This is a genomic window from Novosphingobium sp. IK01 (genome assembly GCF_033242265.1).
Lineage (GTDB): Bacteria > Pseudomonadota > Alphaproteobacteria > Sphingomonadales > Sphingomonadaceae > Novosphingobium > Novosphingobium pituita.
The window spans coordinates 2259504-2315607 of record NZ_BTFW01000001.1 but is presented as its reverse complement, the minus strand read 5'-3'; the positions used below and the strand labels follow the sequence as shown (position 1 = coordinate 2315607).

The 56104-nt window shown below is 67.6% G+C and carries 52 protein-coding genes (1 of these 52 running past the window's edge); 22 read left to right on the top strand and 30 right to left on the bottom strand.

Annotated elements, in window-relative coordinates:
* Both SBI20_RS10675 and SBI20_RS10670 read right to left on the bottom strand, forming a co-directional pair.
* A protein-coding gene (locus tag SBI20_RS10675; protein ID WP_317975014.1) for an NAD(P)/FAD-dependent oxidoreductase crosses the window boundary here: on the bottom strand, positions 1–1197 show its 5' portion. 420 nt of this gene lie to the left of the window's left edge; only the first 1197 of its 1617 coding nucleotides appear in the window; it begins with the start codon at positions 1195–1197; the stop codon falls past the left edge of the window.
* Positions 1198–1368: 171 nt separating this feature from the next.
* A complete protein-coding gene (locus tag SBI20_RS10670; protein ID WP_317975013.1) occupies positions 1369–2232 on the bottom strand; it encodes a PilZ domain-containing protein in 864 nt (287 codons plus the stop codon).
* 278 nt (positions 2233–2510) lie between these two features.
* Here SBI20_RS10670 and rpoZ point away from each other — a divergent pair, with 278 nt between their 5' ends.
* From rpoZ to SBI20_RS10645, 5 genes are all read left to right on the top strand, one after another.
* Positions 2511–2855, top strand: a complete 345-nt coding sequence (gene rpoZ, locus SBI20_RS10665; protein WP_317975012.1) for a DNA-directed RNA polymerase subunit omega — start codon at positions 2511–2513, stop codon at positions 2853–2855.
* Positions 2856–2974: 119 nt separating this feature from the next.
* On the top strand, positions 2975–5641 hold the full coding sequence (locus SBI20_RS10660; RefSeq protein ID WP_411911519.1) for a helicase-related protein: 2667 nt from the start codon (positions 2975–2977) through the stop codon (positions 5639–5641).
* A gap of 42 nt (positions 5642–5683) precedes the next feature.
* The gene (locus SBI20_RS10655) at positions 5684–5974 is read left to right on the top strand and encodes an RNA-binding S4 domain-containing protein (protein WP_317975011.1); all 291 of its coding nucleotides are present in this window, start codon (positions 5684–5686) and stop codon (positions 5972–5974) included.
* A gap of 15 nt (positions 5975–5989) precedes the next feature.
* Complete coding sequence (gene fdxA / locus SBI20_RS10650; RefSeq protein WP_317975010.1) at positions 5990–6328, top strand: ferredoxin FdxA; 339 nt, start codon at positions 5990–5992, stop codon at positions 6326–6328.
* A 527-nt stretch (positions 6329–6855) separates the two neighbouring features.
* Positions 6856–7380 (top strand): CarD family transcriptional regulator, encoded by a 525-nt coding sequence (locus tag SBI20_RS10645; RefSeq protein WP_317975009.1) that lies wholly within the window; start codon positions 6856–6858, stop codon positions 7378–7380.
* 95 nt (positions 7381–7475) lie between these two features.
* Here the strand turns inward: SBI20_RS10645 and SBI20_RS10640 are convergent, their stop codons facing one another.
* The gene (locus SBI20_RS10640) at positions 7476–7982 is read right to left on the bottom strand and encodes a hypothetical protein (RefSeq protein ID WP_317975008.1); all 507 of its coding nucleotides are present in this window, start codon (positions 7980–7982) and stop codon (positions 7476–7478) included.
* A 107-nt stretch (positions 7983–8089) separates the two neighbouring features.
* Between SBI20_RS10640 and SBI20_RS10635 the strand changes: the two genes are divergently transcribed.
* Positions 8090–9091, top strand: a complete 1002-nt coding sequence (locus SBI20_RS10635; RefSeq protein ID WP_317975007.1) for an adenosine kinase — start codon at positions 8090–8092, stop codon at positions 9089–9091.
* An 84-nt stretch (positions 9092–9175) separates the two neighbouring features.
* Here the strand turns inward: SBI20_RS10635 and purD are convergent, their stop codons facing one another.
* Positions 9176–10453: a phosphoribosylamine--glycine ligase gene (gene purD / locus SBI20_RS10630; protein ID WP_317975006.1), complete on the bottom strand. Its 1278-nt coding sequence runs from the start codon at positions 10451–10453 to the stop codon at positions 9176–9178.
* Here purD and xseA point away from each other — a divergent pair.
* From xseA to SBI20_RS10595, 7 genes are all read left to right on the top strand, one after another.
* On the top strand, positions 10452–11927 hold the full coding sequence (xseA, locus tag SBI20_RS10625; protein ID WP_317975005.1) for an exodeoxyribonuclease VII large subunit: 1476 nt from the start codon (positions 10452–10454) through the stop codon (positions 11925–11927). The two genes, purD and xseA, sit on opposite strands and share 2 nt — an antisense overlap.
* 62 nt (positions 11928–11989) lie before the next feature.
* Positions 11990–12199, top strand: coding sequence for a DUF2093 domain-containing protein (locus tag SBI20_RS10620; RefSeq protein ID WP_317975004.1), 210 nt, complete (start codon positions 11990–11992; stop codon positions 12197–12199).
* Between the two features lie 204 nt (positions 12200–12403).
* Positions 12404–12868, top strand: a complete 465-nt coding sequence (locus tag SBI20_RS10615; protein ID WP_317975003.1) for a hypothetical protein — start codon at positions 12404–12406, stop codon at positions 12866–12868.
* A 214-nt stretch (positions 12869–13082) separates the two neighbouring features.
* Entirely contained in the window at positions 13083–14213 is a 1131-nt protein-coding gene (lldD, locus tag SBI20_RS10610) for an FMN-dependent L-lactate dehydrogenase LldD (protein WP_317975002.1), read from the top strand.
* Between the two features lie 400 nt (positions 14214–14613).
* On the top strand, positions 14614–15648 hold the full coding sequence (locus SBI20_RS10605; protein WP_317975001.1) for a quinone-dependent dihydroorotate dehydrogenase: 1035 nt from the start codon (positions 14614–14616) through the stop codon (positions 15646–15648).
* Positions 15649–15664: 16 nt separating this feature from the next.
* Positions 15665–17476 (top strand): gamma-glutamyltransferase, encoded by a 1812-nt coding sequence (gene ggt / locus SBI20_RS10600; protein ID WP_317976109.1) that lies wholly within the window; start codon positions 15665–15667, stop codon positions 17474–17476.
* A 191-nt stretch (positions 17477–17667) separates the two neighbouring features.
* The gene (locus SBI20_RS10595; protein WP_317976108.1) at positions 17668–19476 is read left to right on the top strand and encodes an AMP-dependent synthetase/ligase; all 1809 of its coding nucleotides are present in this window, start codon (positions 17668–17670) and stop codon (positions 19474–19476) included.
* Positions 19477–19600: 124 nt separating this feature from the next.
* Here the strand turns inward: SBI20_RS10595 and metK are convergent, their stop codons facing one another.
* The 6 genes from metK to hisS form a co-directional block, all read right to left on the bottom strand.
* Complete coding sequence (gene metK / locus SBI20_RS10590; RefSeq protein ID WP_317975000.1) at positions 19601–20836, bottom strand: methionine adenosyltransferase; 1236 nt, start codon at positions 20834–20836, stop codon at positions 19601–19603.
* A gap of 39 nt (positions 20837–20875) precedes the next feature.
* On the bottom strand, positions 20876–22468 hold the full coding sequence (lnt, locus tag SBI20_RS10585; RefSeq protein WP_317974999.1) for an apolipoprotein N-acyltransferase: 1593 nt from the start codon (positions 22466–22468) through the stop codon (positions 20876–20878).
* A gap of 131 nt (positions 22469–22599) precedes the next feature.
* The gene (locus tag SBI20_RS10580; RefSeq protein WP_411911518.1) at positions 22600–23517 is read right to left on the bottom strand and encodes a DUF4167 domain-containing protein; all 918 of its coding nucleotides are present in this window, start codon (positions 23515–23517) and stop codon (positions 22600–22602) included.
* Between the two features lie 220 nt (positions 23518–23737).
* Positions 23738–24646 carry a peptide chain release factor N(5)-glutamine methyltransferase gene (prmC, locus tag SBI20_RS10575; protein ID WP_411911517.1) on the bottom strand — a complete coding sequence of 303 codons (909 nt, stop codon included), beginning with the start codon at positions 24644–24646 and terminating at the stop codon, positions 23738–23740.
* 9 nt (positions 24647–24655) lie between these two features.
* Positions 24656–25726, bottom strand: a complete 1071-nt coding sequence (prfA, locus tag SBI20_RS10570) for a peptide chain release factor 1 (protein WP_317974997.1) — start codon at positions 25724–25726, stop codon at positions 24656–24658.
* Complete coding sequence (hisS, locus tag SBI20_RS10565; protein WP_317974996.1) at positions 25726–26991, bottom strand: histidine--tRNA ligase; 1266 nt, start codon at positions 26989–26991, stop codon at positions 25726–25728. Before hisS ends, prfA begins: the two co-directional genes overlap by 1 nt.
* A 152-nt stretch (positions 26992–27143) precedes the next feature.
* Between hisS and SBI20_RS10560 the strand changes: the two genes are divergently transcribed.
* The 3 genes from SBI20_RS10560 to ppa all read left to right on the top strand — a co-directional run bounded on the left by SBI20_RS10560 (position 27144) and on the right by ppa (position 30528).
* Positions 27144–29171, top strand: a complete 2028-nt coding sequence (locus tag SBI20_RS10560; RefSeq protein WP_317974995.1) for a M61 family metallopeptidase — start codon at positions 27144–27146, stop codon at positions 29169–29171.
* Positions 29171–29842, top strand: a complete 672-nt coding sequence (locus SBI20_RS10555) for a DUF1345 domain-containing protein (protein WP_317974994.1) — start codon at positions 29171–29173, stop codon at positions 29840–29842. The genes SBI20_RS10560 and SBI20_RS10555 overlap by 1 nt, the downstream gene beginning before the upstream one ends.
* Positions 29843–29973: 131 nt before the next feature.
* Positions 29974–30528: an inorganic diphosphatase gene (gene ppa, locus SBI20_RS10550; protein ID WP_317974993.1), complete on the top strand. Its 555-nt coding sequence runs from the start codon at positions 29974–29976 to the stop codon at positions 30526–30528.
* A gap of 188 nt (positions 30529–30716) precedes the next feature.
* Here ppa and SBI20_RS10545 read toward each other — a convergent pair whose 3' ends face one another.
* On the bottom strand, positions 30717–31172 hold the full coding sequence (locus SBI20_RS10545) for a nucleoside deaminase (protein WP_317974992.1): 456 nt from the start codon (positions 31170–31172) through the stop codon (positions 30717–30719).
* 133 nt (positions 31173–31305) lie between these two features.
* On the opposite strand from SBI20_RS10545, the gene rpmB reads away from it, so the two are divergent.
* Positions 31306–31596 (top strand): 50S ribosomal protein L28, encoded by a 291-nt coding sequence (gene rpmB, locus SBI20_RS10540; protein ID WP_317974991.1) that lies wholly within the window; start codon positions 31306–31308, stop codon positions 31594–31596.
* Between the two features lie 86 nt (positions 31597–31682).
* On the opposite strand, the gene SBI20_RS10535 is transcribed toward rpmB, so the two are convergent.
* The 8 genes from SBI20_RS10535 to rpmH all read right to left on the bottom strand — a co-directional run bounded on the left by SBI20_RS10535 (position 31683) and on the right by rpmH (position 38317).
* Positions 31683–32705, bottom strand: a complete 1023-nt coding sequence (locus tag SBI20_RS10535; RefSeq protein WP_317974990.1) for an esterase-like activity of phytase family protein — start codon at positions 32703–32705, stop codon at positions 31683–31685.
* 330 nt (positions 32706–33035) lie between these two features.
* Complete coding sequence (dapE, locus tag SBI20_RS10530) at positions 33036–34190, bottom strand: succinyl-diaminopimelate desuccinylase (protein WP_317974989.1); 1155 nt, start codon at positions 34188–34190, stop codon at positions 33036–33038.
* On the bottom strand, positions 34187–34855 hold the full coding sequence (locus SBI20_RS10525; RefSeq protein ID WP_317974988.1) for a glutathione S-transferase family protein: 669 nt from the start codon (positions 34853–34855) through the stop codon (positions 34187–34189). Before SBI20_RS10525 ends, dapE begins: the two co-directional genes overlap by 4 nt.
* 122 nt (positions 34856–34977) lie before the next feature.
* A complete protein-coding gene (gene yihA, locus SBI20_RS10520; RefSeq protein WP_317976106.1) occupies positions 34978–35604 on the bottom strand; it encodes a ribosome biogenesis GTP-binding protein YihA/YsxC in 627 nt (208 codons plus the stop codon).
* A 35-nt stretch (positions 35605–35639) separates the two neighbouring features.
* Complete coding sequence (gene yidC, locus SBI20_RS10515) at positions 35640–37427, bottom strand: membrane protein insertase YidC (RefSeq protein ID WP_317974987.1); 1788 nt, start codon at positions 37425–37427, stop codon at positions 35640–35642.
* Positions 37428–37483: 56 nt separating this feature from the next.
* On the bottom strand, positions 37484–37696 hold the full coding sequence (gene yidD, locus SBI20_RS10510; protein WP_317976105.1) for a membrane protein insertion efficiency factor YidD: 213 nt from the start codon (positions 37694–37696) through the stop codon (positions 37484–37486).
* A gap of 6 nt (positions 37697–37702) precedes the next feature.
* On the bottom strand, positions 37703–38095 hold the full coding sequence (rnpA, locus tag SBI20_RS10505) for a ribonuclease P protein component (protein ID WP_317976104.1): 393 nt from the start codon (positions 38093–38095) through the stop codon (positions 37703–37705).
* 87 nt (positions 38096–38182) lie between these two features.
* On the bottom strand, positions 38183–38317 hold the full coding sequence (gene rpmH / locus SBI20_RS10500) for a 50S ribosomal protein L34 (protein WP_018075531.1): 135 nt from the start codon (positions 38315–38317) through the stop codon (positions 38183–38185).
* Between the two features lie 324 nt (positions 38318–38641).
* Here rpmH and SBI20_RS10495 point away from each other — a divergent pair, with 324 nt between their 5' ends.
* Positions 38642–39901 (top strand): CHASE3 domain-containing protein, encoded by a 1260-nt coding sequence (locus tag SBI20_RS10495; protein WP_317974986.1) that lies wholly within the window; start codon positions 38642–38644, stop codon positions 39899–39901.
* Positions 39902–40000: 99 nt separating this feature from the next.
* Here SBI20_RS10495 and SBI20_RS10490 read toward each other — a convergent pair whose 3' ends face one another.
* The 4 genes from SBI20_RS10490 to secB form a co-directional block, all read right to left on the bottom strand.
* Positions 40001–40717, bottom strand: coding sequence for a DUF4136 domain-containing protein (locus tag SBI20_RS10490; protein ID WP_317974985.1), 717 nt, complete (start codon positions 40715–40717; stop codon positions 40001–40003).
* Between the two features lie 231 nt (positions 40718–40948).
* Complete coding sequence (gene trpS / locus SBI20_RS10485) at positions 40949–41965, bottom strand: tryptophan--tRNA ligase (protein WP_317974984.1); 1017 nt, start codon at positions 41963–41965, stop codon at positions 40949–40951.
* A 12-nt stretch (positions 41966–41977) separates the two neighbouring features.
* Positions 41978–43576, bottom strand: a complete 1599-nt coding sequence (gene murJ, locus SBI20_RS10480; protein WP_317974983.1) for a murein biosynthesis integral membrane protein MurJ — start codon at positions 43574–43576, stop codon at positions 41978–41980.
* A gap of 62 nt (positions 43577–43638) precedes the next feature.
* Positions 43639–44163 (bottom strand): protein-export chaperone SecB, encoded by a 525-nt coding sequence (gene secB / locus SBI20_RS10475; protein WP_317974982.1) that lies wholly within the window; start codon positions 44161–44163, stop codon positions 43639–43641.
* A 366-nt stretch (positions 44164–44529) separates the two neighbouring features.
* Here secB and SBI20_RS10470 point away from each other — a divergent pair, with 366 nt between their 5' ends.
* From SBI20_RS10470 to SBI20_RS10460, 3 genes are all read left to right on the top strand, one after another.
* A complete protein-coding gene (locus tag SBI20_RS10470) occupies positions 44530–45222 on the top strand; it encodes a Tim44/TimA family putative adaptor protein (RefSeq protein WP_317974981.1) in 693 nt (230 codons plus the stop codon).
* A 122-nt stretch (positions 45223–45344) separates the two neighbouring features.
* Positions 45345–46532 (top strand): murein transglycosylase A, encoded by a 1188-nt coding sequence (mltA, locus tag SBI20_RS10465; protein ID WP_411911516.1) that lies wholly within the window; start codon positions 45345–45347, stop codon positions 46530–46532.
* 25 nt (positions 46533–46557) lie between these two features.
* Positions 46558–47139, top strand: a complete 582-nt coding sequence (locus SBI20_RS10460; RefSeq protein WP_317974980.1) for a Smr/MutS family protein — start codon at positions 46558–46560, stop codon at positions 47137–47139.
* A gap of 162 nt (positions 47140–47301) precedes the next feature.
* Here SBI20_RS10460 and ftsH read toward each other — a convergent pair whose 3' ends face one another.
* The gene (ftsH, locus tag SBI20_RS10455) at positions 47302–49251 is read right to left on the bottom strand and encodes an ATP-dependent zinc metalloprotease FtsH (protein ID WP_317974979.1); all 1950 of its coding nucleotides are present in this window, start codon (positions 49249–49251) and stop codon (positions 47302–47304) included.
* Positions 49252–49430: 179 nt separating this feature from the next.
* On the opposite strand from ftsH, the gene SBI20_RS10450 reads away from it, so the two are divergent.
* Positions 49431–49958 (top strand): GNAT family N-acetyltransferase, encoded by a 528-nt coding sequence (locus SBI20_RS10450; protein ID WP_317974978.1) that lies wholly within the window; start codon positions 49431–49433, stop codon positions 49956–49958.
* A 58-nt stretch (positions 49959–50016) separates the two neighbouring features.
* On the opposite strand, the gene groL is transcribed toward SBI20_RS10450, so the two are convergent.
* The 6 genes from groL to rplJ all read right to left on the bottom strand — a co-directional run bounded on the left by groL (position 50017) and on the right by rplJ (position 56100).
* Positions 50017–51660 (bottom strand): chaperonin GroEL, encoded by a 1644-nt coding sequence (gene groL, locus SBI20_RS10445; protein ID WP_317974977.1) that lies wholly within the window; start codon positions 51658–51660, stop codon positions 50017–50019.
* 50 nt (positions 51661–51710) lie between these two features.
* Positions 51711–51998 carry a co-chaperone GroES gene (gene groES, locus SBI20_RS10440; RefSeq protein WP_022676485.1) on the bottom strand — a complete coding sequence of 96 codons (288 nt, stop codon included), beginning with the start codon at positions 51996–51998 and terminating at the stop codon, positions 51711–51713.
* 182 nt (positions 51999–52180) lie between these two features.
* Positions 52181–53575, bottom strand: a complete 1395-nt coding sequence (locus SBI20_RS10435; protein WP_411911515.1) for an MATE family efflux transporter — start codon at positions 53573–53575, stop codon at positions 52181–52183.
* A gap of 51 nt (positions 53576–53626) precedes the next feature.
* Positions 53627–54964 (bottom strand): chloride channel protein, encoded by a 1338-nt coding sequence (locus SBI20_RS10430; RefSeq protein ID WP_317974976.1) that lies wholly within the window; start codon positions 54962–54964, stop codon positions 53627–53629.
* Positions 54965–55131: 167 nt separating this feature from the next.
* A complete protein-coding gene (gene rplL / locus SBI20_RS10425; RefSeq protein ID WP_317974975.1) occupies positions 55132–55506 on the bottom strand; it encodes a 50S ribosomal protein L7/L12 in 375 nt (124 codons plus the stop codon).
* Positions 55507–55584: 78 nt separating this feature from the next.
* Positions 55585–56100, bottom strand: a complete 516-nt coding sequence (rplJ, locus tag SBI20_RS10420; protein ID WP_317974974.1) for a 50S ribosomal protein L10 — start codon at positions 56098–56100, stop codon at positions 55585–55587.
* Positions 56101–56104: the final 4 nt, after the last annotated feature.

Genomic DNA, 56104 nt, shown 5'->3' with positions numbered 1-56104 from the left:
CGCGAGGCCCAGAATCTCCATCTCGCGGGTGGCCAGCGCGACGAGGTCTTCATCGCTCGCGGCCCACAGGTCGTCGCCCTCGAAACAGAAGTATTCGAGGCCCACGCAGGCCACGCTTTCGTCGGGCACCATTTCGGGCGACCACGAGCGGAAGTTCTGGATGCGGCCGACTTTCACCTTGCTGTCGTGGATGTAGATCCAGTTGTCGGGGAACAGGTCTTCCGAGCGGATCTTGAGCGCGACGGTGAGGAAATCGCGATACTTGAGGTCGCTGGCCTCGATCGAGGTTTTCGGCAGCGGGTGCAGGCGGCTGGCCAGCTCGCGCATCGGGGCCGAGCTGATCGCGTGGCGCGCGCGGATCACGCTTTCCCCGCCATCGGCGCGCGTGGCCGACAGGCGCCAGCCCCCCTGTCCATCGGCGGCCAACTGCTTCATGGCATGGCCCATCAGGATCGTGCCGCCTGCCGCCGTGATCTTGTCGCGGGCGGCCTCCCACATCATGCCCGGCCCAAGGCGCGGGTAGCGGAAGGTTTCGAGCAGGGTCTTGGTCTGCATGCCGTCGTTGGGCTTTTTGTTCAGCCCGAGGCTGCGCTTGAAGCCATCGAGCACCGCCGCGCCCAGCGAGAGGCCCTTGATCCGCTGGGCAGCCCAGTCGGCGCTCATCGTGTCGCAGGGCATGCCCCAGACCTTCTCGGTGTAGGTCTTGAAGAAGATCGAATAGAGCTTCTGGCCGAACTGGTTGATGGTCCAGTCCTCGAAGCTGCGCACGGTCTTTTTCGGGAAAGCCTTGGCCTTGACGTAGCTGGCCATGCACAGCCCCGAGCGGATCACGCCCAGGTTGAACAGCGCCTCGAACGCGCGCAGCGGATAGGAGTAGAACTTGCCCTCGTAATAGATGCGGCTCATCCGCGGGCGCTGGATGAAATCGTCGGGCAGGATCTCGTTCCACAGGTCGACCACGGCCTGTGACTTGGAAAAGAACCGGTGGCCGCCGATGTCGAAGCGATAGCCTTCGTGCTCGACCGTGCGGCTGATCCCGCCGACATAGCGGGGGTCCTGTTCGATGATCGCCACCGAGAGGCCGCGTTTGGTCAGCAGGTAGCCCGCCGTCAGTCCGGCCGGACCGGCGCCGATGATGGCGACATCGACATCAATATCCTGACCGTCATGCGCGCTGGCGCCAGACCCGTTAACCATTCCAAGCCCCCGCATACGTGGCATTCGTGATAAGGCGGGGATGAAAGAAAATGGATAAGATACAATTAACGATGACGCGAAGGGGTGGGCGGGGGTGAGCCCTGGGGATCTTGCCTGTCCCCGGCGCCGTCATGACTGTGGGCTCATGATTGCAGGGTCATGGTCGCGCGGTCACAGCAGCGGGGTATCCCGGCCGCACCCGGTTTGGGATGGGCCGTTCTGGGGTGCTGCCGGCTGGGATGAAGGAGATTGGGGCGAAGGCGATTGAGGTGGGGCGCCGGGGGCCTGTCCCGACTGCCGGGCGGCCTCGGTCAAGGCTTGGCTCAGTTGCAGTGGGGCCGAGATGCGGGCCAGTTCATCGAGCTTGAAGGTCTGTTCGAACACGAGGCCGTAGCGCGGGTGGTCGCGCCAGCGGACTTTGGCATAGAGCGAGGGCATCACCCCGGTATCGAGCCGGACCAGTTCGTTCATCGCCAGCCACTTCTCGCATTCGATGCAGGCGCCCTGCTGCGAGATGTCGTGAAAGCGGACATGGGTCGATTCGCCGCCTGCATGAAGCACCGCATCGAGCACGACGCGCAGGCGCACCTGACGGCGCGGGTGGGCGCCTCCGCGCTCGTTGATCAGGCGCTGGACATCGACTTCTTCGAGGAACTGGAGCCCGGCGTGATCGTGGGTGGTCCAGACCAGACGCGCATCGTGGCGGTCGCCATTGCCCAGTTCGATGGCAAGGCGGGAATGCTTGGGGATGGGGGTGAACAGGCGGATCTTGACCCCGGTCGCCGAAGCGTCGCGCAGGATGCACAGGTATTCACGCCCGTCGACGATCAGCTTGGCGGCGCGGATGAGCAGCGCAAAACGCGGCGCGGAGCGCAGTTCGGCCCCTGAAACGGGCGATTCAGCCGGAGATTCCGCCGGTGTGCCGGGCGCAGGGCTGGCCGACGGGGGGGAGCCGGTTTCGCCCCCCGCATTCTGCCCTCCATATGCGCCTTGCGCGCCATCCGCGTCGAATGGCTGGTCCCTGTGCTGGGCCACAGCCCCTGCCTCCTGCGTGCATGAGCCCCTGATGGACCGGGCGCACGCCTGCCCGGTCGCTACCTCCTTATAGAAAAAGCCTTGCCTTTGCGTTACCGATATTTGCGAATTTGCGTTCGCGCGCGGGCAGGAATTCGATCCTGCGGACCGCTTGCGGGTCTGCTCCGGGCTTCGTGCGGGCGCCTGAATGAATCGAGCGCGGCCAATTTCCTTGACTTTTGGCGGCCCGCTGCCTAGCTGGTCGTTCTTCCCGCTCATTCCTGTTTTTCGGAGTGCCCATGGCGCGCGTTACCGTCGAAGATTGTGTCGACAAGGTTCCCAACCGTTTCGATCTCGTCCTGCTGGCCGCCGAGCGCGCCCGCGCGATCTCGGGCGGTGCCGAACTCACCCTCGATCGCGACCGCGACAAGAACCCCGTGGTCGCTCTTCGCGAGATTGCCGAGGAAAATATCCGCCCGGCCGTCCTCAAGGAAAACCTGATCCAGTCGCTCCAGCGCGTCCTGCCCGACGACGACGACGAAGTCGATGAAATCGGCTCGCTCTCGCAGTCGGCAGAGGCGCTGCGCATCACGGCCGCCGCGCCCGTGCGCAACACCTCGCTGGGCGCCGACTACGACGCCTGAGCTTAGGGGGCCTGATTCTCTGGCGGCCTGACAGGGCCGCCTTGCAAACCAGGAAGGCGCCGGGGATAATTCCACGGCGCCTTCTTGCATGCGCGCGCCACAGCGGCCACATCGAAGGCATGGTAAGCCGCGTGCCCGCTCCCGCACGAGTGTCCCCTTCTGCCACAGGCCGCTCCCGTCCCGTCGGGAAAGGGGCTGGCGGGGCAATCAAGGCCGTGCTCGGCCCGACCAATACCGGCAAGACCCACCTCGCCATCGAGCGCCTCTGCGCCCATTCCTCGGGTGCCATCGGCTTTCCGCTGCGCCTGCTCGCGCGAGAGGTCTATGAGCGGGTCTGCGCGATCAAGGGGCCCGGACAGGTCGCGCTGATCACCGGCGAGGAGCGGATCGAGCCCAAGGGTGCGCGCTGGCTGCTCTGCACGGTCGAGGCCATGCCTGCCCGGCCCGACCTTGCCTTTGTCGCGCTCGACGAGGCGCAGCTTGCCGCCGACCCGGAACGCGGCCACATCTTCACCGACCGCCTGCTCCATGCGCGCGGGCGCGAGGAGACGATGCTGCTCGGCTCGGCCACGCTCGAACCGATGGTTCGCGTGCTCGAACCCGAGGCCGAGATCATCACCCGCCCGCGTTTTTCCACGCTCAGCCATGTCGGCGCGAAAAAGCTCAGCCGGATTCCCCCGCGCAGCGCCATCGTCGCCTTCTCGGCCGAGCAGGTCTATGTCATGGCCGAGATGCTGCGGCGGTTTCGCGGCGGCGCGGCGGTCGTCATGGGGGCGCTCAGCCCGCAGACCCGCAATGCCCAGGTCGCCATGTACCAGTCGGGCGAGGTCGACTATCTGGTGGCGACGGACGCGGTGGGCATGGGGCTCAACCTCGATGTCGAGCATGTCGCCTTTGCCGGGCTCTCCAAGTACGACGGCCACCGCCACCGTCGCTTGACCACCGCCGAAATGGCCCAGATCGCGGGCCGCGCCGGGCGCCACCACAAGGACGGCACATTCGGCACGCTCGCTGGCGCGGGGGGCGGCGACCCGGAATTCACCGACGAGGAAGTCTATGCGATCGAGGAGCATCGCTTCCCGCCGCTCACCCGCCTGTTCTGGCGCGAGGCCGAGCCCCGCTTCGATACGCTCGCCACGCTGATCGCCGATCTCGAAAGCCCGCCGCCGCGCGCCGAACTGGCCACCCCGCCCGAGGCGATCGACCTGGCCGTGCTGCGCCGCCTGGCTGAAGATCCCGATGTGGCCGCCACCGTGCGCGGCAGCCGCAGTGTCCAGCGGTTCTGGCAGGTCTGCTCGCTCCCCGATTTCCGGCATCAGGGCTCCGAGGTTCATGCCCGCTTTGTCGCGCGGCTCTGGCAGGACTTGCGCGGGGGCTATCTGGGGGCCGACTATGTGGCGCAGGCGATTGCCCAACTCGACAATCCGGCGGGCGATATCGACACCCTGCAAGGCCGCATCGCGGCGATTCGCGCGTGGTCCTACATCGCCCAGCGGCCCGACTGGGTGCTGGCGCACGACGAGATGGCCGCCCGCGCGCGCGCCGTGGAAACCCGCCTGTCCGATGCGCTCCATGGCCGCCTGACCGAACGGTTCGTCAACCGCCGCACGACGGTCCTCATGCGCAAGGCCGGGGCCGATGCCGCGCTCCTGCCGGTCCGTCTGGGCGAGGACGGGGCGGTGCTGGTCGACGAGGAGCCCATCGGCCACTTGCGCGGCTTCCGGTTCAGTGTCGATCCGCTGGCGCGGGCCAGCGACCGCAAGCTCCTGCTGGCCGCCGCCGAGCGGCACCTGCCCGGCCTGCTTTCGGCGCGTCTGGGCGAACTGGCTGCCGACGCGCAGGCCCTGCGCAATCTCGACATGCAGGGGGCGGATCTGCTCTGGCAGGGGCTGCCTGTCGCGCGGCTGGTCAAGGGCAAGGGCCTGCTCAGCCCGCGCCTGCGCCTCGATCCTGCGCTCGAACGGCTCTCTGCCCCCGAGCGTGAAGGGGCCCTTGCTGCGCTCGAAGCCTTCGTTGCCGCGCAAAGCGAGCGGCCGCTGCGCCCCTTGCGGCGAATCGAGGCGGCCACGACCGACCCTGAAGCCGGGGCCAGCCTGCGCGCGCTGGCGCTGCGGCTGGTCGAAGGGGGCGGGGTTGTCTCCCGCGAGGAAGCCCGACTCGACGATCTCTCGCCCGCCCAGCGTGCGCAGGCGCGCAAGCTGGGGATTGCGGTGGGGGCGCTCGATGTCTTCGTGCCCGCGGCGCTGCGTCCCGCTTCGCTGGCGGCCTGGGCCGTCCGGGCGAGCCTCCATGGCCTTCCGGCCAAGGCCCCGCCCGCCCATGCCCGGCCCATCCTGCCCGCGCGCGAGGCGCCGACCGGCTATCGCCGCGCCGGGCCTCAGGCGCTCCGGGTCGATCTGGCCGAGCGGGTGATCCATGCCGCCTTTGCCGAACGCGCCCATGCGCGCGGTCCCCGTTCCCATGGACGCCGATTCATGATCGATCCGGCGCTGGCCCGTTCGATGGGGTTGGGCGAGCCGGGTTTCATCGCCCTGCTGCGACAGGCCGGGTTCCGCCAGATCCCACCGCGCCCGCTGGCCGGGGGACAGGCCGGCCCTCCCGCGCCGATCCTGTGGGACTGGCGCCCGCCCGCGCATGGCGGTGGAGAAGCACGGGCCGCTCAGGGCGCGAAACCCGATGGAAAGCCTGAGGGAAGGTCGCGGTCCCAACCTGCCAAAGGGCAGCCTGCCAAAGTGGTGCCCCATGGTGCCTTTGCGGGGCTCGCGGCGCTGATGGGGGGCGGCTGAAGGGCCGGTTCAATTCAAGGGGCAGACAGCAAGGGAGAGGGGATGCGGATAGACAAGATGCTCTGGTTCCTGCGCTTCGCGGCCAGTCGCGGCTTGGCGCAAGGCTGGGTGGAAGAAGGGCATATCCGCCTCAACGGGCGCCGGATCGAGCGGTGCAGTGCGGGCGTGAAAGTGGGCGATGTGCTGGTCCTGCCGCTGCGCAGCGGGGTCCGCGTGATCGAGATTCTGGCCCTTCCTTGCCGGCGCGGACCGGCTCTTGAAGCGCAAACCTGTTATCGGGTGCTTGACGCGGCGCCCCTGACACCTCTAGCACGGCCCGAAATCGAGACTTGAGGAATTACCCACAGCATGACTTACGTCGTCACCGATGCCTGCATCCGTTGCAAGTACATGGATTGCGTCGAGGTTTGCCCCGTCGATTGCTTCTATGAGGGCGACAACATGCTGGTGATCAACCCCAGCGAATGCATCGACTGCGGCGTGTGCGAACCCGAATGCCCCGCCGAAGCGATCCTGCCCGACACCGAAAGCGGTCTGGAGCAGTGGCTGGAGCTGAACGCCAAGTATTCGGCCGAATGGCCCAACCTGACCACGAAGAAGGACGCGCCGGCCGACGCCGACGAGTTCAAGGGCGTGGAAGGCAAGTTCGAGAAGTTCTTCTCGCCCGAACCGGGCGAAGGCGACTGATTCGTCCAGGCCCCGCAAGGGCCTGAACACAGCCGCGTAAATCCGGCCGCGCGGGGGCGCTCCTGCCCCCCGGCGGCCCGACCATCGCAGCCGCTTCCGGCCCATCGCGCCGGGGGCGGCGCGCGTCGTGCATGCCTTTTTGCTGCACACCTCTGGAAATTTTGCTGCGAAGCTGCTATATGACAGCTCAAGCGCCGGGCAAGCAGTTTGCCGGGCGCCCTTTTTGTTACGAGAAGGCAGAAACAGGCGGCAAACGAAACACGCTGACGGATCGCAGGGCTTGGCCGGGCTTTACACGGTCGTTTGCCAGAACGGGCTCCCCGGAAACCGGAATTCGAACCGGATTTCCCGAGGGGCGGTTCCCATCGGGAACGGATCGCTCCTTGCGAGACTCATGTCTCCCCGAGGGGCTTCGGGACCGCTGGTCTTAACCCGTTTCACCGGCCTGCATCGATCAGTCATCGCGCGTTCCGGCAAGGGCATCGTGCCCCCCGCCGCCCCGTCTGCCGGCGTCGAAAGGATAAGAAATGGCAGCCAAGGCTCTTGCCTTCGATGTTGGGGATTACGTCGTTTACCCGAAGCATGGGGTCGGCCGTGTGGTCGAGCTTCAGCAGGAAGAAATCGCGGGAATGAAGCTGGAGCTCTACGTGCTCCGCTTTGAAAAGGAGCGCATGACGCTCCGCGTGCCGGTCAACAAGGTCGAAGCCATCGGCATGCGCAAGCTGTCGTCGGACAAGACCCTGCGCGAGGCGCTCGACACGCTCAAGGGCAAGCCCAAGGTCAAGCGCACGATGTGGTCGCGCCGCGCCCAGGAATACGAAGCCAAGATCAATTCGGGCGATCTCGTCTCGATCGCGGAAGTGACGCGCGACCTGTTCCGCGCCGACGACCAGCCCGAGCAGAGCTATTCGGAACGCCAGATCTTCGAAGCGGCGTCCTCGCGCCTCGCGCGCGAACTGGCGGCGATGGAAAAGACCGACGAACCCGCCGCGCTCAAGAAGATCCTCGTGATCCTCAACGAGCACGCGCCCAAGTACTACGAAACGGTCTGATCGCCCTGATCACCGCTGCGTCGTGAAAAGGCCGCCGGAATGTTCCGGCGGCCTTTTTCGTTTGGGGGCCCTTCTTTGATCAGGCCTTTTGGTGATCAGGGGCGCCGCAGCGCGGTGACGCAGGCCGGGCGGTCCACTTCGCGTCCGTCGCCGCGCCGGGCGTCGACATACGTCGCGATGGGGCGGGCGCTGCCTTGCGCGGGATAGAGATAGACATCGAGGATGCAGGCCGTGCCCGACCACTGCATCTTGCGGGCGTCTTCCTCGTGAATGTCGAGGCGGGGCTGGCCAAACTGGCGCACGAGGCTTTCGGCATCGGCGCCGATCACCGTTTCGAGCCCGCGCGACGACTGGATCGTGGGGGCCGGGCGGGGCCGGGCCGGGGGCAGCCTGTAGGTCGGCGCCGGACGGGGGCGCGGGACATGCCGGGGCGGAGGCTGGTGCGCAGGCTCGCGCGGCGCGGGAATCGTGCCGCTGCACCCGGCCAGCAGCAGGGCCAGGCCCAGTGCCGGCAAAAGCGCAGGGTGAAGGGCCGGAAGCGGGGCGGGCAGCGGGGCGGAAAAGGGGGCCGGGCGTGAGGAGCCGAACAGGGAGCCGATCATGGTGCATGCCATGGCTTGGACGCCTGCGTGATGCAACTGCCCTTGCGGCAATCCGACGCTGGGGGTAGGCGCCAGCCTTTCCCCACCCCTTCTGCGCGAAAGAGACCATGGCCGCCCATTCCGCTGACCGCCGTTTTGACGTCATTGCCATCGGCAATGCGATTGTCGATGTCATGGCGCCTGCCACCGACGACCAGATCGAGGCCCTGGGCCTGGCCAAGGGCGGGATGACCCTCGTCGATGCGGCGCGCGCGGGCGCGCTCTATGCGGCGATGGGCCCCGCGCGCGAGATTTCGGGCGGTTCGGCGGCCAACACGCTGGCGGGCATGGCCGCGCTGGGCGCGTCGTGTGCGTTCATCGGGCAGGTCGCCGACGACCAGTTCGGCCGCGTCTTTGCCCACGACATCCGCGCTGGCGGCATCGCCTTCGACATTCCGGCGCGCGCGGGCGAGCCTGCCACGGCCCAGTGCCTGATTTTCGTGACGCCCGACGGGCAGCGCACGATGAACACCTTTCTGGGCGCCTCGCAGTTCCTGCCCGCCGACGCGCTCGACGACGGCCTGATCCAGTCGGCCCGCGTGCTCTATCTCGAAGGCTATCTGTGGGACCCGGAAGAACCGCGCGCCGCCATGCGCAAGGCGATTGCCGCTGCGCGCGCGGCGGGAACGCAGGTGGCCTTCACGCTGTCCGACGCGTTCGTGATCGCGCGCCATGGCGACGATTTCCGCGCGCTGATCGCCGATGGCCAGATCGACATCCTGTTTGCCAACGAGCATGAACTCGCCGCGCTGACCGGCAAGGACGATTTCCACGAGGGCATGGCCCAGCTCTGCGCGCTGGTGCCCACCGTCGTTGTCACCCGCAGCGAAAAGGGCGCCCATGCGCGCCATGCGGGCGAAGATGCCCATGTCCCGGCTGAACCCATCGACCATGTGGTCGACACGACCGGCGCGGGCGACCTCTTCGCGGCGGGCTTCCTGACCGGCCATGTGCGCGGGGAAAGCCTGACCGAATGCCTGCGTCTGGGCGCGGTCTGTGCCGCCGAGATCATCTCGCACTATGGCGCGCGGCCCGAGGCCGATCTCAAGGCCCTCACCGGTCTGAAGTAAGCGGTTTCACCTGACCGGATACGAAAAAGGCTGCCGGTTCCGCGCTGGAACCGGCAGCCTTTTTTCATGGGCGCGCTGAAAAAATCAGCCCTCCCGGGCGATTTCGCGCCAGCCGATGTCGCGGCGGCAGAAGCCATCGGCAAAATCGAGGGCATCGACCGCTGCATAGGCCGCATCGCGCGCGGCGCGCACGCTCTTGCCGCGCGCAGTCACGTTGAGCACGCGGCCCCCGGTCGAGATCAGATCGCCTTGCGCATCGCGGCTGGTTCCCGCGTGGAACACCTTGGCGCCGTTCTGTTCGGCAGCCTCGATTCCCCGGATCGCGCCGCCCTTTTTGGGCGTGCCGGGATAGCCTTGCGCGGCCATGACCACGGTGAGCGCGGGATCGGGGCTGAAGCGCGGGGGCTGGATCGCGGCCAGGCGGTTTTCCGCGCAGGCCAGCAGCAGTTCGACCAGATCGCTTTCGAGGCGCAGCATCAGCACCTGACATTCCGGGTCGCCGAAGCGCGCGTTGTATTCGATCAGCTGCGGGCCGTTGCGGGTCAGCATCAGCCCGGCATAGAGCACGCCCGAATAGGGCGTTCCGGCATCCGCCATGGCCTTGACCGTGGGGGCGATGATCTTGGCCATCGCTTCGGCTTCGAGGGCCGGGGTCAGCACGCGCGCCGGGCTGTAGGCGCCCATGCCGCCGGTGTTGGGGCCGGTGTCGCCATCGCCCACGCGCTTGTGGTCCTGGGCCGAGGCGAGGGGGACGATGGTGGCGCCATCGGTCAGCGCGAAGAAGCTGGCTTCCTCGCCTTCGAGGAATTCCTCGATCACCACTTCGGCCCCGGCTTCGCCGAACTGGCCGTCGAACATGTCGTCGACCGCAGCGGTGGCCTCGTCCATGGTCATCGCCACGACCACGCCCTTGCCTGCGGCCAGACCATCGGCCTTGATCACCACCGGCGCGCCAAAGCGGGCGAGGGCTTCGTGGGCAGCGGCAGCGCTCGTCGCGCGGACATAGCCGGCGGTCGGGATCCCGGCGCGTGCGCACAAGTCCTTGGTGAAGCCCTTCGAGCCTTCGAGCTGGGCGGCGGCCTTGCTGGGGCCGAACACGGAGATGCCCTGCCCGCGCAGCGAATCGGCGAGGCCATCGACGAGCGGCGCCTCGGGCCCGATCACCACGAGGCCGATGCGATGCGCGTCGCAAAAGGCGATCACGGCGCCATGGTCGGTCGCGTCGAGGGCGACCAGTTCGGCCTCCTGCGCGATCCCCGGATTGCCGGGCGCCGCATAGAGCTTGCTGCACAGCGGCGATTGGGCCAATTTCCAGGCCAGGGCATGTTCGCGCCCGCCCGAGCCCAACAACAGGATATGCATGGCCTTCCCTTCCGCGCCTTTTGACGATGATGATGTTCTCAAGAACGGGCTCCTAGCGGGCGAACGGGCTGGCGACAACGCCCCGGCCCTGTCGATTTCCGAGATTTCTGCCCTGCTCAAGCGCACGGTCGAGGATCGCTTTGGCTTCGTGCGCGTGCGCGGCGAGCTTTCGGGCGTCAAGCGCGCGGCCTCGGGGCATGTGTACCTGAGCCTCAAGGACGAGAACGCCCGGCTCGACGGGGTGATGTGGCGCGGCAATGCCGGGCGGCTGAACTTTCGCGTCGAGGACGGGATCGAGGTTGTCGCGACCGGCAAGCTGACGACCTATCCGGGCCGCTCGAACTACCAGATCGTGATCGACAGGATGGAGATCGCGGGCGAGGGGGCGCTGCTCGCCCTGCTCGAAAAGACCAAGGCCCGGCTTGAGGCCGAAGGGCTGTTTGCCCCGGCGCGCAAGCGGCGCCTGCCGTTCCTGCCGCGCGTGATCGGGGTGATCACCTCGCCCACCGGGGCGGTGATCCGCGACATCCTCCATCGCCTGTCCGACCGTTTCCCCAGCCATGTCGTCGTCTGGCCGGTGCTGGTGCAGGGGCAGGGGGCCGCAGGGCAAGTCGCCGCCGCGCTGCGCGGGTTTTCCGATCTCCCCTCCGATGGAGCCGTACCGCGCCCCGATGTGGTCATCGTGGCGCGCGGGGGCGGCTCGATCGAGGACTTGTGGAGCTTCAACGAGGAAGAAGTCGTGCGCGCGATTGCCGCCTCGACGATCCCCGTGATCAGCGCGGTGGGCCACGAGACGGACACCACGCTGGCCGATTTCGCCGCCGACTTGCGCGCCCCAACGCCCACGGCGGCGGCTGAACTGGCCGTGCCGGTGCGCGCCGAACTGGCCGCGCAAGTCCACGATCTTCAGGCCCGGCGCGGGCGCGCCATGGCCCGGCTGATGGCGCAGGCGCGCGAGCGGCTCGACGCGCGGGCCCAGCGCCTGCCTGTCCCGCACGCCTTGCTCAATCCGCAGGCGCAGCGGCTCGACGATCTGTCCGAGCGGCTGAACCGCGCGCTGGTCCACCGGACGGAACTGGCCGCCGGCCTGCTCGCCCGCCATGGCGGCGCGCTGCGCCCCGCGCTGCTGACCCAGCGTCTGGCGCGCGAGCGCGAGCGGCTCGACGCGTGGCGGCTGCGCCCCGAAGTGCTGTTGCAGCGGATCGGGCATGGCCGCGCGCAGATCGAGGCGCTCGACCGCCTGCGCCGCTCGCTCGACCCGGAAGCCCCGCTCCAGCGCGGCTATGTGCTGGTGACCGACGGGGCGGGGCATGTCGTCAAGGATCGCGCCAGCGCGGCGGAACAGCCGGTGCTGACGCTGAAATTCGCCGATGGCACGCTGGAGGTCAGCACCGGAGAGGCACCTCCTTCGTCGGCTTCTCCCGCACGCCCGCGCGGGCGCCGCGCCGTGGACAGCCAGCCCAAGCTGCTCTGACTGGGCCGTTCCGGGCGGGCCCTCCGATTGCAAAACGGGCCGGATGCGCCTAGACAGGGGGGATGTTGATGTCTCCCACCGGCCGTCTGGCCCGCTTGCAATATCTGCCCGGTTCGTTCCGCCAGCTTTCGGCTGGGGATCATGTCGTTTGCGCGGTGAGCGGCGTGGCCATCCCGCTCGATGCCTTGCGCTACTGGAGCGCGGAGCTTCAGGAGGCCTATGCTTCTCCCGAAATCGCCACGCGGCGCCTGCTGGGGCAGCCGCAGGCCTGATCCGGGCCGGGTTTCCCGCAGGGATTGAAAGGCCGGAAGGTATGCGCCCGCAAATGGGGCGGGCCTGACCGGCCTGCTTTGCTGCGCCTGTATCGCTGCGCAGCGGAGTCATTCCCGCCCTGAATTATTGATAATGATTATCATTGACGCATCTTGTCGGGCGCCATAGGATTACTTGCGAATCGCTCGCAAGGAAAGGTCGTCATGCCCGCACCCCACACCAGACCCGGCACGCTCTCGGGTGGACCGGCCCGATTTGACGCCATCGTCGCCCGCATGGGGCGGCCTCAGGACATTCGCGCGCTCTCGCTCGCGGCGCTTCATGCGGTCATGGCCATGCGCCTGTGTGCGCTGTTTGAACGGGCCGGGCGCGATCCGCTGCCCGATCTGGCCCAGCGCTATCGCAGCATGGAGACCGCCCGCGCGGTTCACGGTCTGGTGCGCAAGGTCGTGCGGACATGGCCCGAACGCTTCCTCGTCAATCGCCCGTGCCAGCTGGTCATGACCCCGGACGAGGCGACCCTTGCGGCGATGCTGCGCCATGCGCTGGGCGCCGATCGCGCCGGTTTTGCCGATCTGCTCGATGGCTTCGTGCGCGCCGACCGCCACGATGGCCTGTTCGAGGCGACCCGATACGCGGCCGCGTTGCTCTCAGGTGGCAACGCGTGATCCGTGTCCGTTCCGGCCCGGCCCTCGCGGTCGTCTCCGGCGCCCCGCTCCTGCCGAAGGGAGGCGATGGCAGCCGGGCCGGAACGGGTTTGCAGGGGGCAACAGGCTGAAGCGAGGCGCGAGATCGCGTCAAAATGCGTTCAGGAAGGAAATGGGGGTTGGGCGCTTTTTTGTCCGTGCTAGGTCATCACGGACAGAAAAAGGCAGGCCCCCCATGATCATTTCCGCCCCCACCGACTTTCGCGCCGCCGCACAGCGCCGGCTGCCGCCGTTCCTGTTCCACTACATCGACGGAGGCTCGGGCGCCGAGACGACCTTGCGCCGCAATCTGGCGGATCTTCAGGATCTGACCATTCGCCAGAACGTGTTGCGCGATGTGGCGGGGCTGAGCACGGCGACGAGCCTGTTCGGCGAGGACATGGCCTTGCCCGTGGCGCTCGCGCCGGTCGGCCTGACGGGCATGTATGCGCGGCGTGGCGAGGTGCAGGCGGCCCGCGCGGCGGCGGCCCACGGTGTCCCGTTCACGCTCTCGACGGTCTCGGTCTGCCCGATCGAGGAAGTCCAGTCGCAGTGCCCGCGTCCGATCTGGTTCCAGCTCTATGTGCTCAAGGACCGGGGCTTCATGCGCAATGCGCTCGAACGGGCCAAGGCCGCGGGGGTCAGGACGCTGGTCTTCACCGTCGACATGCCGCTGCCCGGTTCGCGCTATCGCGATGCCCATTCGGGTATGTCGGGCCCCAATGCCCCGCTGCGGCGGATGGTCCAGGCGATGACCCATCCGCACTGGGCCTGGAACGTGGGCCTGCGTGGACGCCCCCACGATCTGGGCAATGTCTCGCGTTATATGGGCAAGGCCATGGCGCTGGGCGATTATATCGGCTGGCTGGGCGCGAATTTCGATCCGGGGATTGGGTGGAAGGATCTCGAATGGATCCGCGCGTTCTGGGACGGGCCGATGGTGGTCAAGGGCATCCTCGAACCCGAGGATGCGCGCGATGCGGTGCGCTTCGGGGCGGACGGGATCGTCGTTTCGAACCATGGGGGGCGCCAGCTCGACGGCACGCTCTCGTCGGTCAGCGCGCTGCCGCGCATCGCCGATGCGGTGAAGGGGGATATTCGCATCCTCGCCGATTCCGGGGTGCGCACCGGGCTCGACGTGGTGCGCATGCTCGCCAGCGGCGCTGATGCGGTGATGCTGGGGCGGGCGTTCATCTATGCGCTGGCGGCGCGCGGCGGCGAGGGGGTGGGGCAATTGCTCGACCTGATCGCGCGCGACATGCGGGTGACCATGGCGCTGACCGGCGCGCGCACGCTGGCCGATATTGGCGCGCACACGCTTGCCTGAGTGAAGGACGGGCCTGAAAGGGCCTTTTCCCTGTGATCGCGCCACCCGCGTGAGGCCTCTGGCGGGAATGGCCTGCGGGGACGGGCGCCCAAAATATCTCGGGACCGGATGAAAAAACGGCGGCCGCCCATCGGGGCTGGCCGCCGTAAAGTCGAGAACCCGATACATTCCTGCACCGAGCCCTTCGGGTCGCAAGGCGTGCCTAGGCGATCAGGCGCGGCGCCGATTGTATGGATTCGACAAAATCGGTGGCAACAGTGCCACAGCGGAGAAATTATCGCATAGGCTGAGGCGGGTAAAACACGCAGAAAACAATTTTGCCGCTTGGCGTAGCGCGTCCGGACAGCAATAGGGGAGCCTCGTCTTCGCCTGTCCCCGCTTTGCAATTTATGGCTCGGTAATGCTCTATCGCCTTGCTCGTCCTTTACTTTTTAGCTTGCCGGCTGAAACTGCCCATACCTTGAGCGTGCGTGCGCTGGAGTGTGCCCCCCAGGGGCGCCGGGCCGCGCCCAGGCCTTCGCTGGTCCAGCGGGTGGCGGGAATCGCTTTTCCCAACCCGGTTGGTTTGGCGCCCGGCTACGACAAGAACGGGCAAGTGCCCGATGCCTTGTTCGGGCTGGATTTCGGTTTCGTCGAAATCGGAACGGTTACGCCCAAGCCTCAGGCCGGCAATCCGCGTCCGCGCCTGTTCCGCCTTGTCGAGGACGAGGCTGTGATCAATCGCATGGGGTTCAACAACGATGGCGCCGAAGTGGTCAGCCGCCGGTTGACCCAGCGTCTGGGGCGTCCGGGCATCGTGGGGGCCAATATCGGGGCCAACAAGGATTCGGTCGACCGCGTGGCCGACTATGCCGAGATGACGCGGATCATGGCCCCGCTGGCCACGTATCTGACCGTCAACATCTCCTCGCCCAACACGCCGGGCCTGCGCGCCTTGCAGGACGAGGGCGCGCTCGGCGCGCTGCTCGATGCGGTGCTCGCCGCGCGCGGCACCCACAAGACCCCGATCTTCCTCAAGCTGGCGCCCGATCTCCAGCCTTCGGACATCGATGCGATCTGCAAGATCGCGCTCGACCGGCGGCTCGATGCGCTGATCGTCTCGAACACCACGATCACCCGGCCCGAAAGCCTGCGCTCGCCGCTGGCGGGCGAGGCGGGCGGCCTTTCGGGCAAGCCTCTGGCCCCGCTTGCGCTCGAAACCCTGCGTGCGTTCCGCAAGGCGACCGGCGGCGCCATTCCGCTGATCGGGGTGGGCGGCATCACCAGCGCCGAAGATGCCTGGCAGCGCATCCGGGCCGGGGCCAGCCTCGTCCAGATCTACAGCGCGATGGTCTATGAAGGGCCGGGTCTGGCCCGGCGGATCATCAAGGGGCTGGTCGAGCGCGTGCGCGAGGCAGGCATGACAAGCATTGCAGAGGCCGTCGGGAGCGAATAGCCATGGTTTCATGACCATGCGCTCCCCCTTCCGGCCTGCTTCCGTCCGGCCCGCCCGCGCCGCTCTGGCTCTCCTCTCCCCACTGGGCCTGCTGCTGTCCCCGCTTGTGGCAGGGGCACCGGTTCTGGCCCGCAGCCCGGCCATGGTTCCGCCCTCGGCGATGCCGCTGGTTCCCGGCCGCACCGACAGTGTCGTGGTGGGGCAGCAGGGCCTTGTTTCGGCCGCCGATCCGCGCGCGGCCGATGCGGGCGCGCAGGTCTTGCGCAAGGGGGGATCGGCTACTGATGCCGCGCTGGCGACGATGCTCGCCCTCACCGTGGTCGAGCCGCAAAGCTCGGGGATCGGGGGCGGCGGCTTCCTGCTCATGGCCGATGCGGCGGGCAAGGTGGACAGCATCGACGGGCGCGAGAAGGCCCCCGCCGCTGCCGGGCCGCAGTGGTTCTTCAAGGACGGCCAGCCGATGGCCTTTTCCCAGGCCCGGCCCGGCGGGCACAGCGTGGGCGTGCCCGGTTCGCTGCGTCTGGCCGCGCTGGCCCATCACGAGCATGGCAAGCTGGCGTGGCGCGCGCTGTTCGGCCCGGCCATCCATCTGGCGCGCGACGGGTTCGCGATCACCCCGCGCCTTCATCGTGCGCTGACCGACAGCGCGGCCATTGCCGGGCTCGATCCGGCAGGGCGGGCGCTGTTCTTCGGCGCCGATGGCCAGCCTTTGCCGGTCGGCACGATCGTCCGCAATCGGGCGCTGGCCACCACGCTGGAGGCGCTTGCCCGCCATGGTGCCGACTGGTTCTATACCGGCGCCAATGCCCGCGCGATTGCCGCCAAAGTGAGCGGCGCGCCGGTCAACCCCGCGCCGATGACCACCGCCGATCTGGCCGCGTTCCGCGCGGTGCCGCGCCCGGCGGTCTGCGGAACCTATCGCACCTACCGGATCTGCTCGATGGGGCCGCCGTCTTCGGGAGCGACGACGGTTCTGGCCACGCTGGGCCAGCTCGAACGCTTCGACATGGGCGCGCTGGGCAAGGACAACCCGGTCGCCTGGCACCTTCTGGCCGAGAGCGAGCGCCTCGCCTATGCCGACCGCGACCAGTATCTGGCCGATCCCGATTTCGTGAAGGTGCCCGTGGCCGGGCTGATCGATCCGGCCTATCTGGCGCAGCGGTCGGCGCTGATTTCCGACACGCGCGCGATGGCGCATGTGAGCGCGGGGATTCCCGCCGGGATCACCGCGCGTCTGGCCCCGGCCAAGGCCCAGCCCGAATTCGGCACCACGCATTTCGTGGCCGTCGACCGCTGGGGCAATGCGGCGAGCTATACCTCGACGGTGGAAAGCGCGTTTGGTTCGGGGCTGATGGCCGGGGGCTATTTCCTCAACAACGAACTGACCGACTTCAACCTCGATCCCGAGCGTGACGGGGTGGTCACGGCCAACCGGGTCGAAGGGGGCAAGCGTCCGCGCAGCTCGATGTCGCCCACGGTCGTCTATGGCCCGGATGGCCAGATCCGGCTGGTGGTCGGCGCGGCAGGCGGGGCGACGATCCCCGCGCAAGTCCTGCGGGCGATCATCGGGGTGATCGACTGGCACCTGACCGCGCAGCAGGCCCTTGCCCTGCCGGTGCTGTTCGCGCCGGGCGAGCGGGTCTGTGTCGAGCAGGGCACCGAACTGGAGGCGATCATCCCCACGCTCGTGGCGATGGGGCACACCACGGCGCAGGCTTGTGCAATGCCGCTCAAGACCAATGCCATCGAGCGGGTCGGCACGGGTGCGGGCGTGCATTGGCGGGGCGCGGCAGACCCGCGCAGCGAAGGCGCCGCCATCGCCCAGTAAGGGCGTCGCCATGCGCCCGCCGGGCGCATGGCAGGGACGCTGTTTCGGACCGGCACGGCCCAAAACCCAAGCTTGCCGTAAGGGAACGGCAGGCTTACCAAACCGTTTACAAGTCCCGTGCCCGCATCCTCGCGCCGGGCAGGAGAGAATGCGTGTCCCTGCCTCACCCCCGTGTTGCCGCGCTTGCGGCCATGCCCAATCTTGTCAGCCTGTTTCTGGCCCGCGCCGATGAGCTGGGCGAGGCGCCGTTCCTTTCGGCGCGTCGCGATGGGCGCTGGCAGTCGCTCTCGTGGGCGCAAGTGGCTGATCAGGTCTGCCTGCTGGCGCAGAGCCTGCGCGCGCTGGGGCTCAATCCGGGGGATCGCGTGGCGCTGGTTTCGGAAAACCGGCCCGAATGGTGCATCGCGGATATCGCGATCATGGCCGCCGGGCTGGTCACCGTGCCCACCTACACCACCAATACCGAGCGCGATCACCTGCATATTCTCGAAAATTCGGGGGCGCGGGCGATCATCGTGTCCAATCCGAAGCTGGCCCAGCCGGTGCTGGCTGCTGCGCTCCATGCGCCTTGCGCCGAACACATCATCGGCATCGACCCCTTGCGCCAGCAGCAGGCCGGAACGCTGGCCTTTCACGACTGGGCCAGCCTGACGCAGGGCGATCCGACCGCTTTTCCGACCAGTCTCGACGCCAAAACGGCGCGCGCCCATGTCGAGCAGCGCATGGCCGGGATCGGGCGCGAGGATCTGGCCTGCATCATCTATACCAGCGGCACCGGCGGATCGCCGCGCGGGGTGCGCCAGCACCATGGCGCGATCCTGTCCAACGTCGCGGACGCGGCGACCATCCTGGCCGAGGATTTCGCCCTCGGCGACGAGCAATTCCTCTCGTTCCTGCCGCTCAGCCATGCCTACGAGCACACTGGCGGGCAGTGGCTGCCGATCGGCGTGGGCGCGCGCATCGCCTATGCCGAGAGCCTGGAAAAGCTGGCCTCCAATATCGAGGAAGTGCGGCCCACGATCATGGTCGTCGTGCCGCGCCTGTTCGAGGTCTTGCGCATGCGGATCATCAAGCAGATCGAGAAGCAGGGGCGTTTTCCGGTCTGGCTGATGGATCGCGCGCTGGCGATTGCCGCCCGCCGTCAGGACAGCGGCCATACCCGGCTGCTCGACCGCCCGCTCGATGCGCTGATCGAGCGCACCTTGCGGCCCAAGGTGCGGGCGCGTTTTGGCGGGCGGATCAAGGCGCTGGTCTCGGGCGGGGCGCCGCTCAACCCGGATGTGGGCCTGTTCTTCGAGGCGATGGGGCTCACCATGCTGCAAGGCTATGGCCAGACCGAGGCCGGGCCGGTGATCGCCTGCAACCGCCCCGCCGCGGGCATCCGCATGGACACCGTGGGCCCGCCGCTCGCCGGGGCCGAGGTGGTCATTGCCGATGATGGCGAGATCCTCGTGCGTGGCGAGCTGGTCATGCACGGCTACTGGCACAACGATGCCGAGACGGCCCGCGCGATCCGCGACGGCTGGCTCCACACCGGCGACATCGGGCATATCGACGACCACGGGCGGATCAAGATCACCGACCGCAAGAAGGACATGATCGTCAACGACAAGGGCGACAATGTCTCGCCCCAGAAGGTCGAGGGCATGCTCACGCTCCAGCCCGAGATCGCGCAGGCGATGGTCTCGGGCGACCGGCGGCCCTATATCGTCGGGTTGATCGTGCCCGATGCGGAATGGGCGATGGAATGGTCGGTCGAGAACGACGCGCCCCACGATCTGGCCGCGCTGCACCAGCTCCCGGCCTTCCGCGCCGCCGTGCGCGTGGCGGTGGACCGGGTGAACCAGAATCTCTCGGTGATCGAACGGGTGCGCCAGTTCGCGCTGGCCGACGAACCCTTCGCCATCGCCAACGAGGAACTGACGCCTTCCCTCAAGATCCGCCGCCACAAGATCCGCGAACGCTATGGCGCGCGGATCGACGCACTCTACAAATCCTGACGGACCGGGCCTGAAAATGTGGGCCTGAAAATAGGACAAGGGGGCCGACGGCATGTGCCGCGGCCCCCTCGTTATATGTGCCTTGTGGCGCCCGGATCAGGCGCAGCAGGTCAGCCGGGGCAGGTCAGGCGATGGCGGCCTGAAGGTCGAGCGCGGCCTTGAGGTCTTCGGTCAGGTCGGTGCGCTCCCAGGGGAACTGGTCGCCATCGGGCGTGCGGCCGAAGTGGCCATAGGCGGCGGTCACGCTGTAGATCGGCTTGTTGAGGCTCAGGCCCACGCGGATGCCGCGCGGGGTGAGGCCGCCCAGACGGTCCTTGGCGACGGCTTCGACGGCGCGTTCGAGCGCGGCGTCATCGACGGTGCCGGTGCCGTGGGTGTCGACATAGAGCGAGAGCGGCTGCGACACGCCGATGGCATAGGCCACCTGGATCGTGCAGCGCTTGGCCAGGCCCGCCGCGACGATGTTCTTGGCAAGGTAGCGCGTGACATAGGCTGCCGAGCGGTCGACCTTGGTCGGGTCCTTGCCCGAGAACGCGCCGCCACCATGGGGCGAAGCGCCGCCGTAGGTGTCGACGATGATCTTGCGGCCGGTCAGGCCCGCGTCGCCATCGGGGCCACCGATTTCGAAGCTGCCGGTCGGGTTGATGTGGTAGACGGTCTGGTCCGAAAGCAGCTCGGCCGGGATCACCTTGGCCACGGCCTGCTTCACCCACGCATGCAGTTCGGCTTCCTTGGCGCCTTCGTCGTAACCCTTCTGGTGCTGGGTCGAGACGACGATCGCGGTGGCGGCCACGGGGCGGCCATCCTTGAAGCGCAGGGTCACCTGGCTCTTGGCGTCGGGTTCGAGGAAGGGCGCGGCGCCGCTGTGGCGGTCGGTGGCCAGCTGCTGGAGGATCTTGTGGCTGTAGTCCAGCGTCGCGGGCATGAGATCGGGCGTCTCGTCGCAGGCAAAGCCGAACATGATGCCCTGGTCGCCTGCGCCTTCATCCTTGTTGTCGCCGGCATCGACGCCCTGCGCGATGTGGGCCGACTGGGGATGGAGGTTGTTTTCGAAGCGGAACGTGGCCCAGTGGAAGCCGTCCTGCTCGTAGCCGATGCGCTTGACGGTCTCGCGGACCACGGCCTCGACTTCTTCAGGCACGCCCGGCGCCCAGTTGCCGGCTTCGTCCATGATGCCCTTGCCGCGAATTTCGCCGGCCAGGACGACCAGGTTGGTGGTGGTCAGCGTCTCGCAGGCAATGCGCGCTTCGGGGTCCTTGCCCAGGAACAGATCGACGATGGCGTCGCTGATCTGGTCCGCCACCTTGTCGGGATGGCCTTCGGAGACGCTTTCGGAAGTGAACAGGTAATCGCTGCGCATGGCAAAAGTCCGATATAAAGCAATCTTTATGTCCCGCCTCTAGCGCGAGAGGCGCCGCGAGGCAACCACGGCGGTCAAAAGAAGCGCTGCACCCCACACAAGCGCCAATATATTGCCCACTTGCGAAAACGGCGTAGGGGCCTTTGCAGGGGGGATCAGGCCGTCGATACGCTTGGCCGTGTTGCGCGGGGCAAAGGCGCGCACCGCGCCGTTCGCGTCGATCACCGCCGAGATGCCGTTGGTGGTCGAACGCAGGACCGGCAGGCCTTCCTCGATCGCGCGCAACCGGGCCTGCGCCAGATGCTGGGGCGGGCCCCAGGCGCCGAACCAGCCGTCATTGGAAGGCGTGAACAGGAAATCGGGGCGATGCGCGCGGTCGACCACATGGCCCGGGAAGACGATCTCGTAGCAGATCTGGATGCCGACCTTGCCCAGCCCGTATGCACCGAAATCGAGCGTGCGCGGGCCGGGGCCGGGCCAGTCGTCGGTCTCCCCGGCGACCATCCGCGAGAGGCCGAGCGGGGTGAGCAGCGGGCGCAAGGGCAGATATTCGCCAAAGGGCACGAGGTGGGCCTTGGCATAGCTGCCCACGATGGCCCCGTTCGAATCGAGCGCTGTCACCACGTTCCACGCGCCGACCAGTTCGCGCTTGCGGAAGATCAGGTCGGTGGCCCCGGTCAGCAGCACCGCGCCCGGCCCGATCACCCGGCCCATGCGCGCGCGCGCCAGCAACGGGTCGCCGCCATAGGTGCTGGCGGCATACCAGCCCGGTTCATAGCCCTCGCGCAGAAGATCGGGCACGCCGCTTTCGGGCCAGAATACATAGCGCCGCGCGCCGGGGTGGAGCGGCAGGGACAGCGTGGCCTCGCGGGTGAACTGCGCTTCGTAGCGGGTGGGATCGTTGATTTCGTCCTGGCCGATATTGGGCTGGACGAGGGTGAAGGGGATCGACCCTGTGCCGGAATCGCCGCCGAGCGGGGCGAGGAACAGCGCCATCGGCACCAGTGCCAGCGCCAGACCGCGTCCCCGGCGGCCCTGCCGCGCGGCGCCCACCGCCAGAAGCCACAGCCCGGCCAGCACCACCACCAGCCCGGAGAGCGCATATGTTCCCGTCCAGGGCAGCAGGCGGGCGAGGCCCGGACGGTCGAACCCGCCCAGTGTCGCGGCGGCCAGCGGATTCCACGGGAACCCCGTGAACAGCCAGCCGCGCACCCATTCGGCCAGAATCCAGCAGGCCGCCAGTGCCGGGATCGGCGCGAGCGCCCATCGCCGGGCCAGCCACCAGCCCATCAGGCCCGCCAGAGCGGGAAACAGCGCCAGATAGATCGCCAGCATCAGGACCGCGATCCAGCCCAGCCATGCGGGCATCTGCGCCTGATAGGTGAAGGCCGTGGCGATCCAGTTGGTGCCGACCGCAAAATGGCCCCAGCCCCAGAGCCAGCCGACCAGCAGCGCGCGGCCCGGCCCTTGCGCGGCCATAACCCGCGCGATCAGCACGGCGAGCGCGGCGAGGGTGAGCGGCCACAGGCCCAGCGGCGCAAAGCCCAGCGCGCCAAGGCCCCCGGCCACGATCAGCAAAAGCGCCTCGCGGCCCTTGGGCAGGGCGCCGGTGAAGGGGAGGGGGCATGTCATGGCTGGCGCTATGCCGGGCCGGGACAATGGGGGCAACTGCCGGGCCCCTCGCGCGCGCATGAAAAACGCGCTCATGAAAAAAGGCGCCCGCGAGGGGCGCCTTTTTGTCTGGGCCGTGCTGGCGCCGGAGGTCAGTTTTCGACCGGGGCGCTTTCGGGCAGCGGGTTCTTGCGGGGGCGGCCACGGCGCTTGGGGGCCGGGGCTGCCTCGGCGGCCGGTTCGGCTGCCGGTGCTTCGGGGGCGGCGGCAGGTGCGACCGGCGCGGGGGCTGCTTCCTCGACCGGTTCGGCGCGGATGCCGATGGCGGGAGGCAGGGTGGCCGGATCGAGGCCAGCCGGTTCGGCGCTGGCGGCGCGGCGCGGGCGGCGTTCAGTGCGCGCGCGCGGGGTGCGGGCGCTGCGGCTTTCGCGGATGAAGGGGTTGTCGCTGCCGTCGGTCACGGGCTCGCCCTCGTCGGCGCGGACGCCTTCGAGCGGGACGGGCTGGTCGGACGGAGCTTCGGCCTGTTCGGCGACCTGGGGCTGCGGACGGCGATCCTCGAAGCGGCGACGGCCATTGCCGCCCTGTTCGTTCTGGCGATCAGACGGGTGGCGTTCCTGCCGCTCCTGCCGTTCGTTGTTCTGGCGCTCGCCCCGCTGGTCGTTGCGCTCGCTGTAGCGGGCTTCGCGCTCTTCGCGGCGGACATGCGGACGGTCGAAAGCGGGGAAATCGCCTTCGATCGAGAAATCCATGCCGTCGTCTTCGGCTTCGGCCTCGGCCCAGCGGTCGCCATTGCCGTTGCCGCCGTTGTGACGGGCGCGGGCTTCTTCCTGACGAAGGCGGGTATCGGCGATCACGCGGAAGTAATGGTCGGCGAACTGCAAGTAGTATTCGGCCTGGACGCGATCCCCGTTGAGGTGCGCGTCCTGAGCCATCTTGCGATACTTTTCGAGCAGTTGCGGCGCATTCCCGCGCGCACGACTATCGATACGGTTGAGCTGCTGACCGCCGCCTTGCGGACGGTTGTTACCGCGGCCGCGCCGGCGGTTGTTCCCACGATTGTTGTTCAACTCAAGCACGTCCTTGTCTGGGGGCGACGTCTGGCACGGATGCCGGTATCCTTGATGATCCTGTCGCCGCGCAACTCTCCGCCACGCACCCGCAACGCGCGGGCTCATGGTTCCCAGCATCTGCTAAACAGCAGCCTTGGGTAAAAGGCCGGTGAAGGTGCAAATGGTGGAGTTGGCCGGGACGGGAAGCCATCATCCGTCGCCCTGCCTGCTGGCACAATTAGTGTCCGTCAGCGCCCTTGCCAAGCGAAATATTGCGGCAAACCGTGATTTCCACAGCCCTGTCACGTCCGGCCAGATCGGGGTGGATGCGTGGCGCAAGGCCGCAGGAATGCGCAAGGCCGGCCACGGCCTCGCCTTGTTGCCAGCCGATCTCGACCATGGCGATCCCGTCCGGGGCCAGCAGGGCGGCCAGTTGAGGCACCAGAATGCGATAATCGGCCATGCCGTCGGCCCCGGCGAAGAGGGCGTCATGCGGCTCGAATGCGTGGACCGAGCGATCGAGCGGGGTTTCTTCCTCGATATAGGGCGGATTGGCGAGGATCAGGTCGAACCGGCCTAATCCTTGCGCCCAGCCCGGCGCGGTCCAGTCGCCCGCGAGGATTTGCGCGCGGGGCGCGAAGCCAAGGCGCTCGGCATTGCCTTGCGCGACACCGCGCGCGGCGTCGGAGCGTTCGAGGCCGATCCCTTGCGCCTGAGGCCAGAGGGACAATGCGGCCAGCAGCAAGGCGCCCGAGCCGGTGCCCAGATCGAGGATGCGGGCAGGGGCGGGCTGAACAGGAGCGGGGCGGGCGGCAAAGGCTTCGCGCGCGGCCTCGATCAGGGTTTCGCTGTCGCCGCGCGGGATCAGCACGGCCGGGCTGACGACGAGGTCCAGCCCGTAGAATTCCTGGGTGCCGACGATGTAGGCGACCGGCTCGTGCGCGGCGCGGCGAGCGACGAGGGGCGCGAAAGCGGAGGGCGCGGGATCGGCCATGTGGCGCAGCAGGACATCGGTGCGGCTGCATCCCAGCGCATGGGCCATCAGCACTTCGGCGTCGAGCCGGGCGGTGTCGCTGGTGGCGGCCAGTTCCTGTGCGGCCAGACGCAGCGCCTCGCGGACCGGGGGTTCCTCAATCATCCCCATCATGCGTCCCCATCACTCATCCATCGCCGCCAGGCGCTTGGCCTCGTCCTCGGCGATCAGGGCGTCGATCAGTTCGCCCAGACCCGGCCCGGCCAGCACTTCGGGCAGGCGGTGGAGGGTCAGGTTGATGCGGTGATCGGTGACGCGCCCTTGCGGGAAGTTGTAGGTGCGGATGCGTTCCGAACGGTCGCCCGAGCCGACCATCGCGCGCCGGGCCTCGGCCTCGGCGCCCTGCGCCTGCTCGCGGCGCAAGTCATAGAGCCGGGTGCGCAGGACCTGCATGGCCTTGGCGCGGTTCTTGTGCTGGCTGCGCTCGTCCTGCTGGGTGACGACGAGGCCGGTGGGCAGGTGGGTGATGCGCACCGCCGAATCGGTGGTGTTCACATGCTGCCCGCCCGCGCCGCTGGCGCGGTAGATGTCGATCTTGAGGTCTTTGTCGTCGATGGCGACATCGACTTCGTCGGGTTCGGGCAGGACGGCGACGGTCGCCGCGCTGGTGTGGATGCGCCCGCCGCTTTCGGTCACGGGCACGCGCTGGACACGGTGAACCCCGCTCTCGAACTTGAGCCGCGCGAAGACGCCTTGCCCGGCCACATTGGCGACCACTTCCTTGAAGCCGCCCAGTTCGCTGGCATGGGCGCTGATCACCTCGACCCGCCAGCCCTGTTCGGCGGCATAGCGTTCGTACATGCGGAAGAGGTCGGCGGCGAACAGCGCGGCTTCGTCGCCCCCGGTGCCCGCGCGGATTTCGAGCATGGCCGAGTGGCTGTCGGCGCTGTCGCGCGGGAGCATGGCGATGGCCAACTGGCGCTCGGCCTCGGGCAGGGCGCCCTTGAGGCTGAGCATTTCCTCTTCGGCCAGCGCGCGCATCTCCGGGTCGGGTTCGTCGAGCGCGGCAAGCCCCGCCAGTTCGGCGCGCATCGACTGGACCGCGCGCGCGGCCAGCGCGACGGGTTCCAGTTCGGCATAGTCGCGGCTGGCCGCAACGAAGCCTTCGCCTTCCAGCGTGCCCGAGGCCAGGCGCGCCTCCAGTTCGGCAAAGCGCGCCGCGATCTGCCCGAGGCGGGCGTCGGAAATGGCCATCAGGCCGAAGCGATATGGGCGGGGATCGCGTGGAGCGCGAGGCGTTCCTGCGTGCCGGTCACCAGGTCCTTGACCATGGCTTCACCCGCCGCCAGCTCTTCCTCGCCCACGATCAGGGCGAAGCGCGCGCCGCTGTCGTTGGCGCGGCTCATCCGCTTCTTCATGTTGCCGCGATAGCCCATGTCGACGACGAGGCCGCCCCGGCGCAGCGTGGCGGCAAGGCCAAGGCACGCCGCTTCGGCAGCCGCGCCCATCGGCACGATGGCAACGTCTGCGGCCGGTTCGGCAATCGTGCGGGTATCGGCGACCAGCATGGCCAGGCGCTCGATGCCCGCCGCCCAGCCCACCGCCGGGGTGGCCGGGCCGCCCAGTGCTTCGAGCAACCCGTCATAGCGCCCGCCGCCCAGCACGGTGCCCTGCGCGCCCAGACGGTCGGTGATGAATTCGAAGGCGGTGTGGCGATAATAGTCCAGCCCGCGCACGAGGGCAGGCGCGCGCACCCAGGCCACGCCCGCCGCATCGAGCCCGGCGGTGACTTTGCCGAAGAAGTCCTGTGCTTCGTCCGACAGGAACTGGTCGATCATCGGGGCGTCGGCGGTGAACGGCTTGTCGCGCGGGTCCTTGGAATCGAGGATGCGCAGCGGGTTGCGTTCGAGGCGGTCCTGCGATTCTTCGGAAAGCTGGTCCTTGTGGGCGCGGAAATACTCGATCAGCGCGGCGCGCCAAGCCTCGCGGCTGGGCGCATCGCCCAGCGTGTTGAGGTTGAGCGTGACGCCCTCGGCAATGCCCAGCTCGCGCAGCAACTGGTCGGCCATGACCAGCAGTTCGACATCGGCCTGCGGTTCGGCGGCGCCGATCACTTCGGCGTCGATCTGGTGGAACTGGCGATAGCGGCCCTTTTGCGGACGTTCGTAGCGGAACAGGGGGCCGTGGGTGGCGATCTTGAGCGGGGCGTGCTGCTGCCAGCCGTTCGTCAGGTAGGCGCGGGCGAGGCCAGCGGTGAATTCGGGGCGCAGGGTCAGCGATTCGCCGCCGCGATCCTCGAACGAATACATTTCCTTGGACACGACGTCGGTCGTCTCGCCCAGCGAGCGCGAGAACACCGTGGTCTTCTCGAAGACCGGCATTTCGACCCGGCGGAAGCGGTAGAGCTTGCGCACGCGCTCGAAGGTTTCCACGACATGGCCGAAAGCCTCGGCGTCGGGGCCGAAGATGTCCTGGGTGCCACGGATGGCCTGCGGGGTGCTGATCGCTTGCTTGCTCATGATACGCGCGCGGATAGCGCCATTTCCGGCCAGTGGAAAGCCGGTGCGCGCGTGATCCCTGTTGGGGCCTGTGTTTGGGCCTGTTCAACTGCTCGTGCGCGCGGCTCATCTGGCCGTTGCAGATGAGACTGCTTCGGGCCATGAAAGGGGCCATGCTGAACCTTCCTCGCGGCACCAAGCTGCTCTCCGCCCTTTCCGCGTCCACCCTCGCGTTGATCTCGGCTCTTCCTGCATCGGCTCAAGTCCAGCCTGCCACCAACAGTCGCCCGATGGCCGTTGCCATCGTGCCTTCGGTGCCCGATGCGCAGGACGTGCCTTATGCGCCGGGCACCATCGGCCTCCAGATCGACGCGACCGACCTGGCCAGGGCGGCCTTCCGCGTGACCGAGACGGTGCCGGTCGATCCGCAGGCGCACGAGCTGATCCTCCAGCTGCCCAGCTGGCTTCCGGGCGAACATGGCCCGCGCGGGCCGATTGCGGCGCTGGCCGACATCACCTTTGCCGCCAACGGCAAGACGCTGACGTGGACGCGCGACCCGCTCGAACCCAATGCCTTCCACATCGCGCTTCCCGCCGGGACCAGCGAAGTGGTCGCCCGCTTCATCCACACCTCGCCCTTGCGCGAGAACGAGGGCCGCATCGCCGTCACCCGCGAGATGCTCAACCTCCAGTGGGAGAAGATGAGCCTCTATCCCGCCGGGCACTATGTCCGCCAGATCAAGATCCGCCCGACGGTGACGTTCCCCAAGGGCTGGACGGTGTTCACCGCGCTCGACGGCAAGGCCGAGAGCGACGCCGCCACCGGCAAGACCGTGACCTGGGGCGAGACCGACTACGAAACCCTCGTCGATTCCCCGATCTTTGCCGGGCTCTATGCCGCCCGCCACGATCTGGGCCATGCCGTGTCGATGGACGTGCTGGCCGACAAGCCGGAATATCTGGCGATCAAGCCTGAAAACCTTCAGGCCTATCGCAATCTGGCCGACGAGGCCGTGCTGGCCTTCGGTGCGCGCCACTTCGATCACTACGACTTCCTGCTCGGCCTGACCGACCGCATGGGCGGGATCGGCCTCGAACACCACCGTTCGAGCGAAAACCAGCAGGAACCCAAAAGCTGGACCGACTGGGCCGGTTATGACTGGGACCGCAACGTGATCGCGCATGAATTCAGCCACAGCTGGGATGGCAAGTATCGCCGTTCGGCCAAGCTGTGGACGCCCGACTATCGCCAGCCGATGCAGGACAACCTGCTGTGGGTCTATGAAGGGCAGACCCAGTTCTGGGGCCTCGTGCTGGCCGCCCGCTCGGGCGTGCAGTCGAAGGACACCGTGCTGGGCGAACTGGCCAACTATGCGGGCACTTTCACGCAGGAAGCAGGCCGCGACTGGCGTTCGGTCGAGGACACCACGATGGACCCGATCTTCGCCGCGCGCCGTCCCAAGCCTTTCGCCTCGCTCACGCGCGGGGAGGAATATTACACCGAGGGCGCGCTGGTCTGGCTCGAAGCCGACCAGATCATCCGCGATGGCACCGGCGGCAAGAAGGGCCTCGACGATTTCGCCAAGGCCTTCTTCGGCGTGCGCGATGGCGACTGGGGCGTACTGACCTACGAGTTCGACGACGTGGCCAGGACCCTGAACGGGGTCTACCCCTACGACTGGGCCGGCTTCCTCAAGACCCGCCTCCAGACCCCCGGCCAGCCGGTGCCGCTCGGCGGGATCGAGCGCGCGGGCTACAAGCTGGTCTTCAAGGACGAGCCCAACCCCTACGACAAGGCGCGCATGGCCTATACCAAGAGCCTGAGCCTGTTCAATTCGCTGGGGGTGACGCTCGACAAGGAGGGCAAGGTGACCGCCACGCGCTGGGGCAGCCCGGCGTTCAAGGCGGGGCTGGTCTCGGGCATGCAGGTCATGGCCGTGGGTGGGCAGGCCTATGATGCCGACACGCTCAAGGCCGCGATCACCGCCGCCAAGACCGGCAATGCCGCCGCGGGCCATCCGATCGAACTGCTCGCCAAGCGGGGCGACAGCTATGTGACCCTGTCGATCAGCTATGCCGACGGGCTGCGCTGGCCCTGGCTCGAACGCGCCGCGCCGGGCACCGCGCCGACCGGCCTCGACAAGCTGCTCGCACCGCGCAGTGCGGGCGGCAAAGCGGGGAAGGGCAAGGCTGGCCACTGATGACCGGATCGGGAAAGCGGGGCATGCGATCCCTGGGCTCGCGCCTGGCGCCGCCCCGCTTTCTCGTCTTTCTCGCGCTGTTCGTGGCGGGCAGTCTTGGCTGGTGGTTGACCCATCGCGGCGCCTGGGCCGATGCCCTGGTGCTCGGCTTTGATGGCGGGGCGCTGGTGTTTCTGGGCTCGCTGGGCCTGCTCATGCGCGTGGCCGATGCCCCGCGCATGCGGCGCAATGCGCTGGAAAACGATGCCAACCGGGTGGCCGTGCTGTGTGTCACCTCGATCCTGACCGTCGTGATCATGGTGGCACTTTCGAGCGAACTGCCCCGCGCGGCCCATGGCGACTCGCTGGCCAAAGTGCGCCTGATCGGCACCTTGATGCTGACATGGCTGTTCGCGAACGCGGTCTATGGGCTGCATTATGCGCATCTTTATTACAGCCGCGACGCTGTAACACAAAAAGACCGTGGGGGGATTCAATTTCCCGCCACGGATGCGCCGGACTACTTTGACTTTGCGTACTTTTCTTTTACTTTGGGGATGACATTCCAGACTTCAGACGTCGCTATAACCAGCCAGCGTATCCGAAGAATCGTTACATTGCATTCGTTTGCGGCGTTTGTCTTCAATCTGGGGGTGATCGCCTTCACCATCAACGCGCTAGGGGCTTCCTGATCAAAGATCGTACAAAGTCCCCGATGTTCGCCACAAGTATTGTTGCGGCGCAAATGCCACGGCGCTAGAGCCGGAAGCCGAAGGCAACAACGTGGCCCTGAAAGGCCCACCAGCAAGGCAAGACATCACAGATGCGCATCGACCTCATCCCGACCGGGAAAAATCCGCCCGAAAGCCTCAACGTCGTGATCGAAGTGCCCGTTGGCGGTGAGCCGGTGAAGTATGAATTCGACAAGGAATCGGGCGCGCTGTTCGTCGACCGCATCCTGCACACGCCGATGCGTTATCCGGCCAACTATGGCTTCGTGCCGCACACCCTCTCGCCCGATGGCGACCCGCTCGACGCGCTGGTGATCGCCCGCTCGCCGTTCGTGCCCGGCTGCGTCGTGCGCGCCCGTCCGATCGCCGTGCTCAACCTCGAGGACGAATCCGGCGGCGACGAGAAGCTGGTCTGCGTGCCCGACGACAAGACCTTCCCCTACTACCACGACGTGAGCGAAAAGGGCGACCTGCCCGAAATCGTGCTCCAGCAGATCGAGCACTTCTTCACCCACTACAAGGATCTGGAGAAGGAAAAGTGGGTGCGCGTGGGCACCTGGGGCGGCGCCGAAGACGCCCGCAAGATCACCATCGAGGCGATCGAGCGCTACAACGAGGCCAAGGCCGCCAAGGAAGCTGCCGAGTAAGCCTCGCGCTTTGCTTGCAGCGTGAAAAGGGGCCCGGTCTTCGTGACCGGGCCCCTTTTTCGTGGGGTGGCGCCGGAAGGCCCCTCCACCACGCGTTCCGCGCGGTCCCCCTCCCCGCAAGCGGGGAGGATCTGGTCCTCCCCGCTTGCGGGGAGGGGGACCAGCCGCAGGCTGGTGGAGGGGAAATCTCAGCGCCGCGCCCGAAAGAATCCGCGCAGCAGCGCCGCCGCCTCTGCCTCGCCCAGCCCGCCATAGACTTCGGGCCGGTGCAGGCAGGTTGGCTGGTCGAACAGCCGCGCGCCATGCTCCACCGCGCCGCCCTTGGGGTCTGGCGCGGCATAATAGACGCGGGCGATGCGGGCGTGGGTGATCGCGCCCGCGCACATCGGGCAGGGTTCGAGGGTGACCCACAAGTCGCATTCTTCGAGTCGCTCCTGCCCCAGCCGGGCGGCGGCGGCGCGAATCGCCAGGATTTCGGCGTGGGCGGTCGGATCGGTCAGGGCGCGGGGGCGGTTGTGGGCTGCGGCGATCACCGCGCCGCGGTGGACGACGACCGCGCCGATCGGCACTTCGCCCTGTCGCGCGGCCTCCTGCGCCTGTTCGAGCGCCAGTTTCATCGGTTCGGGCAGGGGCCAGCGGGTCATTGCCCCTCTCGCCTAGCACACAATCGCACGCTCACAAGCAATCCCCCAACACGAATCCTTGACTTCGCGGTCAGGATGGCTAAAGGCCCGAGCTTCTCGAAAGATCATCAGAACACGAAGCGAGTTTTTAGCCATGTCGCGCATTTGCGAACTGACCGGTAAGGGCCGCCAGATCGGTCACAACGTGAGCCACGCCAACAACAAGACCAAGCGCGTGTTCCTCCCCAACCTCCAGAACGTCACGCTGCTGTCGGAAAAGCTCGACCGCAGCTTCAAGTTCCGCGTGTCGACGCATGGTCTGCGTTCGGTGGAACACAACGGTGGCCTCGACAACTGGCTGCTCAAGCAGGACAATGCGAAGCTCAGCCCGCGCGCCCTCAAGGTGAAGCGCGAGCTGGCCAAGGCTGTCGCCGCCGCCGCCTGATCGGGCTGCGCTGCTGACGCCTGAAGGGGCCGGAGTTCATTCTCCGGCCCTTTTCGCGTGTCTGCTTTCCGCGTCGAAGCCGCCTTTCAGCGTTCGAATCGCAGCTTGAGCAGCAGCGTGCGTTGCAGCCAGGCCATCTGGTTGTTGTCGGAAATCAGCCAGACCGCCGTGCCCCCGTCGGGTTCGGCCGTGGCGACCATGCCCTCGTAATTGTCGCGCAGGCGCGAATCGGTGAGCCAGGCAATGGGCCGGGCCACCACGCTGGCGCCGCTGCGAATCGCCCTCGGATCGTCCACCATCGTCACCACCGTGCGGAATCCGTCGAGCGTGAACTTGCGCCCCAGGATCAGCAGGCGCCCGTCGGGCATCTGTGCCAGTTCGACCGGGCGATAGCCTTCGGGCATGACCAGTTCGAAGCGGGCGGGGGCCTCGTTGTCGCGGGGCAGGCCGGGCCAGATGAAGCCGGGGTGGCGACGACGCGAGAACCACCCGGAATAGACCTCGCCGATGGCCACGGTGCGCCCGTCGGCCAGATGGCGGAGCGACTCGGGCCCCTTGTTCTCGGGCCATTCCTTGAGCACGGGCGCGGCAATGGGCCGGTCGTGGCGCATGTCGGCGCTGAACAGGTGGAAGCGCGGGGCGCCCTCATAGCCGATCAGCATGGCGCCGCTGCCCGGCTCGACCGAAATCGATTCGCTGTCGGTGTCGATCATGCTGATCAGGGCCGGGGTGGCCGGGTGAATCGATTCGTGAAGCCATGTATGCCAAGGGGCCGCCGCCGAGCCCGGCTGGTCGGGGCGCGAGAACACCATCACCGCGTTGCGGTCGCTTACCGCCACCAGATCGCGGCCCATGCGTCCGGGGCCTTTGGTGGTGCCCCATTGCGCCAGCCCTGAAAAATTCCCGATTTCCTCGGCCGGGCTGGTCAATTGCCAGGCCCCGACCAGATCGAGCGCCCCCAGACGGGTATCGAAGCCGTCGCGGATCAGGCCGGGCAGGAGATCGTGATAGGTGACGCGCCGGTCGTGCGAGGGCGGCGGAAACGGCTGGCGGCAATAGAAAACCGGCACCACGGCCAAGACGAGCAAAGCAAGGGCAAGGCGGCGCATGGGCCTATGCCTTGCCATGGATGGGCCGGGGCGGAAACCCCGTGTGCGGCGGTTTTGGCCCTAAAGCGGTGCTGCTGTCGTGTCCGGTGGGAAAACCGGTGCCCGGCTGACGGAGAAGGCAGGGGGATCGTGCTGGGGGAGGGGGGGATCCAGCCGACACCAAAAAAGAACCTTCTCGAACAGCCGGGCACCCGGCGTAAGAGGTCTCGCGGAGAGGAGGGGGCGTGACCATGGGGTTTTCCCGTCCGCGAGACCACTCCTCTATGGCGTCCCCTGCCTGAACGGCGCCTGAGCGGGCCTGTCAGGGACGAGACAGGCTTGCGCCCGCGTTCAGGCCAGTTCGGGCGCGGAGAGCGCGGAGAGCGCGATGCGGCGGTAGATGCGGGCGAGGGTGTGGAGGTCGTCGATGGCGACGGCCTCGTCCTTCTTGTGCATCGTGGCGTTGCACAGGCCGAATTCGACGACCGGGCACAATGCGCGCAGGAAGCGCGCGTCCGAAGTGCCGCCGGTGGTCGACAGTTCGGGGCTGACCCCGGTTTCGGCCTCGACGGCCTGCGCGATCAGGGTGGAGAAGGCGCCGGGCAGGGTGATGAAGCTTTCGCCCGAGATCACCGCGCGGGCCGTGCCGCCGTGGCGCGCGGCAATGGCGCTGACCGTGTCGGTCAGGCTCTGGCCGGTGTGGAGGTCGTTGAAGCGGATCGACAGGCGCGCGCGGGCCTGCGCGGGGATCACGTTGGTCGCCGGGTTGCCGACCTCGATATCGGTGATTTCGAGGTTCGAGGCCTGGAACCAGTCGCTCCCTTCATCGAGCACGAGCGCATCGAGTTCGCCGAGCATGGCCACGAGGCGGGGAATCGGGTTGTCGGCCAGATGCGGGTAGGCGACATGGCCCTGCGCGCCATCGACGGTGAGCCAGATGTTGACCGAGCCGCGACGGCCGATCTTCATCATGTCACCCAGACGGTGGACCGAGGTGGGCTCGCCGACCAGGCACAGATCGGGAAGGGCACCCATCGCGCGCATCCGCTCGATCAGGGCCACGGTGCCAAAGCGCGCGGGGCCTTCCTCGTCGCCGGTGATGACGAGGCTGATCGTGCCGGCGTCCTGCGGAATCTCGGCAAGGGCTGCCACGAAGGCGGCAATGGCCCCCTTCATGTCGACCGCGCCGCGCCCGTAGAGCAGCTCGCCACGGCGTTCGGCGCTGAACGGCGCGCTCGTCCAGCCTTGCCCCGGCGGCACCACATCGAGGTGGCCGGCAAAGGCGAAGTGGCGGCTGCCTGCCGGGCCCTGTCGGATCGCCAGCAGGTTCTCGACCGGGCCATCGGGGGCCTCGCCCTCGATGAAGCGGTGGACGGCAAAGCCCAGCGGCTCGACCATGGCGGCCAGCGTGTCGAAGACCGAGCCGGTGGCCGGGGTCACGCTCGGGCAGTCGATCAGACGTTCGGTCAGGATGACGGGATCGCTGCGCATCGGGATGGCGGTCATTCGGGTCGTGCTTCCTCGAACTGTTCGATGGTCCATTCCTCGTCCTCGGCCGCGGCGATCCAGGCCTGCATCCACGGGTGTTCCCACAGGGCCTGCATATAGGCGACGGCAAAGCCGGGCGCGCCCACCCCATACGTGATGAAGCGCGAGACGACGGGGGCGTAGATGATGTCGGCGGCGCTGAACGTGCCGAACAGGAACGGGCCGCCCTGGCCGAAGCGGGCGCGCGCCTCGGCCCAGAGCTGGAGAATGCGCACGATGTCGGCGCGGACGGGCTCGCTGATCGTGGCGGTGGTCACGCGGCGGCGGATGTTCATCGGCATCTGCTCGCGCAGGGCGAAATAGCCCGAATGCATTTCGGCGACCATCGAACGGGCCATCGCGCGGGCGGCATCGTCCTTGGGCCAGAACCGGTCGCGGCCCACTTTGTCGGCCAGATATTCGATGATCGCGAGGCTGTCCCAGACGACGGCCTCGCCGTCCCACAGGATCGGCACTTTGCCCGACGAAGGGGCGAGCTGGGCATCGCTGCGCTTGGCCAGATCCCAGTCGTCGCCATAGAGGGGGACGCAGATTTCCTCGAACGCGAGGCCCGACTGCCGGGCGGCCAGCCATCCGCGCAGCGACCAGCTGGAATAGTTCTTGTTGCCGATGACCAGCTTCATGGGGGCCTCTCGAAGGCGCCTGTGGGGCGCGAGCCCTTTCGCCTAGAGGCTGGGCGGCTGGCTGTCGAGAGTTGGGGGCGCATTGGCGGCATCAGCGCCGCCAATGGTCCTTCAGATCTGTTTCAGACCGCCGCGTCGTCGAGGACGGCGCCGCGCAGGGCGGCGATGCCCATGCCCTTTTCCGAGGAGGTCACGCTCACTTCGGGGTGGGCGGCGATGTGCTTGCGGGCGGTCGCCTGGGTGGCGGCGATCACGTCTGCCAGCTCGCTCGCCTTGATCTTGTCGGCCTTGGTCAGCACGACGCGATAGCCCACGGCGGCCTCGTCGAGCATCTGCATCATCTCGGCATCGACCGTCTTGATGCCGTGGCGGCTGTCGACCAGCAGCAGCGTGCGCTTGAGCACGACGCGTCCGCGCAGATAGTCGCGCACGAGGCGGCGCCACTGTTCGACGACCTTGGGCGGGGCCTTGGCAAAGCCATAGCCGGGCATGTCGACCAGACGGAACAGGGTGGGATCACCCACTTCGAAATAGTTGAGTTCCTGCGTGCGGCCCGGCGTGACCGAGGTGCGCGCGAGCGACTTGCGCCCGGTCAGCGCGTTGAGCAGCGAGGACTTACCCACGTTGGAACGCCCGCAAAAGGCGATCTCGGGAAAGTCCGGCTCGGGCAGGAACTTGAGCGCGGGGGCCGATTTGAGGAACTCCACCCGGCCCGAGAAAAGCGCGCGGGCGCGCTCTTCAAGGGCCATCAGGCGCAGGCCTTCGGCGTCGGGTCCGGTAATGCTCACTTCTTCTTCGGCTTTGCGGTGATGGTGGTGCGCGCGGCGGGGGTCGGCTGGTCCTTCGTCGCCTGCGCCTTGAGCTGCGGGTGGCGGCTGTAGAGATAGCGCTGCTGCGCGATCGTCAGCAGGTTCGAGGTGATCCAGTAGATCAGCAGGCCCGAGGCGAACGGCGCCATGACGAACATCATCATCCACGGCATCAGGCCCATGACCTGCTGCTGTGCCGGGTCCATCGCGCTGGGTTGCAGCTTGAACTGGGCCCACATCGTCACGCCCAGGATGATCGCCAGCACACCGATGCCCAGGAAGCTGGGGGGCGTGAAGGGCAGCAGGCCGAACAGGTTGAGCACGTGGAGCGGATCGGGCGCGGACAAGTCCCTGATCCACAGCACGAAGGGCTGGTGACGCATCTCGATGGTGAGCACCAGCACCTTGTAGAGCGCGAAGAACACCGGGATCTGGAGGAAGATCGGCAGGCACCCGGCCAGCGGGTTCACGCGCTCTTCCTTGTAGAGCTTCATGATCTCCTGCTGCTGGAGCGCCTTGTCGTCCTTGTGGCGCTCCTGGATGGCCTTCATCTTGGGCTGGAGCGCGCGCATGGCCGCCATCGAGGCGAACTGGCGCTGGGCGACCGGGAACATGATGCCGCGCACCAGCAGGGTCAGCAGGATGATTGCCAGGCCGAAGTTCTTGACCGCCTTGAACAGCGAATCGAGCAGCCAGAAGATCGGCTTTTCGAACCAGCGGAACCAGCCCCAGTCGATCGAGAGCGACAGGTGCGTCACGCCCTGCTGTTCGTAGGCTTCAAGGACGTTGTTTTCCTTGGCACCGGCGAACAGGCGCACGGTCTGGCTCTGCGTCTGGCCGGGGGCCACGGCGGTGGCGGGCCAGATCAGGTCGGCGGCAAAGAGGTTGTTGCCCAGCGAGCGGAAATCGGACGTGGGCTTGGAGCCATCAGCCGGGATCAGCGCGGAGAGCCAGTAGATATCGGTAAAGCCCAGCCAGTTGGCCTGGCCAGCCGGGCTGATCGTGCCGGTCTTGGCGACATCGGTGTAGTTGTTCGAGAAGTTCACCGAACCGTCGAAGGCGCCGATGGGGCCCGAGTGGACCTGCCAGGTGTCCTGGCTCATCGTCTTGTCGGTGCGGTTGATGCGCGCGAACGGGGCGACCGAGACAGCGCCGGGCGCGGCGTTGCTCACGCTCTGCGTCACGGTCAGCATGTAGTTGTCGTCGATCGCGTAGCGCAGGGCGAACGTCTGGCCCGAAGGGTTGGTCCACTTGAGGGTGACCGGGGTGGCGGGCGTCAGCTTCGTGCCATCGGCGGTGAACAGGGTCTGCCCGTTGGGGGCAACGACGCCGTTCTGGCCGAGCCAGCCCACTTGCGCAAAGTGCTGCGCCGGGGTGCCTGCGGGCGAGAACAGGCGCACGGGCGCGCTGTTCTTGGCGATGGTTTCGCGGTGACGGGCCAGCGTCAGGTCGTCGACCACGCCGCCGACCAGATTGATCGAGCCCTTGAGGCCCGGCGCGTCGATCGCCACGCGGTTGCCCGCGCCCAGCGCCTGCGCCAGATCGCGCTGTTCGAGCGCAATGTCATCGGGCGCGACAAGGCCGCCCTCGCGGGTCGGCTTGGCGGGCGGGCCGCTGCTGGCCGGGACGGCCGCCGGTGCGCTCGCGGCAGCGACCGGCGCGTTCTTGGGGTGCGGATAGAAATAGGCGATGCCGTAATCCCAGCCGATCAGCAGCAAGCCCATCAGGGCCACCGCCAGGATCAGGTTGCGCTGTTTCTCCACTGTGCCTCGCGTATCGTTTTCAGGAATGTCTGGGAAAGGGCTGGCCGGAAACCGGCCTATGGCACCGGATCGTAGCCGCTGCCGCCCCAAGGATGGCAGCGCAATAGCCGCAAGGCCGCCAACCAGCTACCCTTAATCGCACCGTGCTTTTCGAGAGCCTCGATTGCGTATTGCGAACACGAGGGGGCAAAGCGGCAGGATGGCGGCATCATCCGCGAAGGACCGAGCTGCCAGAACCGGGCGACGAGGATGAGCAGGCGCTTCATAATGCGCGGTTATCGCCCGCCCTTGGGGTGCGGCGCGCGCTTGGGCGGGCGTTTCCCGTTCGGCTTGCGGGGCGGATCGCCCTTGCCCGCGGCGGCGCGGGCGAGAGCCTGGGCCAGTTCGCCACGGAGCAGCGAAAAGTCGCGCTCGACGCCGTTTTCACGGCCGATCAGCACATGGTCGGCCCCGGCGATGCCCTGTGTGGGCAGCATTTCGCGCAGCAGCGCGCGAAAGCGCCGCTTCATGCGGTTGCGCACCACGGCATTGCCGATTTTCTTGGTGACCGTCACCCCGAATCGCTGCGAGCCATCGGCGCGCGCCAAGGGGTTCACCAAAAGCACGAATCCGGGCCTTGCGACCCGGATTCCGCGGTTGGCGGCGAGAAAATCCGCACGCCTGGCGATCGTGATCAGCCGGGCGCTGCGCCGAGCGGGCTGGGGGGCCGCAAGGGCCCCGGCCTCATCCGACATGACGTCCGGCCAGATAAACGATCAGGCCGAGAGGTTCTTGCGGCCGCGGGCGCGGCGGGCGCGCAGCACCTTGCGACCACCGACGGTGGCGGTGCGGGCGCGGAAGCCGTGACGGCGGGCACGCACGAGGCGGCTGGGCTGGAAAGTGCGCTTCATGGTTCAGCTCTTCTTCTTGTCTGGCGAATCGGAACGATGGCGCGCCGCCGCAAGCGACGCCGAGCCCAAATCAGGGCGTGGCCGATAGGCGAGACGGGCGGGTTCGTCAAGCTTTTGCGCGCAAGTCTGCGTGGAGGGGCCTGCGTGGAGGGGCCTGCGCGGGCGGGGCCTGCGGGTGGCGCATTCGTCAAGGCGCGTGTTCTTGCCGATGGGGCCGCAATTGTCTAGTCACGCACCATGGTTGCCCACGACACAGTTCCGGCAGGGCGCACAACGGAGCGCAAAGTAGGGCGCATATGGCGCGCGGCGCCCGGTTGGCTCACAATGGCGCTCTTTGCGGTTCTGGCGCTTGCGCTGCTGGGCACGTTTGCGCTGATCTTCACCACTGTCGATGCCGAGCGCGTCCAGCGCGAGCAGGCCACGCGCACCAGCGCGGTGCTGGCCGCGCTCGACGGGATCGTGGCCGCCACGCTCAATGGTGAGACCGGCCAGCGCGGCTATTACATCACCTATGACCCCCGCTATCTGGCCCCGTATCGCGATGGCCATGCCGCCTACAAGGCCGAGATGCACGCCCTGCGGCAGCGGTTGGCGGGCGCAAGCGATGCCCGGCAGGCCGCGCAGGTCGACGAGATCGAGCGGCTGGGCGATGCCAAGTGGGCCGAGATGGCCGGGACGGTCGAACTCGTGCGGCGGGGCGAACTGGTCGAGGCGCGCGTGCGCACGCTGTCCGACGAAGGGCAGCTGGCGATGGAAGCGCTGCGACAGGCGGTCGGGCGTTTCGAGCGGACCGAGCGGGCGCGGCTCGATGCGGCCAGCCAGAGTGCGGCGAGCGCGGAAGCGCGGGTCATGCCCTCGCTCGGGCTGCTGTTCGTGATCATCGTGATCGCGCTGATCCTCGGGCTCTGGCAGGTGATCCGCGCGGCCCATGCCGAAGCGGCGGCGGCCAATGCGGCGCTGATCGCGCAGGCGCGCGACCGCGCCGACCTGCTCGCGCGCGAACTCAACCACCGGGTCAAGAACCTGTTCGCGGTGATTCTGGCGATCGTGAAGATGTCGGCACGGGGTGATGCCGCGGCGGCCCCGGCGGTCGAGCGGATTTCGCGGCGCATCCACGCGCTGGTGACCGCGCACGACGTGACGCAGGGAGGGCCGGGCGGCGACGGGGACGAGGAAGTCGACATTGCCGATCTCGTCGACAAGACCCTCGCGCCCTATCGTTCGCAGAGCGAGCGGTGCGAGCTGGAAGGCGGCTCGCTGGTGGTTCCGGGGCGCCATGCCGTGCCGCTGGGGCTGGTGCTCCATGAACTGGTGACCAATGCGGTCAAGTATGGCGCCTGGGCGGGGCCGGACGGGCTGCTCACCGTGCGCTGGAGCGTGGTGGAGGACGGGGGGCGCTGCGTCCGTCTTGTCTGGCAGGAACGCGCGGCCCAGCCGCTGGACCTGCCCGAAGGCGGCCAGCCCGCGCGCGAGGGCTTTGGCTCGGCCCTGATCCGCAGTTCGGAGCGCCAGTTGGGCGGCACGATCACCCGCCGTTTCGCGCCCGAGGGGCTGCTGGTCGAGATCGCCTTTCCGCAGGACTGAAATCTTGCGCAGGCGGCCCGGTGCCCATGAAAGTGCCCAAGAAAAAGACCCCGAACCTGGCCGGTCCGGGGTCTTTTTCATGTCGGAACTGGCGTGCGCTCAGTTCCCGGTCTTGTTCACCATCTTGGGTTCGGGCGGGGCCTTCTTTTCGGGGGCCACCGAAATGCGCACCGTTTCGCCGTTGTGGCCGGGGAAGTCGGTGAACATGGCCTCGACCAGATTGGGCACGAGGTAGGGCAGCCGGTTCGAGGTCGAGGCGGCCTCGGCCTTGCCTTCGAACACGCGCTTGCCGTCGCTGCGGCGGTCGATCTGGACGTTGATGCCGCTGGTGTAGACGGTCACCACGTCGACGCTGCCATAGCCACCGCCCCAGAACGGATCGTACCAGCCATAGCCCCAGCCGCGGCCCCAGCCGCCCCAGCCACCGCCCCAACCGCGACCCCAGCCGCCGCCCCAGCCACCACCATACCACGGGCCCCAAAACGGGTCGTAGGCGCCGGTCGTGCGCATGTGTTCGTGGCCGCGGTCGACGCCATATTCGAACTTGACGATGAGGTCGGCGGTCTGCGGATCGCCCTGAACATAGCCGACCTTGGCCATCTGCGCGGCGACAAGGCTGGCGTACTGGGCAAATTCGAGCCCACCGGCATCGCGCGGATCCTGGGCGACAACGGCAAAGGTCTGTCCGGCAGGAGCGGGCAGTTCGCGCTGGAAGCGCGAGACCTTGGCGTTGAAATTCGTGGCGCAACCCGAAAGCGCCAGAAGCAGGGGAGCAGCCAGCAGGGCAAGGCGCCCGGCCCGAAGCATCTTGGTCATTACGAAAGCCTCCTCATGCGCGCTGCGTGTCCCCAGCCGCGGCGCCACGCGTGTGTTAGCACGGTGAAAGGAAGCTCGCGAGGGGCTGAACGGAGTTTGAATGATATTCACACACGCCCGAAAAGATCCGCAAAAATGTGGATTCGAACGAAAAAGGGCGCCCCCGGCAAGGGGCGCCCTTCCGAATTCGGGAGTGTTGCGGGCCAGCCGGCCAGTTGGCCAGCCAGCCGGTCAGCGTACCAGGCCGAGCGCCTGATAGGCCGCGTCGAGCGTCGGGGTGGCCAGTGCGCGCGCCTTTTCCGCGCCCTTGCGCAGGATCGCGTCCAGCGCGCCCTGGTCCTCGCGCAGTTCGCGATAGCGCGCGGCCATCGGCGCGAGCTTCTCGACCAGCAGGTCGCCCAGCGCGGGCTTGAACTGGCCGAAGCCCTGGCCGCCAAACTGGGTCAGCACGCTCGCCACGTCGGTCCCGGCCATCGTGGCATAGATGCCGACCAGATTGCGCGCCTCGGGGCGGCCTTCGAGGCCTTCGGCGGTTTCGGGCAGCGGCTCTGGGTCGGTCTTGGCCTTCTTGATCTTGGCCATGATCGTGTCGGCATCGTCGACCAGATTGATCCGGCTCATGTCCGAAGGGTCGGACTTGCTCATCTTGGCGCTGCCATCGCGCAGCGACATGATCCGCGCGGCCTGGGGCGGGATGATCGGATCGGGCAGGGTGAAGACCGGGGCGTCCTCGCTGGCGAAGTCGTTGTTGAACTTCTGCGCCACGTCGCGGGCCAGTTCGAGGTGCTGCTTCTGGTCTTCGCCCACGGGGACGTGGGTGGCCTGATAGAGCAGCACGTCGGCAGCCTGAAGCACCGGGTAGGTGAACAGCGCGACCGAGGCCCCCTCGCGGTTCTTGCCTGCCTTGTCCTTCCACTGGGTCATGCGGTTGAGCCAGCCCATCCGCGCCGTGCCGTTCAGCAGCCACTGAAGTTCGGCATGGGCGGGCACTTGCGCCTGGTTGAACAGGATCGAGCGATCCGGGTCGATCCCGCAGGAAACCAGCGCGGCGACCATCTCGCGCGTGTTGGCGGCGAGGCTGGCGGGCTCGTGCGGCATCGAGATGGCGTGGAGATCGGCCAGGAAGTAGAGGCAGGTTGCCCCCTTGGCGGTCCATTCGTCCTGCATCCCCACCCAGTTGCGGATCGCACCCAGGTAATTGCCGAGGTGAAGATTGCCGGTGGGCTGAATGCCGGAAACGATACGCATGAACGATGAGCCTTACGTGTTGTTGGACGGGTTGGGGGTTGGGGCCGCCGGGCGGCGGCGGGTGAGCAGCGCGATGTCCGCGCGGGTGAAGGCCCCCATGACGAGGGTGGCGATGCCATAGACGACCACGCCAGCGCTGACCAGTACGGCCAGCGCGCCGATGCGCAGGGCCCAGCCGCCATGGACATAGGGCATCAGCAGCCCTTGCCCGGCCCAGAGCACCGCGCCCATGGCCAGGGCCGCCAGCGCAAGGCGCGGCGCGCGGTGGCGCAGGCGCGCGTCAGGGGTGAAATGGCCGCGCAGGCGCAAGGTGCGATAGAGCATCGCGACATTGACGGTCGAGGCGATGGCGGTGGCGAGCGGCGGCCCCATGTGTTGCAGGGGCACGATCAGCACGAGGTTGCCGACCAGATTGACCACCATCGAGATCGTCGCATAGCGGACCGGGGTCTTGGTGTCCTGCCGGGCATAGAAACCGGGGGTGAGCACCTTGACCAGAATGTAGCTGGGCAGGCCGATCGAAAAGGCGGCCAGCGCCTGTGCGGTGAAATGGGTGTCGGTCGCCGAAAAGCGGCCATAGCCGAAGAGGGCAGCGGCAATCGGCTCGCCACAGAGCACCAGCGCCACCGTGGCGGGCAGGGTGAGCAGCAGGGCCAGTTCCATGCCCCGGTTCTGGGTTTCCTGCGCGGCCTCGACCTGTCCGGAGCCCAACTGGCGCGAGATCGTGGGCAGCAGGACCGTGCCAAGGCCGATGCCGATCAGGCCGAGCGGCAACTGGTTGAGGCGGTCGGCCATGTAGATGTAGGTAACCGAGCCGTGGCTGAGCAGCGTGGCGGCCAGCGCGGTCGAGATGACGAGGTTGATCTGCGCCGCCCCCGCGCCCGCTGCCGCAGGCCAGATCAGCGCCATCAGCTTCCTGACATCGGGGTTGAGGCGCGGCGCGCGCAGTTTCAGGCTCACCCCGTTCTGGCGGCAGGCCCAGGCCAGCCAGACCAGTTGCAGCGCGCCCGAGACCGAGACCGCGATGGCCTGGTTGCGCGCGGTCACCAGCGGGTCGGCGCTGTGGAAGCCCACCACCGCGACGATCAGCGTCAGGTTGAGCAGGATCGGCGCGGCCGCATTGACCCAGAACTTGTGCAGCGAATTGAGCAGCCCGCCAAACAGCGAGACGAGGCTGATCAACATCAGGTAGGGGATCGTGAAGCGCGAAAGCGTGACAGCGAAGGCAAACTGTTCGGGCGAAATCCCGTTGAACCCGCCCGACAGCAGCAGCGTGACCGGCCAGGCCAGCACTTCGAGCACGATGGTCAGCACGATCAGCGTGGGCAGCAGCACCGCCAGCGCCTCTTCGGCAAAGCGCAGGCCATCGGGCAGGCCCCGGCCATCGGGATCGCCGACCTTCTGGTTGAACATCGGGATGAAGGCCGAGGCAAACGCCCCTTCGGCAAACAGCGCGCGAAACATGTTGGGCAGGCGGAACGCGATCAGGAACGCGTCCGAGGCAAAGCCCGCGCCGACATAGCGGGCAAACAGGCTGTCGCGCACGAGGCCGAGCACGCGGCTGGCCAGGGTCAGGCCACCGATGGTGCCGGTCGCCTTCAGGAGGTTCATGGAAATTCCTTCAAGCGACCGGCGAATCGGTTCGGCGAATCAGATTCTCAGGCGTGGGCTTCTTAAGCGTGACCGGCCGGTTCGGCGGTCGCGGTGGCCTGCGCCTGGGCGAGCTGGGCCAGATAGAGGCCGTTGAAGTCGATGGGATCGAGCAGCAGCGGCGGGTAGCCCGCGTCGCGCACGGCATCGGACACGATGCGGCGGGCGAACGGGAAGATCAGGCGCGGACCTTCGGCGAACAGGAACGGATGGGCCTGGTCCTCGGTCACGTTGCGCATGCCGATCAGCGCGCCATAGACCAGCTCGACGATGAAGGCGGTGCCCTGCGCACCCTTCGAGGTCACGTTGATCTTGAGTTCGATCTCGTGGATGTCGGGGCCCAGATTGCGCGCGGCAATGTTGAAATCGACATGGACGTCGGGCGCTTCGGCCCACTGGTAGCTTTCGGGCGCATTGGGATTTTCGACCGAAAGATCCTTCACATACTGCGAGATCAGGCCGATCGCGGGCGCGGTGTCTTCGCCATTGGCAGGCACGCCTTCGCCTTCGAGGGAGATGTTGCTGATGATGTTGCCTTCGTCGGCCATGGTCGCAAGCTTTCGATCTGAATGGGTCGGCAAGAAAAACGTGGGGCCGCGCGTAGCATCCCGTGCGCACGGCGGCAATGTGCGTGATGGGAGCAGGCGGCCGCAGAGCGCAGGGCCCCCTTGCGGGAACCGGCCCGCCCTGCCGGGATTGAAGGAGCCGGAATTGAGGGAAAAGGAACCCGTGGGGACGGGGGCGGCGAAAAGTGCCCCGGAATGATGTCATCGGCTCGTCCACGCGTTGTTCATTTGTAATTCGTACCTACTTGAGGCACGATAAACCGGCATCCGGCCCGGCGGTCCGTCCTTTTCGGACAGCCTTCGGGTCAGCCATTCGGGCCAATGGGTGCCTATGCGGGACATGTGCGTGTGATTGTTGAGATCGTCATCCTGGCCATGATCGCGGCCTTCCTGGGGCTCCGGCTCTATTCGGTGCTGGGCCGTCGGCCCGAGCAGAACGAGGAACCGGTGCGTCGCCGCATCGAGCAGCCCGACATGCAGGGTGGGGCTCAGGGAGGCGCGCGTCCGCTCGCCCCGCGCCTTCCCGAAGTGGTCCCGGCCCCGGCCAACCGTCTGGCACCGCCCATGCCCGAAACCCGCGATTTCGAACCCGCCGCCGAAGCCGGTATCCGCGCGATCGTCGCTGCCGACCGCCGCTTCGACGTGGGCCTGTTCATGGCTGGTGCCCGCAGCGCCTATGGCATGGTCCTCGAAGCCTTCTGGAAGGGCAACCGTCAGGAACTCGAACAACTGTGCGACCGCGCGGTGTTCGAAGGCTTCGCCGCCGCGCTCGACGCGCGCGAGGCTGCCGGTGAAACGCTCGACGCCCGCCTGATCCGTGTCGAGGAAGCCCGCATCGTCGGCGCTGAACTGGCTGGCTCGACCGCCCGCGTCACCGTGCGCTTCCGCTCGGACATCGCCACGGTCACCCGCAACGCACAGGGACAGGTCGTGGGCGGTTCGCTCCACGACGCGATCGAGAGCCGCGACTTGTGGACGTTCTCGCGCGATCTCACCTCGACCGATCCCGATTGGCTGCTCGACGAAACCGATGAAGGCTGATGCGTTGACGCGGGCCGCCGTGGCTGGCGCCTGAAACCGGTCGAGGCAAAGATCCCGTGGTCCTGACCGTTTCCCCGCCCCCTGTTTCATTTTCCGGCAAAACCGAACCGGGCACCGCTTTCGTGCGATTGCCCGGTTTGCGCGCTCTGGCGGGGCTCCTGCCCGCGCTGGCGCTGGCTGCCTGCGGTTCGATCATTCCCGAAAGTGGCGGCGTGCACGGGCTGCATCCTGTGCGGCCTGCCAATGCCTTGAGCGCGGGGCTGGTGCGGGGGCCGGCACCTTCGGCGCTGGCGCTCGCGCCCGGCAATGCGGGCAGCGCGCTCAATGCCTTCATCCTCTCGTGCCCCGGCCTTACCCGTCGCAATGACGACAGCGGGCTGACCCGTCCGCAGGACTGGGCGCTAGCCTGCGCCGCCGCGCGCGGCTGGCCGCGCGATCAGGCCGCGACCTTCTTCGACGGCTATTTCGAGACTGCCCGCGTCGCCGATGGCAGCACCTTCGTCACCGGCTATTTCGAGCCCGAGATCGCCGGCGTGCGCACCCGCCAGCCCGGCTTCGACGTGCCGGTCTATGGCGTGCCCGCCGATCTCGTGCGGGCCCGTCCCGGCGATGCCCCGCCGATGGCCGACGGACGCCAGCCGCTGGGCCGTTACGACAGCACCGGCCATTTCACGCCCTATTACGACCGGGGCCAGATCGAGGATGGCGCGCTGGCCGGGCAGGGCCTCGAAATCGCCTGGGCGGCCGATCCTGCCGAACTGTTCTTCCTTCAGGTTCAGGGCTCGGGCCGCTTGCGCGCGCCCGATGGCAGCGTGATCCGCCTCGGCTATGGGGCGGTCAACGGCTGGGACTATACCGGCATTGGCAGCGTGATGGCCCGGCAAGGGCTGATCGGCACCGGGCCGGGGCAGTATCCGGGCTCGATGCAGGGCATCCTGCGCTACATCCACGACACCCCGGCGCAGGGCGACGCGCTGATGCGGCAGAACCGCAGCTATGTGTTCTTCCGCGAGAATCCCCAGCCTTCCGCCGTGGGGGCGATGGGCGTTCCGGTCATGGCGCAGACCAGCGTGGCCGCCGATCCCTCGTTCGTGCCGCTGGGCGCACCGGTCTGGCTCCAGACCGACCGCGCCAATGTCGGCGGGCTGTGGGTGGCACAGGACACCGGCGGCGCGATCAAGGGCCCCAATCGCTTCGACAGCTTCTGGGGCGCGGGCGCCGATGCACGCCGCATCGCGGGCGGGATGAGCGCCCACGGTCAGGCGCTGGTGTTGCTGCCCAAGGGCACGCTCGCCCGCCTCGGTCGCTAAGGCCCCGGCAAATGGGCAAGATCACATGAGGCGCCCGCCGCGCGGCCTCAGTCCCGAAGAGCTGGCGCTCTGGCGCAAGGTGGCCGAAACCGTTACGCCGCTGCATCCGCCCGTGCGCCGTCCGGCTGCGCCCCCGGCGAGCGCCATGGTTGCCGAGCCGCCTCCGCCGCCTCCCCGCAAGATCAGGGGCCGCGTGCCCCCGCAGCGCCCGCTCGCGCCGCCCCCTGCGGCGGCGCCGCGCCCGCTTCAGGCCGCAGGGCAGGGGCTGGACGCGAGTTGGGATCGCAAGCTGGCGCGCGGCGCCATCGCGCCTGATGCCACGATCGATCTGCACGGGATGAATCTGGATACGGCCCATGGCCGCCTGCTGGCCAGCCTGTCGCAGGCTCTGGCCATCGGCGCGCGGGTGATCCTGCTGGTGACGGGCAAGCCGCGCCCCACGGCTGATCACGACCTGCGCGGCGAACGACGCGGCGCCATTCGCGCCAAGCTGCTCGATTGGCTGGCTGCCAGCCCTTATGCCGACCGCATCGCCGCAGTGCGCCCGGCTCAGCCGCGCCATGGCGGGGCGGGCGCGGTCTACATCATTCTGCGCCGTCCGCGCTGAGGGCAAGGACAGAAAAGCAAGATAGTATCCCGGGGGCCATCGCCCCCGGACCCCCGGGAACTGGAGCCGGTTGCCATGTGCGGCCTAGCCAAAGGCACTGCCCCATCCAAAGCTCATGGGGTGCAGGGGGCTCTGCCCCCTGCGATATCCCTTGTTCTTCCTTCAGGCGCCCTGCGGTTGAAGACCGCCGCTCCCGGTGGAGAACCGGCGGCCAGCCTTGGGCACGGCGGCGCCGGGCGTGGCGAACGGGCGCAGCGGGCCATTGGCGGCTTCGGGGCGGTCGATCTGGCCGCCCTCCATCAGGGTCTTGATGTCCTCGCCGGTCAGCGTCTCGTATTCGAGCATGGCCTGGGCGAGCAGGTGGAGCTTGTCGACATTGCTGTTCAGGATTTCGCTGGCACGGGCATAGCCCTGATCGACGAGGGCGCGGATTTCGCTGTCGATCAGCTTGTTGGTCTCTTCCGAGGCCATCAGGCGCTGCGACCCGCTCATGCCGAGGTAGCCTTCCTGCTGGTCCTCGTACTGAAGCGGCCCCAGCTTGTCCGACATGCCCCACTTGGTGACCATCGAGCGGGCAAGGCCCGTCGCGTACTGGATGTCGCCCGAGGCGCCCGAGGAGACCTTGTCGTGGCCGAAGATGATCTCTTCGGCGACGCGGCCCCCCATCGAGACCGAGAGGTTGGCGTGCATCTTGTCGCGGTGGTAGGAATAGCTGTCGCGCTCGGGCAGGCGCATGACCATGCCCAGCGCGCGGCCGCGCGGGATGATCGTGGCCTTGTGGATCGGGTCCGAAGCGGGCTCGAAGACCGAGACGATGGCGTGACCGGCCTCGTGGTAGGCGGTCATCTTCTTTTCTTCTTCGGTCATGACCATCGAGCGGCGCTCGGCGCCCATCATCACCTTGTCCTTGGCGTCCTCGAACTCGCGCATGGCGACAAGGCGCTTGTTGCGGCGCGCGGCCAGCAGGGCGGCCTCGTTGACGAGGTTGGCGAGGTCGGCGCCCGAGAAGCCGGGGGTGCCGCGCGCGATCACGCGCGGGTTGACGTCGGGTGCGAGCGGAACCTTCTTCATGTGGACGGCGAGGATCTTCTCGCGGCCCTCGATGTCGGGCACGGGGACGACGACCTGACGGTCGAAGCGGCCGGGGCGCAGCAGCGCGGGATCGAGCACGTCGGGCCGGTTGGTGGCCGCGATGATGATGATGCCTTCGTTGGCCTCGAAACCGTCCATTTCGACCAGAAGCTGGTTGAGCGTCTGTTCGCGTTCGTCGTTCGAGTTGCCCAGGCCATGGCCGCGATGGCGGCCCACGGCGTCGATTTCGTCGATGAAGACGATGCACGGCGCGTTCTTCTTGGCCTGCTCGAACATGTCGCGCACGCGGCTGGCGCCCACGCCCACGAACATTTCGACGAAGTCGGAGCCCGAGATGGTGAAGAAGGGCACGCCCGCCTCGCCCGCGATGGCGCGGGCGAGCAGGGTCTTGCCGGTGCCGGGCGAGCCGACCAGCAGCGCGCCCTTGGGAATCTGGCCGCCCAGCTTGGAGAAGCGGCCCGGATCGCGCAGGAACTCGACGATTTCCTGAAGTTCCTCGCGCGCCTCGTCGATGCCCGCCACGTCGTCAAACGTCACGCGGCCCGAACGCTCGGTCAGCAGCTTGGCCTTGGACTTGCCAAAACCCATCGCCCCCGAACCGCCGCCCTTCTGGACCTGGCGCAGCGCGAAGAAGGCCACGCCCAGGATCAGCACGAACGGCAGCGACTGGGCGAGCATCCAGAGCAGCATGTTGGGCTCTTCCTGCGCCTTGCCCGAATACTGGACGTTGTTGTCCTGAAGGAGCTTGGGCAGCAGGTCCTTGTCGCCCTCGACCGGGAGGGTCGAGAACGTCTGGTCGTTCTTGAGCGTGCCGGTGATCTTGTCCGGGCCGATCTGGACGTTGCGCACGGCCCCTTCGGTCACGCGGGCGCGGAAGTCGGAATAGGGGATCTGCGTGCCCGCGACATCGCTGCGCGCGCCAAACATCGAGACCACCAGCAGGAGCGCAAGGAAGATGCCCCCCCACACCAGAAGGCTCTTGATCCAGGGATTGTTACCCTGCGGCTGGTCGTCATTCATGGGCGTCACGCTGTCCTTTCAGACTCCCAAGGTAGGTGCGATCGGCTGAATGGCAAGTTATCGAATCGTGCCGGATGGTACCGGATAGGGCGAATGGGCACGAAAGAGATGCCGGGGCCCGTAAAAACGACCTGCGATGCCCTCTTGCATGATGGCCGGGCCCTGACGAAGCTGGCGCCATGGACCCTGTCTTGCGCACCGAGCGGCTCACCCTCTGGCACCCTCATGCCCGCGACCATGAAGAATGGATCGCCCTGCTCGCGCCCGAGGCGGTGCGCCGGCATCTGGGCGGGCGGGTGACCAGTCCGGCCGAGGAGTTCAACCGGCTGCTGCGTGCGGCAGGCTCGTGGGCGCTCTACGGCTATGGGCTGTTTGCCTGTCGGCGGCGCGACGATGATGCGTTTGTCGGGATTGCCGGGGTGTTCCATTCGTGGCGCGGGTTCGGGCAGGGGCTCGACGACGTGCCCGAGGCCGGGTGGATCTTTGCGCAGAGCAGCTGGGGGCAGGGGCTTGCCGGGGAGGCGATGCGCGCGGCGCTCGGCTGGTTCGATGCGACGCACGGGCTTCCGCGCGTGGCCTGCATGATCGACGAGGGGAACCTGCCGTCGCTGGCTCTGGCGCAGCGGCTGGGGTTTGTCCGCTATGGCGTGCAGGGAGAGGAGGCGGGGGACCGGCTCTTTCTGCTGGAGCGCCTGCAACGGCCATGAAAAAAGGCCGCCCGGTTTCCCGGACGGCCCCTTTTCGTGTTCGACGGGTTGGCCGGACTTAGAAGTCCATGCCGCCCATGCCGCCCATGCCACCGGGCATGCCGGCGGGAGCGGGCTTGTCGTCGGGCTTTTCGCTGATCGCCGCTTCGGTGGTGATCAGCAGGCCGGCGACCGAAGCCGCGTCCTGAAGGGCAGTGCGCACGACCTTGGTGGGGTCGATCACGCCAGCAGCCTTGAGGTTTTCGTAGACGTCGGTGGCGGCGTTGAAGCCGATGCCTTCGTCGGTCTGGTCGAGCAGCTTGCCCGCCACGACGGCGCCGTCGTTGCCGGCGTTTTCAGCGATCTGCTTGACCGGGGCGGTGATCGCCTTGCGGACGATGTCGATGCCGCGGGTCTGGTCTTCGTTGGCACCGGTGAGGCCTTCGAGAGCGCGGGTGGCATAGAGCAGAGCCGTGCCGCCGCCGGTCACGATGCCTTCTTCCACCGCAGCGCGGGTGGCGTGGAGGGCGTCGTCAACGCGGTCCTTGCGTTCCTTGACTTCGACTTCGGTGGCACCGCCAACCTTGATCACGGCAACGCCGCCAGCCAGCTTGGCCAGACGTTCCTGAAGCTTTTCACGGTCGTAGTCCGAAGTGGTGACTTCGATCTGCGCACGGATCTGCTCGACGCGACCCTTGATTTCGTCGGCCGAACCGGCGCCGTCGACGATCGTGGTGTTGTCCTTGTCGATCGTGACCTTCTTGGCCTGGCCGAGCATGCCGAGCGTCACGGTTTCGAGCTTGATGCCGAGGTCTTCGGAGATCATTTCGCCGGCGGTCAGCGTGGCGATGTCGCCCAGCATGGCCTTGCGGCGGTCACCGAAGCCGGGCGCCTTGACGGCGGCGATCTTGAGGCCACCGCGCAGCTTGTTGACCACGAGGGTGGCCAGCGCTTCGCCTTCGATGTCTTCGGCGATGATCAGGAGCGGACGGCCCGACTGCACCACGGCTTCCAGGATCGGAAGCAGCGACTGGAGCGACGACAGCTTCTTTTCGTGGATCAGGATGTAGGGGTTTTCGAGCTCGACCACCATCTTTTCGGGATTGGTGATGAAGTAGGGCGACAGGTAGCCGCGGTCGAACTGCATGCCTTCGACGACATCGAGTTCGAATTCGAGGCCCTTGGCCTCTTCCACGGTGATCACGCCTTCCTTGCCGACCTTTTCCATGGCTTCGGCGATCTTTTCGCCGACTTCCACGTCACCGTTGGCCGAGATGATGCCGACCTGGGCGATTTCCGACGAACCGGCAACCGGGGTCGAACGGGCCTTGAGGTTTTCGACGACCTTGGCGACCGCGATGTCGATGCCGCGCTTGAGGTCCATCGGGTTGATGCCGGCGGCAACCGACTTCATGCCTTCGCGCACGATGGCCTGGGCCAGCACGGTCGCGGTGGTGGTGCCGTCACCGGCCTTGTCGTTGGCCTTCGATGCCACTTCGCGCAGCATCTGGGCGCCCATGTTCTCGAACTTGTCCTTGAGTTCGATTTCCTTGGCGACCGAAACACCGTCCTTGGTGATGCGGGGGGCGCCGAAGCTCTTGTCGATGACGACGTTGCGGCCCTTGGGGCCCAGGGTCACCTTCACTGCATCGGCGAGGATGTCCACGCCCTTGAGGATGCGTTCGCGCGCGTCACGCGAAAAGCGTACGTCCTTGGCAGCCATGATATGTTCCTTGTAAATGGGGTATTAGAGAGGTCGGGAAATCCGGGTGATCAGCCGATCACGCCCAGGATGTCCGATTCCTTCATGATCAGCAGGTCTTCGCCCGACACCTTGACTTCGGTGCCCGACCACTTGCCGAACAGCACGCGATCGCCGACCTTGACGTCGAGCGGGGTGATCGTGCCGTTCTCGGCGCGCGAACCGGTGCCAACGGCAACGATTTCGCCTTCAGCGGGCTTTTCCTTGGCGCTGTCGGGGATGATGATCCCGCCGGCAGTCTTTTCCTCGGCTTCGACGCGGCGCACCAGCACGCGGTCGTGCAGCGGACGGAAAGTCATGGGTTGTTCCCTCTTCCAATCAGGATTGGTCCAAAAATCTGGGCTGGCACTCTCGCCTGGAGAGTGCCAGCGACCCGCATATGGGTGGCGCAACGGGGAGCGTCAAGCGGGCCTTGCAGATTCTTTGTGTCGAATTCAGGTCGGATGAGGCAGGCTTGGGCCGGAAGGTTCGGGAGGCGGTTTTACGGCAGCAGGCCGAGCGCGCCGCGCCGGTGCCAGCGCCAGAGCAGCAGGCCGGCTACCACCACCAGTCCGGCCATCAGCCCGAACCAGACGCCAAGGCCGCCCAGCGGCGTGAACAGCCCCAGCCCGATCGCCGTGAGCAGGCCGGGCACCCAATAGCCGAACAGCGCGATGGCCATCGGCACGCGGGTATCCTGAAGCCCGCGCAAGACCGCGCCGCATGTCGATTGCGCGCCGTCGAAGAGCTGGAAGGCCGCCGCCACCATCACGAATTGCAGCGCATAGCCGAGCACGGCCTGATTGGCCGGATCGCCAGCGTCGAGATAGAGGCCGAGCACCAGACGCGGGGCGGCCAGCATCAGCGCGGCGGTCGTGCTCATGAAGCCCACGCTCATCGCCAGCGCCGTCCAGCCTGCGCGGGCGATGGCGGCATGGTCGCGCGCGCCATAGGCCAGCCCGACGCGGATCGTGGCGGCTTGGCCCAGGCCGAAGGGCACCTGAAAGGTGATTCCGGCCAGCTGCATGGCGACGGTGTGCGCGGCCAGCTGGGTCTCGCCGATCCGCCCGATCAGCAGCGCGGCGCCGTTGAACAGGCCTGCCTCGGCCACGATGGTGGCAAAGATCGGCAGGCCGATCCGCCAGACATCGGCAAAGCGCGCCCATTCCGGGCGCCACCAGCGGCCCAGCAGCCGATAGCGGTGCATCCGCCGGTCGAACCGCAGGACGAGGGCATAGGCGAGCAGCATCGCGCTGCTGGTGACCACGCTCGACCATGCCGAACCGATTAGCCCCAGTGCCGGAAGGCCGCCATGGCCATAGATGAAGGCCCAGTTACCCACCGCGTTGACCACGACGGCAAGGCCGGTGATCGCCGTGCCCACGCCGGGGCGCCCGAGCGTGGAAACGACCGTGCGCAGCAGGGAGGCCATGACGGCGGGCACGCAGGCCAGCGAGAGCACCGCGAGGAAGGGCGCGGCCTGCGCGATGACGGCTTCGTCCTGGCCGGTCGCGCGCAGCAGCGGGCCGCCCAGCTGGCAAATGCCGGTGGCGACGAGGGCGGCCAGCAGGCCCGCCCAGCCCCCCATGCGGACTGTCCGGCGCACCTCGCGCACGGCATGGCTGCGGCGGCCCAGTTCGGCGGCGATCAGGGGCGAAGCCGCGCCGACCAGCCCCGAAAGGCTCCAGATCAGCAGGCCGAAGATCGAGACGGCCAGGCTCGATGCAGCCAGCGAGGCCGGGCCAAGCCGCGCGACGAACAGCACGTCCACCGCAAAGACGGCCATCTGCAACAGGTTGGCCCCCACCAGCGGGGCAGCCAGACGCAGCATCTCGCGCCATTCGGACGGCGCATGAGGCCCGGCAAGATCGGGGGAGGTGGGCAGGGTGACGGTCATCACCCGGCCATAGGGACCGGGCGATGGAGAAGAAAGGAAAAGAACCGGGCGTCAGTCCGCAGCGGGAGCTGCCGGTGCCGGGGGAGTTTGCGCGGCAGGTTTCGGTGCGGGGTGGTGGGGATGGACGCGGAAGGGGTGGGACAGCGTGTGGTAGAGCTTTTCCGGGCAGACTTGCGCGCTCACGTGGTCGGCCACCAGCGCGGCGGCGAACAGCGGCAGGATCATCGCGCGGTCGGCGGTCATTTCCATCACGATGATCACGGCGGTCAGCGGCGCCCGCGTGACCCCGGCAAAATAGGCGATCATCCCCAGCATGGCGACCGCGCCCGAATAGTCGGGCGGGAACAGTGCCCCTGCCAACTGGCCCAGCCCGGCCCCGACCGAGAGCGAGGGCGCGAAGATGCCGCCCGGCGCCCCGCTGAGCGCGGTGGCCAGTGTCGTCACGAACTTGGCCGGGCCGAACCATGCGGAGGCATCGCCTCCGGTCAGCAGGCCACGGGTCGTGCCATAGCCGGTGCCCCAGGTCAGGCCATGGGTGAGGATGCCGATCACCGCCACGATCAGCCCGAGCCCGCCAGCCAGCAGGACCGGGCGCGCGCGCATCGCGCCGATCCAGCCGGTGTCGATTTCGCCGAAACGGCTGAGCGCGCGGGCGAACAGGCCCCCGGTCAGCCCCCCGGCCACGCCGGTGACAAGGGCGGCCACGAGCGCAGGCACGATCGGCACATGCTCGCTCATCGCGCCGAAATAGACATAGTCGCCCGAGAGCGCGAGGCTGACGAGACCCGAGGTCATCACTGCCAGCATGACCAGCAGCGCGAGGCGCTGTTCAAAGGCCGAGGCCAGTTCCTCGATGGCGAAGGCCACCCCGGCCAGCGGGGTGTTGAAGGCGGCGGCCACCCCGGCGGCGCCCCCGGCGATGATCACGCCCGAACTGACCGGCACGCGCAGGGCCTTGTGGACGGCGACCATGATCGCGGCGCTGATCTGGACGGTGGGCCCTTCGCGGCCGACCGAGCCACCGGCCAGCAGCATGCCCAGCGTGCCCAGAAACTTGGCGCCGGCGGTACGCAGCGAAAGAAGCGGGGCGATCAGCTTGTGCGAGGGGGCCTCGGCGGCGGCCATGACCTGGGGAATGCCCGATCCGCGCGCGGGGGCGCAATAGAGCCGCGTGGCCCAGGTGACGGCGATGAACAGGGCCGGGGTGAGCACGAGCGGGGCATAGGGCCAGGCTCTGGACAGGCGGCCGAAGAGATCCTGTGCGGCCTCGCCCGCGCGGGCGAACACGATGGCGGCCAGCCCCAGCGCGAGCGCTCCCCCCAATGCGGCCAGTCGTGGCCTGAGATTGCGGGCAGCAGCGAGCGAGCGGGGGGGGAGGTGGACGGCCATGGGCCGTGCCTAGCGAGAGACGAGCTGAATTTCCGCTGAAATGCGGAAGGCCGGACGCAAAAAAATCCGGCGCGGGCGTCTTTTTTCGAAAAATGCCCACGAAAAAGGGCGGCACCCTTGCGGGGCCGCCCTTTCCCGAAAATCTGTCGGGAAGAACCCGAAGAAGATTACTTGATTTCGACGGTGCCGCCGGCTTCTTCGATCTTCTTCTTGATTTCTTCGGCTTCAGCCTTCGAAACGCCTTCCTTGATCGCCTTGGGGGCGCCTTCAACGAGGGCCTTGGCTTCGGTCAGGCCGAGCGAGGTGATCGCGCGGACTTCCTTGATGACCTGGATCTTCTTGCCGCCGTCGCCGGTCAGGATGGCGTCGAATTCGGTCTTTTCTTCGGCAGCCGGAGCGGCTTCACCGGCGGGGGCAGCGGCCACGGCCACGGCAGCAGCGGCGCTCACGCCCCATGCTTCTTCGAGAGCCTTGGCGAGGTCAGCGGCTTCGAGAACGGTGAGCTGCGACAGTTCTTCAACAAGCTTGGCGATATCGGCCATGATGTATCACTCCGTTAATATGTGACGCCCGGTGCCCGCTCCATGCGGGCCTTCCAGGCAAAAGTCGTATGAACCGGCTCAGGCCGCATCCTTCTCGGCGTAGGCGTTGAAGACGCGGGCCAGCTTGGCCGCCGGAGCGGTCGTGAGCTGGGCGATCTTCGTGGCCGGAGCCTGGATGAGACCGATAAGCTTGGCGCGCAGTTCGTCGAGCGAGGGCATCGTGGCCAGAGCCTTGACGCCATCGGGGCTGAGAACCTGCGAACCCATCCCGCCACCGACGATTTCGATCTTGTCGGTGGTCTTGGCGAACTCGACGATCACCTTGGCGGCGGCGACGGGGTCAGCCGAGGCAGCGATCGCGGTCGGCCCGGTGAAGAATTCACCAATGCCTTCGTAGTCGGTGCCCTGGATGGCAAGCTTGGCAAGACGGTTCTTCGCAACCTTGTAGGTCGCCCCGGCCTCGCGGATCTTCGTGCGCAGCGCGGTGGACTGGGCCACCGTCATGCCCAGGTTGCGGGTCACGATGACCGCACCCGAACCAGCGACGAGTTCGTTGAGGTAGGCGACCGATTCGGCCTTTTGCGAACGATCCATGCCT

What these genes read in the sequence shown, in the direction of transcription:
- rpoZ (WP_317975012.1), top strand. Translation starts at nt 2,511, where the DNA reads ATGGCGCGCGTTACCGTCGAAGATTGTGTCGACAAGGTTCCCAACCGT.
- SBI20_RS10660 (WP_411911519.1), top strand. Translation starts at nt 2,975, where the DNA reads ATGGTAAGCCGCGTGCCCGCTCCCGCACGAGTGTCCCCTTCTGCCACA.
- SBI20_RS10655 (WP_317975011.1), top strand. Translation starts at nt 5,684, where the DNA reads ATGCGGATAGACAAGATGCTCTGGTTCCTGCGCTTCGCGGCCAGTCGC.
- fdxA (WP_317975010.1), top strand. Translation starts at nt 5,990, where the DNA reads ATGACTTACGTCGTCACCGATGCCTGCATCCGTTGCAAGTACATGGAT.
- SBI20_RS10645 (WP_317975009.1), top strand. Translation starts at nt 6,856, where the DNA reads ATGGCAGCCAAGGCTCTTGCCTTCGATGTTGGGGATTACGTCGTTTAC.
- SBI20_RS10640 (WP_317975008.1), bottom strand. Translation starts at nt 7,982, where the DNA reads ATGATCGGCTCCCTGTTCGGCTCCTCACGCCCGGCCCCCTTTTCCGCC.
- SBI20_RS10635 (WP_317975007.1), top strand. Translation starts at nt 8,090, where the DNA reads ATGGCCGCCCATTCCGCTGACCGCCGTTTTGACGTCATTGCCATCGGC.
- xseA (WP_317975005.1), top strand. Translation starts at nt 10,452, where the DNA reads ATGGCCTTCCCTTCCGCGCCTTTTGACGATGATGATGTTCTCAAGAAC.
- purD (WP_317975006.1), bottom strand. Translation starts at nt 10,453, where the DNA reads ATGCATATCCTGTTGTTGGGCTCGGGCGGGCGCGAACATGCCCTGGCC.
- SBI20_RS10620 (WP_317975004.1), top strand. Translation starts at nt 11,990, where the DNA reads ATGTTGATGTCTCCCACCGGCCGTCTGGCCCGCTTGCAATATCTGCCC.
- SBI20_RS10615 (WP_317975003.1), top strand. Translation starts at nt 12,404, where the DNA reads ATGCCCGCACCCCACACCAGACCCGGCACGCTCTCGGGTGGACCGGCC.
- lldD (WP_317975002.1), top strand. Translation starts at nt 13,083, where the DNA reads ATGATCATTTCCGCCCCCACCGACTTTCGCGCCGCCGCACAGCGCCGG.
- SBI20_RS10605 (WP_317975001.1), top strand. Translation starts at nt 14,614, where the DNA reads ATGCTCTATCGCCTTGCTCGTCCTTTACTTTTTAGCTTGCCGGCTGAA.
- ggt (WP_317976109.1), top strand. Translation starts at nt 15,665, where the DNA reads ATGCGCTCCCCCTTCCGGCCTGCTTCCGTCCGGCCCGCCCGCGCCGCT.
- SBI20_RS10595 (WP_317976108.1), top strand. Translation starts at nt 17,668, where the DNA reads ATGCCCAATCTTGTCAGCCTGTTTCTGGCCCGCGCCGATGAGCTGGGC.
- metK (WP_317975000.1), bottom strand. Translation starts at nt 20,836, where the DNA reads ATGCGCAGCGATTACCTGTTCACTTCCGAAAGCGTCTCCGAAGGCCAT.
- lnt (WP_317974999.1), bottom strand. Translation starts at nt 22,468, where the DNA reads ATGACATGCCCCCTCCCCTTCACCGGCGCCCTGCCCAAGGGCCGCGAG.
- prmC (WP_411911517.1), bottom strand. Translation starts at nt 24,646, where the DNA reads ATGATGGGGATGATTGAGGAACCCCCGGTCCGCGAGGCGCTGCGTCTG.
- prfA (WP_317974997.1), bottom strand. Translation starts at nt 25,726, where the DNA reads ATGGCCATTTCCGACGCCCGCCTCGGGCAGATCGCGGCGCGCTTTGCC.
- hisS (WP_317974996.1), bottom strand. Translation starts at nt 26,991, where the DNA reads ATGAGCAAGCAAGCGATCAGCACCCCGCAGGCCATCCGTGGCACCCAG.
- SBI20_RS10560 (WP_317974995.1), top strand. Translation starts at nt 27,144, where the DNA reads ATGCTGAACCTTCCTCGCGGCACCAAGCTGCTCTCCGCCCTTTCCGCG.
- SBI20_RS10555 (WP_317974994.1), top strand. Translation starts at nt 29,171, where the DNA reads ATGACCGGATCGGGAAAGCGGGGCATGCGATCCCTGGGCTCGCGCCTG.
- ppa (WP_317974993.1), top strand. Translation starts at nt 29,974, where the DNA reads ATGCGCATCGACCTCATCCCGACCGGGAAAAATCCGCCCGAAAGCCTC.
- SBI20_RS10545 (WP_317974992.1), bottom strand. Translation starts at nt 31,172, where the DNA reads ATGACCCGCTGGCCCCTGCCCGAACCGATGAAACTGGCGCTCGAACAG.
- rpmB (WP_317974991.1), top strand. Translation starts at nt 31,306, where the DNA reads ATGTCGCGCATTTGCGAACTGACCGGTAAGGGCCGCCAGATCGGTCAC.
- SBI20_RS10535 (WP_317974990.1), bottom strand. Translation starts at nt 32,705, where the DNA reads ATGCGCCGCCTTGCCCTTGCTTTGCTCGTCTTGGCCGTGGTGCCGGTT.
- dapE (WP_317974989.1), bottom strand. Translation starts at nt 34,190, where the DNA reads ATGACCGCCATCCCGATGCGCAGCGATCCCGTCATCCTGACCGAACGT.
- SBI20_RS10525 (WP_317974988.1), bottom strand. Translation starts at nt 34,855, where the DNA reads ATGAAGCTGGTCATCGGCAACAAGAACTATTCCAGCTGGTCGCTGCGC.
- yihA (WP_317976106.1), bottom strand. Translation starts at nt 35,604, where the DNA reads ATGGCCCTTGAAGAGCGCGCCCGCGCGCTTTTCTCGGGCCGGGTGGAG.
- rpmH (WP_018075531.1), bottom strand. Translation starts at nt 38,317, where the DNA reads ATGAAGCGCACTTTCCAGCCCAGCCGCCTCGTGCGTGCCCGCCGTCAC.
- SBI20_RS10495 (WP_317974986.1), top strand. Translation starts at nt 38,642, where the DNA reads ATGGCGCTCTTTGCGGTTCTGGCGCTTGCGCTGCTGGGCACGTTTGCG.
- SBI20_RS10490 (WP_317974985.1), bottom strand. Translation starts at nt 40,717, where the DNA reads ATGACCAAGATGCTTCGGGCCGGGCGCCTTGCCCTGCTGGCTGCTCCC.
- trpS (WP_317974984.1), bottom strand. Translation starts at nt 41,965, where the DNA reads ATGCGTATCGTTTCCGGCATTCAGCCCACCGGCAATCTTCACCTCGGC.
- murJ (WP_317974983.1), bottom strand. Translation starts at nt 43,576, where the DNA reads ATGAACCTCCTGAAGGCGACCGGCACCATCGGTGGCCTGACCCTGGCC.
- secB (WP_317974982.1), bottom strand. Translation starts at nt 44,163, where the DNA reads ATGGCCGACGAAGGCAACATCATCAGCAACATCTCCCTCGAAGGCGAA.
- SBI20_RS10460 (WP_317974980.1), top strand. Translation starts at nt 46,558, where the DNA reads ATGAGGCGCCCGCCGCGCGGCCTCAGTCCCGAAGAGCTGGCGCTCTGG.
- ftsH (WP_317974979.1), bottom strand. Translation starts at nt 49,251, where the DNA reads ATGAATGACGACCAGCCGCAGGGTAACAATCCCTGGATCAAGAGCCTT.
- SBI20_RS10450 (WP_317974978.1), top strand. Translation starts at nt 49,431, where the DNA reads ATGGACCCTGTCTTGCGCACCGAGCGGCTCACCCTCTGGCACCCTCAT.
- groL (WP_317974977.1), bottom strand. Translation starts at nt 51,660, where the DNA reads ATGGCTGCCAAGGACGTACGCTTTTCGCGTGACGCGCGCGAACGCATC.
- groES (WP_022676485.1), bottom strand. Translation starts at nt 51,998, where the DNA reads ATGACTTTCCGTCCGCTGCACGACCGCGTGCTGGTGCGCCGCGTCGAA.
- SBI20_RS10435 (WP_411911515.1), bottom strand. Translation starts at nt 53,575, where the DNA reads ATGACCGTCACCCTGCCCACCTCCCCCGATCTTGCCGGGCCTCATGCG.
- SBI20_RS10430 (WP_317974976.1), bottom strand. Translation starts at nt 54,964, where the DNA reads ATGGCCGTCCACCTCCCCCCCCGCTCGCTCGCTGCTGCCCGCAATCTC.
- rplL (WP_317974975.1), bottom strand. Translation starts at nt 55,506, where the DNA reads ATGGCCGATATCGCCAAGCTTGTTGAAGAACTGTCGCAGCTCACCGTT.
- rplJ (WP_317974974.1), bottom strand. Translation starts at nt 56,100, where the DNA reads ATGGATCGTTCGCAAAAGGCCGAATCGGTCGCCTACCTCAACGAACTC.